This is a genomic window from Kiloniellales bacterium (assembly GCA_030066685.1).
GTDB lineage: Bacteria > Pseudomonadota > Alphaproteobacteria > Kiloniellales > JAKSBE01 > JAKSBE01.
On sequence record JASJBF010000020.1, the window covers coordinates 57,672 to 115,342 of the forward strand.

A 57,671-nucleotide genomic window follows, 5' to 3' on the forward strand; every position below is an offset into this window, starting at 1 on the left:
GCCAGGCATGATCCGATCATTCACCCGAATGGCCATGCTTGCCGCGTTGTCGACCGGCCCCGGCCTCCGGTCGCCCATCCCAGGCACGGAACGGCAGCCAGTGGGTTCGCAGCCCGCCGGCTGCGCTCCCGCTCCGGCCGGGGCCGGAGCCAGGTCGACACCGTGAGGTCGCTCGGGTTCCGATCAGCTTCCAGAGGTGGCCTTCAGCGCCTCGATGATCTCGGCCCGCTCGTCAGCGTCCGGGATGCCGACGATCGTCTTTTTCGTGCCCGGCAGGAAGGTCGGCGGATGGGTCAAGTACTTGTCCAGGTCGGGCTCGCTCCAGGTTCCGCCCGCCGAGCGCAAGGCCTCGGAATAGTTGAACCAGGGCGATCGCGCCTTCGGAGCGCCGACCACGCCGTCCAAATCCGGCGCGGCGCGCGAGGCGTCTGCCGGGTCGACGCTGTGACAGACCACGCAATCGCGCAGGGCCGTGTCGGCTCCCGCCGCGCGCACCGGGATGACCGTCTCTCCGAACGCCGGTGTCGTCGGCGGGGCGGGCAGCAGCCCCGCGACCGAGCGGCCTTCCGTTCCGACTCCCCAGATCACGGCGATCACCAGGACACCGGCGACTCCGGCCGCACATACGTAGGATCCGAAGCGAGGCATCGTCAGCCGTACTCCAACGGTTCGGGCCCTTGGAAGGGCTTCGGGGCATTCCGGAAGACGATACGGAGCGGATCGCCGGATCGCGTTGACGATCGTCAAATTCGAGATCGCGAAACCCGAGGATTGATCGATGTTGCGCAGCAACGGTAACGGCTCATGTCCCAGCGATCCGACGGCGCCTTGCAGCCGATGCGAACGCTTCACCGATACGGAGTGGAACGAATTGGACGCGGAGGATCTGTGCCTTCTGTCGCGGGCCAAAGTGCGGCGCCGCTATGCATCGGGCCAGTCCCTGTTCTGCCAGGGCGATGCGAATTCGGGCCTCTATTGCCTGAGCGCCGGGACGGTGGCGCTGCGGCAGCTCGACGAGGCCGGCAACTCGGTGCTGCTTGGCCTCGCCTATCCCGGTGACGTGCTGGGATACCGCTCGCTCGTGTCGGGCGTGGAGCACAAGACGAGCGCCGAGGCGCTCGGACCCTGCCGGGCGTGCAAGATCGGCCGCAAGACGGCGCTGGATCTGATCCAGCGGCGTCCGCAGCTTGGAATGGCCTTCCTGCGCCGGTCCAGCCGAGAGATCGAACGGATGCATAAGTCGATTCTCCGGTCGGCCGCGCTCAGCAATCGCGGCCGGCTGTTGCAGATCATGGTTTCGATGATGGAGCATCACGGACGCCCAACCGGTGACGGCACCTACGCCATCGATCTTCCGGTCTCGCGCCGGGACCTCGCCTCGATGATCGGCGCCCGGCACGAGACCCTGTCCCGCGTCATGAGCCGGCTCGAAGAGGAACAGCTGGCAGAATTCTCCGGCCGCCGGGTTGTCATTCCCAACCTCGATGCCTTCGTCGGGGCGGCCAACGGCGGCTAGGGCATCGTCCGGCCCGGCAAAAATTGACGATCGTCATCGCGCGACCGAGGCAGCGGATCGACCATGGGTCCCAGCCCTCGAGGAGTGGGATGACCATGCGCGAGAAACATCGAGACGAACTCGATCTGGAGGCGGCGCTCGGGCCGGCGCCGGACGAGCCGATGCATCTGTTGGGCGGGCTGACCCGCCGGCAGATGCTGCAGTTCTGCGCCGGGGTGGCTGCGACGATGGGGCTGCCGGCGATCGCTGGACGGCAGATGGCCGACGCCGCGACCGCGCCGGGCCGGCCGCCGGTCATCTGGCTGCACGGTCAGGAATGCACGGGCTGCACGGAATCGCTGCTGCGTTCCTACCATCCGACCCTCGAGCAGCTGATCCTCGAAGTCATCTCGCTCGATTATCACGACACGCTCTGCGTCGGCGCCGGCCGCCAGGCGCTGGACTACAAGCACAAGATCATGGAGGAGCACAAGGGCGCCTACGTCCTGGTGACCGAAGGCGGGACGCCGATGAAGGACGGCGGGGTGTACTGCAAGGTCGGCGGCGAGACCCAGGTCGACCTGGTCCGCAAGGCTGCGGACGGGGCGGCGGCGATCATCGCCATCGGATCCTGCGCCTCCTGGGGCGGCATCCAGTCGGCCGATCCGAACCCGACCGGCGCCGTCGGCACGCACGAAGTCATCCCAGACAAGACGGTGATCAACGTCCCGGGCTGTCCGCCCAACCCTTACAACTTCCTGTCGACCGTCCTCTACCTCTTGACCTTCGGCAAGCCGCCGGAACTCGATGGCCTGAACCGGCCGAAGTTCGCTTACGGCCGCCTGGTGCACGAGAACTGCGAGCGTCGCCCGCATTTCGATGCCGGCCGCTTCGCCCTCGAATTCGGCGACGAGGGCCATCGCCAGGGTTTCTGTCTCTACAAGGTCGGCTGCAAGGGCCCGGAAACCTATGCCAACTGTCCGGCGATCGGGTTCGGGGACGTCGGCCACGGCGCCTGGCCGGTTGGGACCGGCCATCCGTGCTTCGGTTGCACCGAAAAGGGGATCGGTTTCCACAAGCCGATCCATGCGCTTGCCACCGTCAAGAGCCAGACGCCGCCGACCTCCTATCCCGACATAGATCTGACCAAGGGAACCGGCGTCTCGCCCGGCGCGGCAGCGTTGGTCGCCGGCATTGCCGGCATCGTCGTCGGGGCCGGGGCGATGCTGCTGAAGCAGATGGGCGACAAGCCCGGAAGCCGCGACGCGACGGAGGGCTAGGCCATGTCCGTAAGCCGGCGCGACTTCCTGTGCAACGTGGGTGGCGGTGCCGTGGCGGCGACCGCCGCCCCTGCCGCCGCCGAGGCCGCGCCGCTGCTGGCCCGGCCGAACCTGCCGCTGCCGCCGAAGGCGGTCGGGATGCTCTACGATTCGACCATCTGCATCGGCTGCAAGGCCTGCGTCGACGCCTGCAAGTCCGCGAACGGCATGCCCGACGAAATCCCGCTGGAGCATAGCGGCTGGAATTTCGGCCAGTGGGATACGCCGCAGGACCTTTCGGGCAAGACGCTCAACGTCATCAAGGCCTATCGCCAGGGCGACATGAGCAAGAAGGACGTGGAGGAAGACGGCTTCGCCTTCATGAAGCGGCACTGCCTGCACTGTGTCGACCCCTCGTGCATCTCGGTGTGCCCGGTCTCGGCGATGCTGAAGGATCCCGAGACCGGCATCGTCACGCACGATCCGGACGCCTGCATCGGATGCCGCTATTGCGTCTATGGCTGCCCCTTCGGCGTGCCGCAATACGACTTCGATTCCCCCTTCGGCGAGATCCAGAAGTGCGAGATGTGCGAACATCTGCAGGCCAAGGGCGAGATCCCGGCCTGCTGCGACGTCTGTCCGACCGGCGCCTCGCTCTTCGGCCTGGTCGAAGAGCTGCAGGCCGAAGCGGACCGCCGTCTCGCCGCGGCGCCCGGCAGCCCCTACCAATTCCCGCGCGGCCGTTTGGGGGACGGCCGGCCGACCCACGAGGGCAAGATCGCGACCTATCAGCCGGCGGTCTACGGCGTCGATGACGGCGGCGGCACCCAGGTCCGCTATCTCTCGGGCGTGGCCTTCGCCAAGCTCGGCCTGCCCGATCTGCCGAAGTACTCCTTCGCCTCGGTCGGCGAGGGCATCCAGCACACCATCTACAAGTGGTTTATCGCGCCGCTGGTCGGCTTCGGAGTCCTGGCGGTGTTCGCCCGCCGCCACCTGCGGCGCAAAGCGGACCGGGGCGATCTTGGGCAGGGAGGCGAGGCATGAGTCACGCCCCCCTTCGCAGGACTCTTTTCACCCCGGTGACGCTGGTGCTGGCGGTGCTGGTTGCGATCGCCGCCTACTACGTCGCGATCCGGTTCATCTTCGGGCTCGGCGCCGTCACCAACCTGAACCCGGGCTATCCCTGGGGCATCTGGGTGGTGGTCGACATCGTCATCGGCACGGCCCTGGGCTGCGGCGGCTTCGCCATGGCCTTGCTGGTCTACATCTTCAACCGCGGCGACTATCACCCCTTGGTCCGGCCGGCGCTCCTGGGCGGGCTATTCGGCTACACCTTGGCCGGCATGGCCGTCATCATCGATCTCGGCCGGTACTGGCAGGCCTACAATCTGATGCTGCCCTGGTACGCCCAGCCCAACTCGGTGATGTTCGAGGTGGCGCTCTGCGTGATGGCCTACGTCATCGTGCTCTGGGTCGAGTTCTCGCCGGCCTTCTTCGAACGCTTCGGCCTGACCGGCCTGCGCCGGCTGGTCCAGCGCTACATGTTTCTGTTCATCGCCCTGGGCGTGCTGCTGCCCAGCATGCACCAGAGCTCGCTCGGCACGCTGCTGCTGGTCATGGAATCCCAGCTGTCACCCCTGTGGTACAGCCTTTGGCTGCCGCTGCTGTTCGTCATCTCGGCGCTGGCCATGGGCTATGCGATCGTCGCCTTCGAGGCGACCGTGGTGTCCGAGACCTTCGACACGCCCTCCGAGCACCATCTGCTGTCCAGGCTGTCGATCGTCGTCGGCTGCGTTCTGGTGGCCTTCATGGCGATCCGTTGGATCGACCTGCTCGACCGCGGCGTGCTCGCGCTCGCCCTTGCCGGCGATTTGGACGCCTGGATGTTCTGGATCGAGAACGGGCTCTTCGCCTGTGCCATCCTGGCCTTCCTGCTGCCGGCCGGTCGGGCGTCGAAACGCGTGACCTTCTTGGGCGCCGCCGCCCTGTTGCTGGGCGGCTCGCTGTACCGGCTCAACGCCTATCTGATCGCTTACGATCCCCCGGGCAACTGGACCTACTTCCCCTCGGTGCCGGAGCTGATGGTGACGATCGGCGTCTTCGCCCTGGAAGTCCTGCTCTACCTGATCTTCGTCAAGACCCTACCGGTACTTGCGGCCCACGCCTCGGCGCCGGCCGCCAAGGCCCAACCTGCCGAATAGGAGCCGTCCCGTGGCACGTATCACCATCGATCCGATCACCCGCATCGAAGGTCACCTGCGGATCGACTGCGAGGTCGATCAAGGGCAGGTCGGCAAGGCCTGGTCGTCCGGCACCATGTGGCGCGGCATCGAGCTGATCCTCAAGGATCGCGACCCGCGCGACGCCTGGATCTATGCCCAGCGGATCTGCGGCGTCTGCACAACCGTGCATGCCGTGACCTCGGTCCGGGCGGTCGAGAACGCGCTCGATCTGCCGGTCCCGCTGAACGCTCAATACATCCGCAACCTGATCGTCGCCGCCCACGGCATCCACGATCACATCGTGCATTTCTACCACTTGGCCGCTCTCGACTGGGTCGACATCGTCTCGGCGCTGAGCGGCGATCCCAAGTCGACGGCCAAGCTCGGGGCACAGCTCTCGGACTACAAGGGCAACAGCGAGCCGGAGATCCGGGCGGTGCGCGACCGGCTCGCGAAGTTCGTCGACAGCGGCCAGCTCGGCGTCTTTGCCTCGGGCTATTGGGGTCACCCGGCGATGAAGCTGCCGCCGGACGTCAACCTGCTGGCGGCGACCCACTACATGCAGGCGCTGGAAGTGCAGCGCGCCTGCAACCAGATCGTCACCATTCTGGGATCGAAGTCGCCGCACATCCAGAACCTGGCCGTCGGCGGCGTGGCGAACCCGATCAATCCGGAGAGCCAGTCGACCCTGACCCTGGAGCGCTTGTACGCCATCAAGGCGCTGATCGACCAGGTCGGCGACTTCGTCAACAACGCCATGATGACCGACACCGCGGCGGTCGGCGCGCTCTACGCCGATTGGACCGGGTATGGCGCCGGTGTCACCAACTACCTGTCGGTTCCCGATCTGCCGCTGGACGAGATGGGCGAGCAGTTCGAACTGCCCGGCGGCTTCATCCCGAATGCCGACGTCGACGCCTTCAAGCCGATCACCAGCTACAAGGACGACTACTTCCGGGACGGGGTGAAGGAGGCGGTCAAGCACTCCTGGTACGACTATTCGAACGGCGGCGCCGCGTTGCATCCCTTCGACGGCGAGACCAGCCCGAACTACACCGACTTCCAGGACGACGGAAAGTACTCCTGGATCAAGGCGCCGACCTTCCACGACGAGCGCGCCCAGGTCGGGCCGCTGGCGCATGTGCTTTCCATGTACGTCGCCGGGCACGAGCCGACCCGGCGACACCTCGGCAGGCTGCTGGACGTCGCCGGCAAGCTCGCCGGCAGCGAGATCCCACTCTCGGCGCTGCACTCGACGATCGGAAGAATTGCCGCGCGCACGGTCCGCTGCGCGGTGCTGCTCGAATCCCTGAACAACCAGTGGCAGCTGTTGATGGAGAACATCGGCAAGGGGGATTTCACCACCTTCAACCGGCCGGAGTTTCCCAAGGGTGAGGTGCGCGGCTTCGGCTATCACGAGGCGCCGCGCGGCGTGCTGTCCCATTGGACGGTGATCGAGAACGGCAAGATCAAGAACTACCAGGCGGTGGTCCCCTCGACCTGGAACGCCGGGCCGCGCGACGACCAGGACCGGCCGGGGCCCTACGAGGCCTCGCTGCTCGGCAACCCGGTCGCCGACCCCGAGCTGCCGCTCGAGGTGCTGCGCACGGTGCACTCCTTCGATCCCTGCATCGCCTGCGCGATCCACATGGCCGATGCGGACAAGAGGCCGATCGTCCAGGTCAAGGCCTTCTGAGGGGGCGGGAGATGAGCATCCTGGTCCTGGGTCTCGGCAACTTGCTGCTGTCCGACGAAGGCGTCGGAGTGCGGGTCGCCGAGGCGCTTATCACGGGCGGGCGGCTGCCGCCCGACGTCGAGGTGGTCGACGGCGGCACCTCGGGCATGGAGCTGCTGGAGATCATGATGGGGCGGAGCTTGATCGTCGTCGCCGACGCCATCAGCTCGGAACGGCACCGGCCCGGAGAGATCATCCGGCTCGACGGCGCCGAGCTCGACCGCTTCTTTCGCCAGCGCATGTCGCCGCACCAGATCGGTCTGACCGACGTGCTGGCGGCGCTCGAGCTCATGGACGCGGCACCCGATCGCCTGGTGCTGTTCGGCGTCGTGCCGCAGAGCCTTGAACTGGGTCTCGAGCTGACGCCGCCGGTCGCCGCGGCGCGCGACCGCTTGGTCGCGGCGATCGAGGCGGAGGTGGCGACCGGGCGTGCCGTCGCGCCCGCGGCGGCATGAGGGGCGGCGCATGTGCATTGCCATCCCCCGCGAGGTCTTGAGCGTCGACGGCCTGACCGCCGAGGTCGCGACGGAGCAGGGTTCGAGCACCATCCTGCTGACCTTGCTGTCCGAACCGGTGGCGGTGGGCGATTACGTCACGCTGCAGGCCGGACGCTATGCGATCGGCCGTATGAATGCTGCGGAGGCCCGCATCCGCCTCAACCTCTTCGCCGAACTGACGGAACTCATCCAGCCCGAGAAGGGACCCGCCCCATGAACCCATTCGAGGATGATGTCGGCATCGCAAAGCTCGAAAAACGGCTCGGGCTTCTGCTGCGGCAGTTCAAGACCCTCGCTCCGGGTATGACCGATCTGCCGCTCTACAACCACAATGTCGGCATCGAAGCGGTCGATTTCATGCCCTTCGGCGGCATGGGTTTCGGTGCCCTGGTGACGCCGTGGTTCATCAACGCCGTCTTCTTGCCGCTGGAGCCCGTCTCATACAATCCCGATCAGGTCGGCAAGACCGCGACCGTCGAGTTGCCGGCCGGCCAGCGCGGTTTCACGCTCGGCGGTGACGAGCCGGTCGGACTCTATTGGTCCCACTGCATCATGTCGCCGCTGACTCAAATCGTGTCGCATGATGCTGCGCTCGTCTTGGCCCGAGCAAGACTGGCCGAGCTTCTGACCCGGCCCGAGGCGGATGAAGGAACGGAAGCGCGGCCGATCGTCCGATCTCGCCGCGATCTGCTGATCAGCAACTTGGAAGAGCCTGCGCTTGGCTGAAAAGCCGCTGCGATCGCGGACCGGGCCCCCGCTTCGAGACCGCTGCCATACCAAGCAGTGTGTTTGACCCACAAGCCTGGACCGGGCTCTTGCCGAAGCGAAGCTCGACCGGTGGCAGGGAGCGCCTTCTCAGCGGCTTTGGACGGGTGGATTTGACCCCACCCGGGCATAGGTTACGACCACAAGAGCTCCCGCTACCGTGGTTGGACAGCGTTCGCGAGTTGATCGAGTCCCGCCTTTAGCTTCGACCGTGTGCAGGCGATGTTGACCCTGGCAAATCCGGCGCCTTCCTCGCCAAACGCCTGACCACGCGTGACCGCCCACTTGGCCTCCTTGCGCAGGAACGCCGCTAGGTCATCGGGCTGAAGACCCATTCTCCTGAAATCCAGCCACAGCAAGAAGGTTCCCTCCGGTTCGATCAGGTCGACACCGGCGATGCTGTCCAGGTGATCTCTGACCAGAACTACGTTGCCCTCCAGGTAGGCCAGAACGTCCTCCAGCCAGCGCTTTCCTTTCGTGAACGCGGCTTCCATGGCCACGTTGGCAAATGCGTTGTTCTTGTTGACCGTCAGACGGCTGTTCTCGACCTGAAAGGCCTTGCGCTTCAGATCATCGGTAACGACGGTGAAGGCCGAGCAGCAGGAGGCGATGTTGAAGGTTTTTGCCGGCGACAGACAGGTGATGCAATTGTCCGAGTACGCCGTCCCGAGCGACGCGAAAGGCGTGTATCTGCCACCGGAGAAAACAAGATCGCCGTGCATTTCGTCAGTGACGACCAGGACGTCGTGACGGGCGCAAATGTCTCCGAGCGCGCGCAGCTCCTGCTCCGTCCAGACGCGGCCGACAGGATTATGGGGATTGCACAGGTAGATCATCTTGGTGCGCGGGTCAGAGGCCTTTAGCTCCAGGTCCTCGAAATCCATCACGTAGCGACCGTTCCTGAGCACCAAGGGATTGGACACGAGCGCGCGTTTGTTCTCGCGGAGGATGTCGAAGAAATCAAAGAAGACGGGTGGTTGAACGATCACTCCATCCCCTTCGTCCGTGAACAGCGACGCCGCAATGGCCAGGGCATTCAGAATATTCGGTGCGCGAAGCACATGATTGGTGTCTACGTGCCAGCCATGACGCTCTTTCAGCCAGGCCGTCAGGGCCGGTAGCAAACCATCCGGCAAGGTTTCGTAGCCAAAGACGCCGTGGTCGAGCCTTCTTTGCAGCGCCTCGAGGACACAGGGCGGCGCTCTGAAATCCATGTCCGCCACGCCGGCGGCAAACAAGTCAGCTCCATCTGGGCCCAGGACGATTGGATGAACCTTCAGCGCGGGGACCTCGCGCCGGTCGATGTCCTCGTCGAACGCGTTCGGTTCCCGGCCGCGGTCCTTCAAGCTGTGCCCCCAGGGCCGATGAAATCGACCTCAGCGCTTCTCATTCCAAATCCGTCGCGATCTGAAAGACGCAGTCGCCACGCGCCACCCGGCCCGGCGCACGCTTGCACAGGACCATTCCGTCGAGCTGAGAACGCACGATCGTCGCTTCGCGCCAGGGTTCCTCGGGATGGTGGATGGCGCCCGTGGCATCACCGCTCTCGACCTCGTCGCCAAGCTCCTTGAACGGCTCGAACACGCCAAAGTCGTAGGCATAGACCGAACCTTGAACCCGAAGCTCGCGGGTGCCATTGGCGGCATCCGCTTGGTAGTTCGGCAGCATGCCAAGGAAATGCAGAACGCGCTTGACGCCCCGTTCCGTCAGCGCCAGGACCCAGGGGGTGACGGCGCCACCGCCGCCAAGTTCAGCCATCAGTGAGATAACGCCCTTGCGCGAGGCCGCAGCCATGGAGGTTCGGTTGGTTGTCTGGCGGCCCCCACTCTTGAAGACCCAGGCATAGGGCGCGTCGAAAGCCTGCTGAAGCTCGACCAGCGTCTGCGCTTCCGCCGCCGTGACGCCGCGCCCCCGGAGCAGCGTCGGCGCATAGACCAATGAGGACCCGCCGGAATGAAGGTCGAGGCAGTAGTCGCACATCGGCATCAGCACCTCTTCGATGTAGTGGGCGATGGCCTGGGTGGGCGTGCCCAGCGGGTCACCTGGAAAGCTACGGTTGAGGTTGCCGTCGTCGATCGGCGAGGTGCGCAGGCCAGCCTCTGCCGCCGGGTAGTTGGCCATGGTCAGGATGAGGAGGCGGCCACGGATATCGGTGGGCTCCAGTTCGCTGCAGAGCTTCGTCAGCGCAATCTGGCCCTCGTACTCGTCACCATGATTGCCGGACATCAGAAGAACCGTCGGGCCATCGCCATTCCTGATCGTGACCATAGGAACTGGGATCCAGCCATAAGCGCTGCGATGGACCGAGTGAGGCAGTCGCAGGAAACCGGTGTGCTTCCCGTCGCTGTCAAAATCGACCTCCGATGTGATCAAGGATCCTGACATTCCCCGAACACCACATGACCCCGCAGCTCTTTCAACGCCGGTCTCATAGCAGAGAACAGCCGCGAGCCCAACGTCGTCTCTCGGCTTTTGGCCGTCCTGACGTCTGCCGAGATCCAACCTCCGCTCCATCCCCGCAGCCGGGCGTTGCTGGCGAATTGGCCGCTTTCCTGCGGCTCTTTCACCTTCGCATCAAAGGTCGGACGGGAGGAGCAAGGCAGGTCCGGGGCAGCTCCTGATTCATCGGCGACTCAGCCAGGCGATCCAAGACACGGACGACGCGGCTGCGCGGCAGTGACGTGTCGACCTGTGGCTCGATCAAACTGCGCTCAATTGGACTCAATTGAGCGCAGATAATTTGATCTCTTCCATATAGATAGAGCAGCTTATCTGCGTTCGAATGAACGCAGGCTGCTCTAGGCCTCGGGGCGAAAGATGAGAGCGAGACCGTTGATACAGTAGCGGAGACCGGTGGGGGCTGGTCCATCCTCGAAGACGTGACCGAGATGGCCGAGACAGCGGGCGCAGTGGATTTCGGTGCGTGGCAGGATCAAACGGAAATCCAAACTCGTGGCAACGTGAGTTTCGTTGATCGGAGCCCAGAAGCTCGGCCAGCCCGTCCCACTGTCGTACTTTGTCTTGCTCGAAAAGAGCGGCAGCTCGCAGCCGGCACAATGAAATGTCCCACTGCGCTTTTCGTCGTTGAGTGAGCTGCTGTACGCGGGTTCGGTCCCCTCCTCGCGAAGGATATGGAACTGATCGGCTGTGAGGCGACCCTCCCAATCGCGCTTCGAGAGCGCCCGCCACTTGTCGACGTCCGCCAGGGACGAGACGGCGGCCCTGGCAACCTGGCTAAAGGCGAGCGGCAAGGTCAGCAAGCCGAACGCGCCGCCGCCGGTGGTGCCGAGCAGCTGGCGAAAGAAGGTGCGGCGAGACAGTCTCATTTGCCCTACTTCTTGGTCAATCTCAGGTTGGCGAGCAAGAAGACACAACAAGAGTATGGCGAATGTCAGCGCTAGGCGAAAGGTGGAAGGCTGCTGGGCCCCCGATTCTGAAACTCGCAGGAGCGAATTGCGGAATCGAAGGGACACTTTATTCTTGAATCTAGGATGATTCAGCTTCCAAAGTCCGGCATGTGAAATCTGCCAGACCTTGAATCCATCACACTAGGCGACTGCCACTGTCCGTCAGTGCTTCAAGGCTATTTCGCCAGCAAGACTCCGGGTCCCGGGACCCTCTTGCCACCGCGGCTTCTTTATCTCGGCTCGAACACGGGCTCTAAGCCTGCCGACAGGACCGCGGCGAAGAGGTGGCGCTGAGGGGACCGGCGATCGACGCGGCCATTCTCACCGTTTGGACTCCCACTGCTAGCTCGCTTGGGACCTTTCGCGCGCGACTCCATCGGGAACGAGACCTGGGCTGCCGACAGCCGCGAAATAGGGCCGCTGGAGCCTGCTGCAATGGTGCCGTGATTGACCAGAATCAATGAAGGCCTCGCGTTGTCGGTACATGCTTCACGACAAGAAACCGAAAAGCGTGGCAGAATCATCGCGCTGCGGAGGAGGCAGATTTGGTGGCTCCTTGCAAAGCTCTAGGTGCTGGTCCTATTCGAGATGCCCGATAGCCGGAGAGCCCTGTTGCTGCTGTCCGGTGTTGGAAAGGGCCAGCTCTGACGTGCCTTGGGAGGCCAGCTAAGTCGTCTTGTCTGTTGATTGAGAGGGGCCAAAGGAGGAGGAAAAATGCTTCGAAGACTAAGGCCCGTGCTCATCGCTGGCTCGGTTCTTCTTGTTGCTTTCGCGAGTTCGGTGAACGCAGACCTGGCTGACGACAAGCCTGCGGACGTTGTCATGTATCGGCAGCTGCTTATGAAATCGCTGGACGTTCACATGGCTGGGATCGCTGTCCTGGTCGAGAACAAGGTCGACTATTGGGGGCACGCGAGAGCGCATGCAGAAGCCATCGAAGGCATCAGCCGTGATATGCCGATGGTCTTTCCTCATTGGACGGGCCCCGAGGCGACCGAGACCCTTGCGCTGTCAACGGTCTGGAAGGACTGGCAGGTGTTTCGGTCCTCCTCGTCGGAACTGACCCAGCAAGCGGCTCTTCTCGTCGAGGCGACGGGCTCGATCGACAGGCGAGCCATCCAGCTTCAGTATCAGAAGGTTCGAGAAGCCTGCGATGGCTGTCACGAAGCATTCATGAAGCCGGATTGACCGTCGCGTCGCAGGATTCGGTCTCTACTGATCGCTGACTGGCCATACTCTGTCGATCGAGACAGGCCGCGTGGCTGTCTCGCAAAGCTCGGCCATTGAAAGAGCTCCGCTTTCCGAACTCGCACACTGCGGCGAAGGGCATCCGCTCGGGTTCGACGATGCCGAAGCGTCACGAGCGATTCTTGCGGCGAAGTCCGCAGGGTTCATGACATCTTGTCATGCCGCTCACTTCTTTGTGAATTCAGTGGCTCATCCGGTCTGGCGGCCAAAGTCATCTGCCAAATTGGCAGAGTTTGCAAGTGACCGGGACCCCGGCGAATTCCATGCAATCGAAATTTGTGCCCTTATCTCAGAGATTTGAGATGAGGTTCCGAAATCTGGCCCGAATCTTGCTTCGCTTCCTAGTAGTACGGCCGCGAAATCGGGCCGAATGGCGGAGGCGAACGCTGCAGGGAGGAACTTCGATCTCATGGAAGGGCTGGCGGGCCAGAGTCTTGGCTGACGGTTCTGTTCTTTTGTGAGCGGAGGTCTTTGGGTCTTCCCCAAGTGAACCGCAAGACGATCCTCCGCCCTGTTCGGCAGGCGGCCGCAAGAAAGGCCGACGCTCAACAGGAGAGGACGGATATGAAAGCACCAATCAAGCGTTTGAAGGAGGTCGCAGGCGCTGCGGCTCTGCTGGGGCTCGTGTTTGTGATCCCGCAGACGGCCGCAGCCCAACAAGCGATGGGTGGCCAATATCGCCAGCAGGCTCAGCCGCAGCAGCCGCAAGCCGGTTATGGGCAGTGGGGCATGCGCGGCATGTACGGCATGCCCGGCTGGGGCCAGCAGGGCATGTATGGCATGCCCGGGATGCGCGGCATGTACGGCATGCCCGGCTGGGGCCAGCAGGGCATGTATGGCATGCCCGGCATGTACGGCATGCGAGGCATGTACGGTATGTATGGCATGCCGGGAATGACCGGCATGTACGGCATGCCCGGGATGTACGGCATGCCGGGAATGCAAGGCATGTATGGCATGCCCGGTATGCAAGGCATGTACGGGATGCCGGGAATGACCGGCATGTATGGCATGCCTGGAATGACCGGTATGTATGGGATGCCGGGAATGACGGGCATGGCCGGCCTTCCTGCCGCTCCTGGCACGGCTGGGTTCTTCACCGTTGGGCCGGGCGGAGTGATTACGCTTTATCCGACTGGATCGGTCGCCTTCTACCCTGGAATGGCTGGAATGCCCGGGATGCAAGGCATGCCCGGTATGGCCGGCATGCAAGGCATGCCCGGGATGACCGGAATGCAGGGCATGCCAGGCATGGCCGGAATGCAAGGCATGCCCGGAATGACCGGGATGCAAGGCATGGCAGGTGCCGAAGAGGAGGCCGCCCAGAAGACTGAAACGCAGCCTGAGAAGAAGAACTAGGCGTTCAGGTTCCAGATTGGTGGGCGTCTGAGCGCGCCCACCAAGTGGACTGCAGAGTCCGGACCGGAGCAAGGCGGCATCAAAGACGCGGTTCCGGGCAACGCGAGTTCTTCGGAGCGCAGCGTGCGAGGAATGCTCACAAGAAACATGCATACACCGAGCTAGGGAGGCTCGGAGATCGGTCTGGCAGTCTTCCCAATCGGTTGCGAGGGCGGCAGCAGATCATTCCAGCATCGGGTCCGTAGCCAGGTAGATCCGGTTCGATGCGACAACAACGAGTCAGCGGGAGAGGTAGCTGATGCGGAACAGGCTAGGAAGACTCTGGAGGTGTATCGGCCTCGCGACGGTGTTTGGCGCGCTGGTTGTTGCGTCTCAGCCGTCAGCGGCCCAGCAAGGCATGCGCGGCATGTACGGCATGCCCGCTATGTCCGGCTGGGGCCAGCAAGGCATGTACGGCATGCCCGCCATGCAGGGCATGTATGGCATGCCCGGCATGTACGGCATGTATGGCATGCCCGGCTGGGGTCAGCAGGGCATGTACGGGATGCCCGGCATGTATGGCATGTACGGCATGCCCGCTATGTCCGGCTGGGGCCAGCAGGGCATGTATGGGATGCCCGGCATGTATGGCATGTACGGCATGCCCGGGATGGCCGGCATGCGAGGTATGTATGGCATGTACGGCATGCCCGGTATGTCCGGCTGGGGTCAGCAGGGCATGTACGGGATGCCCGGCATGTATGGCATGTACGGCATGCCCGCTATGTCCGGCTGGGGCCAGCAAGGCATGTATGGCATGCCCGGCATGTACGGCATGTACGGCATGCCCGGGATGACCGGCATGCGAGGTATGTATGGCATGTACGGCATGCCCGGTATGTCCGGCTGGGGTCAGCAGGGCATGTACGGCATGCCCGGCATGTATGGGATGCCCGGGATGCAAGGCATGTATGGCATGCCCGGGATGACCGGCATGCAAGGCATGTATGGCATGTACGGCATGCCTGGGATGTCCGGCTGGGGCCAGCAGGGCATGCGCGGCATGTATGGCATGTACGGCATGCCCGGAATGACCGGCATGTACGGGATGCCCGGAATGTTCGGCATGTACGGGATGCCCGGGATGTTCGGCATGTACGGGATGCCCGGCATGTACGGCATGCCCGGAATGACCGGCATGTATGGCATGCCCGGGATGTACGGCATGTACGGCATGCCCGGCATGCAAGGCATGTACGGGATGCCTGGGATGACCGGCATGTACGGGATGCCCGGGATGTACGGCATGTATGGGATGCCCGGCATGCAAGGCATGTACGGGATGCCCGGGATGTACGGCATGTATGGCATGCCAGCGATGGCCGCTTGGGGTCAGCCCGGGATGACCGGCATGTACGGCATGCCCGGAATGACCGGTATGCCGGGCATGGGCGGCATGTCGGGTCGGAGTTGGGAGCCTCCCAGCCAGCAGCAATAGCGGAGACCCCCAAAGCGCGATCGGGGGCGGCGCGGACTGGTCGGCGCCCCCGATCGAGATTTCCGTCCGAGATCAGATGGATCGGTCGAGACGAGAGGCCAGCAACGGTCGCCAGGGAAAGCGAACAGAGCCGTGCAGAACAGATCGGATCACAGGAATCGAGGGACTGCCACGTCGGAACCCGCAGTTGCGAGCGAAGAGGCTGGCTGGAGGAGGAACGAAAGGCTGAGCCTACTTGTCCTTGTCGGTGTGCTTTGCGCAGGCGTCGTGGGCGGTGCCGTCTTCTGGAAGAGCCGAACCTTCGCTGACGGACGAAGCGGCATGACCGTGGTGCATTCCGAAGGCGACACATCCGAGGTGCTCAGCGCATCCGCGTCGGGATCATCACGTGCTGTGGAACACGCCCCGATCGCGGCAGTACCGGTCCCGGTTGGACAGGTCGACGGCCAGAACCCGAATCTGGACGGACCGCGAGCGACGGCAAATGGCCGGGCCCACGTCGACATGGTACGGAGCAGACAAGCGGTCATGGACCAGCCGTCACTCGAGCGCCTGCAGATCGCCCAGGCCGTGGAGCAACAACCCGCAACAGATGCAGGTATCGAAGCGCGCTCCGAGACGACTCCGGCACAAGCCGACGAAACGGCTGTGGCAGACGAAGAGTCAAACGAGAGCGCGGCGCCGGCTTGGATTGCCGGCCTCGAACCGGACCAAAGACCAGCAGAGGCTCCTGTCATTCGGCAAATGTCGAAGGACGGCGGCTGGTACACCAGGGCTTTGACCGGGACGACGCGTCCCTACCCGGAAAGCTTCGAGTTTCTGGAAGATCAAGAGGCCTGGTACACGCCCTTTTCACGGCCAGGTATGACCGGACCCTACGATCTTCGAGGCTGGCATAGTCTCCAGGCCCCGGCGGAGGGCAGCTGACATGGCGAAGTCGCCACGCTTCCGATGTCCTGAACCCAGGAGATGCACCGTGTCGAAATCCACACAGCGGAGCGCCCTAAGGGTGTTGACCTTGGTTGCCGGCCTAGTGACCGCAACGGCGGCGGCTGCTCAGGAGCCGGCGCCTCTCGGCATGACCGGGACAGAACAGGGCTACACCAAGGGCACAATCCTCGGCGTTCAAGGCTACTACGAGGTCACGCCGAGCGGCGCCATCGTGCTCTATCCGGCAACGCCGGTGACGGCTCCGGGCGTCATGCACACGATCCTGGGCATGTTCGGTGGGACAAGCCTGGTCGGACGGCGTGGCTACTTTCAGATCACGCCAAATGGCGAAATGTATCTCTACTTTCCTCCGGGTGCACAGTGGCCCGGCGCCGCTGGGACATATGTGATGCCAGGTATGCCGGGTCAGACGGGAACGGCGATGACCAGGTAGCGAGGCTGGCCCTGGACTCAGTGGCGTGGATCGGGGTCTTTGGGCAAGCCGAGCGGTGCGCCATCGAACGTTTGGATCAAGTGAACGCAAACATGGGCAACAGGGATGCAAAAGAACGGTTTTGGAATGGTGAGTTGGACTCGCCGTCTCGTTGGGCTCGCTTTGCTGGTTCTTGTAGCTGGGGCGGCGGCTGGCGAACCTGCTGGGGTGCGATCCGGCTATGAGGCTGCGCGATGGCATCCGCTTCATTTCAAGCCGGCCATCGAGACGGCGACGGACGAGCAATGCCTGGCCTGCCATCAGGACATCCTCGACCGGAGGGTGCTGGCTCGCTCACTCGCCGGTGTCGAAACCGCCGAGGCCTTGGCGTGGTACCAGACGCTGGACACCTACGAGGGCGCCCAGGACACCCTTCACCGGCGTCACATCGTCACGCCCTTTGCCAGCAAGGTCATGAACCTCAGCTGCAACTTCTGCCATCAGGGCAGCGATCCCAGGGAGGAGGCACCAGGGTCGTCGGCGACGGCCGTGGCCGTTGGCAGCGACAGCGGCTTCACGTTGCGAAAGATGGTGAACCCCTCGGAGACCTGCTTGCTGTGCCATGGGAGATTCACTTACGAGCTCATGGACGGGGTCGAGGGGCCCTGGCATGAGGTCCGCCAGGACTTCGAGGACGAAGAAACGCAGAACGGCTGCCTGACATGCCATGAAGAGTTGTTTCGTACCGTCCGCCACGGCGTGAACTACCTTCGACCCCAGGCAATTGAAGACCTGGCCAAGTCGAGCTCGGACGTTTGCCTCGGCTGTCACGGCGGCCGCGCCTGGTTCCGCAATTCCTATCCCTATCCCCGACATCCCTGGCCGGATATGCCGGAGGAAGTGCCGGAATGGGCGAAGAACCGGCCAACGGAGTCGAAGGCCCGGTTCCTGGTGGGGGTGGAGACGCAGTGAAAAGTTCCGCTCGAATCCGCCGGACTGGATCCCACAAGCACAAAGGCAAGAGCGATGAGGCATAGCGCTGATCTCGAAAACCTGAAATCCGCCTTGAATTTGACTCGCCGCCGCTTCCTGGAGTTGAGCGCCGGGGGAACGGCTGCCGGTCTGGTCGGGCTCGGCGCGCACAAGGAGGCAAAGGGCTTCGCCTACGAACCGTATTACACGGACGATCAACTCACGACGGTCGTGACGAGCTGTGCGCACAACTGCGGGTCTCGCCACATGCTGGTCGCGCACAAGAAAGGCGATGTCATCGTTCGCCTCTCGACGGACGACGGATCCTATCAGGGCGACGCCTATGGAACGGACACCGAGGAGCTGCCGCAGGTCCGCGCCTGTCTGAGAGGACGTGCGTACCGCTCGCGCATCTACTCGCCGGAACGGCTGCTCTACCCGATGATCCGCGTCGGGGCACGGGGCGAGGGACGCTTCAAGCGCGCCTCCTGGGACTACACGCTCGACTTCCTGGCCGAGAAGATGGTCGAGCTCAAACAGCGCTATGGTCCGACGGCGATCCTCGACCAGAGCTATGCTGGGTCATCCTGGGGGGTCTTGCACAAGTCGGATCAGATCGAAGGCCTCCTGGGGCGGTTCCTGGGCATATTCGGCTGTCGCACCGTTTCCTGGTCGGTGCCGTCCTATCAGGGCACGACCTTCAGTTCGCTGACCACCTTCGGGACGATCGAGGACGGCAACGAGGACGATGCCTTCGCGCACTCCAAGTTGATCATCATGTGGGGCTGGAACCCGGCCTACACCTTCCACGGTGGAAACACTTTCTACTACATGCGCCTGGCCAAGCAGCGCGGCTGCAAGTTCGTTCTCGTCGACCCGCAGTATACGGACTCGGCCGCCGCCTACGACGCCTGGTGGATCCCCATAAAGCCGGCGACCGACGGCGCCATGATGGCGGCCATGGCCCACTACATCTTTGCGACGGGCATGCACGATCAGGACTTCATCGACAAGTTCTGCCTGGGCATGGACGAGAGAACGATGCCCCCCTGGGCCGGACACCTGGAGAACTTCAAGGACTACATTCTCGGCAAGTATGACGGGCAGCCCAAGACGCCCGAGTGGGCCGAGCCGATCTGCGGCGTGAAGGCCGAGGACATCAAGAAGCTCGCCCACATGTATGCCTCGACCAAGCCTGCAGCCCTGAAGGCATCTTGGGCCCCGGGCCGCAACGCCTATGGCGAGCAGTACAACCGGATGGCCGCGGCGCTCCAGTCCATGACCGGCAACGTCGGCGTTCTCGGCGGCTCTTCAGAGGGGGTCGGCAAGGCCTGGCATTCGGAAGCCGTGGCCGGACCCTACGACGAGTTCCGCAACGTCCACGCCGCGGCAATCAAGTCGGATGCCTGGGCACATTGCGTGCTGAACTATCCGGACGTGCGGCGTGAGGACATTGGGCTCTGGCCCAAGCCGGGAACGCCCTACGACGGCGTGATTCCGAACATAAAGGCGATCTGGTGGCATGGATCGGACTGGTTCAACCAGCTGCCGAACATCAACAAGCAGATCGAGGCGATCAACAGGCTGGAGCTGGTCGTCTGCCAGGATTCGACGATCACGCCCTCAGGCCTTTGGGCAGACGTTTTGCTGCCCGCGGCAACGCACTTCGAGCGCCACGACGTCGCACTGCCCTGGTACAAGGGACACTACTACATCCACCGCCCCAAGGTGATCGAGCCCCTGGGGGAAAGCAAAACCGATCTCCAGATCTTCACCGAACTCGCCTACCGGCTCGGCTTCGGACCGGTTTTCAACCCGAAGGCGCCACGCGACTACTTCCAGGACGACAACGCCGTCGACGAAGCTTATCTCCGGGAGTGGTGGGAAAACCGGGTGATGCATCACCAGGGCGTCAAGATGCCCTGGGAGGAGTTCAAGCAGCGGGGCATCTACAAGTTCAAGCTGCCGCGCCCCCATGTGGCCTTTCAGGACAATGTCGAGAAGGGAGTCCCGTTTCAGACTCCGTCCGGGAAGATCGAGATCTTCTCGACCAAGCTGGCGAGCATCCCAGACTGGACTCAGACGCAGTTCGGCTACCCGATTCCCTACATCCCCAAGTGGGTCGAACCTTGGGAGTCGCTCAACAGCCCCAAGACGAAGGACTATCCCTTCCACATGGTGACACCGCATCCGCGCTGGCGGACGCACTCGATCTTCAACAACATCCCCTGGCTCAGGGAGACCTACGAGCAGGAGGTGACGATCAATGCCTCCGACGCGCAGCGCCTCGGGATCAGGACGGGGGACAGCGTCTACGTCTGGAATGATCGCGGGGCGACCGTGGCGCCGGCCTACGTCACCGAGCGCTGCATGCCGGGCGTTGTCGTCCTCTACGAGGGCGCGTGGATGGATCGGGACGAACGGGGCGTCGATCGTTCCGGCAATCCGGATTTCCTGACGCTCGATGCGCCAAGTCCGGCCGGCGCCTTCGCCTACAACACCATTCTGGTCAACATCCAGAAGACCGACGCCGAGCATCGACCCGGTTGGGACAAGCTGGCGACCGCGCGGAGCCACGTGTTCCGGCGCGATTACTAGTTGCTCGCTCAAGGAGGGCTGAAATGGCCGCTGAGAAGGACAAGTCTCGGATCAAGGAAGCGATCAAACGCGTCAAGCGAGAGGTCTATGAGCCGGTCGTCCCTGACATGCAGCTGGGTTTCATCCATCACAACGTCGACTGCATCGGCTGCCGGGCGTGCGAGATCGCCTGCAAGGACAAGAACGGCCTGCCGCCGGGTCCGCGCTTCCGTCGCGTTCAATACATCGAAGGCGGCACCTTTCCGGAGGTCTTTGCCTACAAGGTCAACATGTCCTGCAACCACTGCAGCGAGCCCGCCTGCCTGCCGGTCTGCCCGACCGGCGCGATCTGGAAGCGCAAGACGGACGGGATCGTGGACATCGATTCAACGCTCTGCATCGGCTGCCGGCGTTGCGAGGCGGCCTGTCCCTACGGCGCCCCGCAGTACGATCCAGAGGACCAGATCGTCAAGAAATGCAATATGTGCGTCGATGAAATCGATGCCGGGCGCAAGCCCTACTGCGTCATGGCCTGCATGATGCGGGTCCTGGACATCGGCCCGATCGACGGGCTGGTCGATGGCAGCTATGAGACAAAGGCTCGGGGCCCCGACGAAGGCGTCGTTCGACAAGTCAAGAACATGGCCGATCCGGAGCTCACGAACCCGTCGATCGTCTTCATCCCGCATAGCAAGGGGTCGGTGGAGAGCTAGGAGGTCGGCATGGATCGGGCCCATCGAAACACGAATGCCGGTGGCTTTTTGGCTGAGTTCCGGGAGGCGGTGGCGGAAGACCTTCGGCTCTTGGCGTGTCTCCACGATGCCGAACCGGATGCGGACGGCCTGGAGCAATTGCGTGCCCAGGCGTTTCAGGACTGCCTGGGTCTCAAGCTGATGTCCCCGATCGGCCAGGAGGGGCTCGAGATCTTCGACGCCGCGCTTCAAGCGCTGCCGGAACCGATCAGCTGTGATCTGCTTGATGCCCTCGCGGCCGAGTACGCCAACATCTACCTGACCTACGCCTACAGGGCCTCGCCCTGCGAGTCCGTGTGGTTTGACGATGATGGCCTGGAGCGACAGGAGCCGATGTTCCAGGTACGCGAATGGTACCGCAAGCACCAGACTGCCACGTCCGACCCCAGAAAGCGGCCGGACGATCATCTCGTCTTTCAACTGCTCTTCGTCGCTCGGCTGATCGATCAGGCCGAGGGCGAAGGCGGACTTCGGGATGCTTGTCGTTTCCTGGACGACCACCTCCTGAGGTGGCTCGGCCAGTTCTGCGGCCGCGCCGCTTCCCGCTGCCAGTCGGGATACTTCGCGGGACTGCTGCTGGTCACCGGAGCCTATGTGGACGAATTGCGAGACCTCTTGGCAAGGGCCCTCGACGCGCCGCGACCGAAGACGGAGAACGTCAAGGAGCGTCGGAGTTCCAGACCCGCGGCCTTTGACCGAGACGCGCCCGCCTTCGTCCCTGGGACAGGGCCGGGTTGGTGATCAGACGCAGATGAAGCGGATGCACCTCTCGATGGACGGCCGGAACCGCGGCGAGAGGTCGTCAAGACCATGACGCGGTCTGTCGACACGGCAACCCGGCTGGAGCAAGGGCCGACGTTCCACGGCGACCGTTGTGTGCATGGCTTTGCCCCCGCCGCGACGTGTCGGGCCTGCATCGAAGCCTGCCCACGTGACGCCTGGATCCTCGATGAGTCCGCCCTGAGCCTAGATTTGGATTCTTGCGACGGCTGCGGACTTTGCCAGGCGGCCTGCCCTGAAGCGGCGATCGAGATCGACGCCAAGCCGAGCCTGCGGCAGGACCTCGAGGAAGTGGTGGCCTTTGCCAGCTGTGAAAAGGCGGGAATCCCCGCCCAGGACGGCGTTCTTCCCTGCCTGCACGCTCTGGGTCTGCGTGAGATCCTGCTTATCCACCGGGAGGGAATCACACATCTGGTGCTGGCCAAGGGCGACTGCTCGACTTGCGCACGGGGCCAAGCCCCGCGCCTCGAGTCGACCGTTGAGCGCCTGAACGTCGCGCTCGAGGAGCGTGGATTGCCTGCGATCCGCCTCGAACATTGCGCGGCCGATGACTGGAAGGACCGCAGGGCGTCGCTCGACGCCGTTTCGAAGTCTCCGGTTCTCGACCGGCGCGGCCTGTTTCGCCGGCTCACTCAGGCGGCGGCGCAGGCAGAGGGGCCACGTCAGGACCAGCGCGCCCCGACGGCGCCGGGGGCGCTGCTTCCGAGAAAGCAACGGACCGACAGCCTGCCTTATCTGCCGATCATCCTTGCGGAGCGTTGCGTCGGTTGCGATGCCTGTCTGCGCATCTGCCCACACGGTGCCCTGCGTCTTGACGAGAGCGAGGATGAGCCTTGCTATCGCCTGCTGGGGGAACGCTGTACGGGATGTGGCCTCTGCGTCGATGTCTGCGAGCAAGACGCGGTTCGGATCGATCTCTGGGCAAGCGAATCGTTGCCGACGGTGCCGCTCAAAGCTGCCCGTTGTCGTGCCTGTGGGGCGCCGTTCCACAGACCAAGTATACAGGCTCGCAGAGCGGAGCTCTGCCGCATCTGTGAAACGTCGAGCCATCACCGAAAGTTGTTCCAGGTTCTGGACTGATGGCGGAGGAGAGGACGAACGAAGCTTGGTTGCGGGTCATCCGGTCCGTCGTCCACGGACGCGGTTCGAAAGGCGGGTACATCGTCTGCTTTCCGGAGTATCGCCCCGACCTCGTCTTGGGCATGGCGCAGGCCCTTGGTCTGGTCCACTTCGACTTCCGGCACGAGGTCATGCGTTACCTCGGCTGGGAGGCGAGCACCTTGCAGCTCGAAGACCTGGACCGTGCCATCGCCGAACGGGCGTTGGGCGACGGCCTTGTCGTCCAGAATGCCGAGGCGCTCCTCAGCGCCAAGGGCGAAGATCTTCGCCGACGATGGCTTAAGGACTTCGTGGCTGCGCCCTGGCCGAATGTCGTGATCTTGTCTTTGGCGTTGTATGCCACCGCCGCCCCGCGGAAGCAGCCGCGGGTTGTAACGCTTGGTGCGCAGGACCTGCCCGAACCGACGCTGCTCTCTCGGCTGGTGGTCTGATCGCCAGGTTCTTCGGCGGCGAATCTCGCCATCGCCTCCTCGCAGCCTCCGACACGGCGCTGAATCGTGCTTGGGTTTGATCTGAATCAGCACGCGCGCCTTGAATTTCCCACAATATCTGCAGCTGTCTGGCGGAGGCGGTCTCCGAGATGTGGTCCTGGTTCACGTCGAGCCTGAACCGAAAGTTCGCGGCTATCTTGGCGGTAGCGCTGCTCTCCGCCTCTGCGCTGTCCCTTGTCATATTCATCGGGTTGTATCGAGCGGAGCTGGAGGAGGAGCGCAGCCAGGCGTCCCTCCAAGTCAACCGACTTCTTCAATCCGCGCTAGAGAACGCGATGCTCAAGCGGGACCTCGAGGGCCTGCGCAGCATTGTCGATGGTTTGGGGCGCCAGGAAGGCATCAGCCAAGCGATGATCGTGAACCCCGGGGGAGAGGTGCGGTTTGCCTCCGATTCCGGGCGACTCGGGCGTTTGGTGGATGTCTCGACCGGCGAAGAGTGTGTCGGCTGTGACCTTGATGAAGGGACCTGGGCGGATAGCACGATCTTCGCCGTCAACGAGCAGGGCCACGAGGTCTTGCGAAGTGTCAATCCGGTGCACAACAAGCCCGCTTGCGCGGGCTGCCACGGGGACGAGGAATCCAATCCGATCAATGGAATCCTCTTCGTCGACTACGATGCAGGCGCCATCCGTGACCGCGCCCGCTCCACCGCAGTCGTCTTGGCAGGATCTGGCAGCCTCGTGGTTTGCCTGGTTCTCGCCGGAACCTGGCTGTTCCTTCGCCAGCAGGTTCTGACGCCAGTCCAAAGCATCGCTGGCGTCAGTCGCTCGCTCGCCGATGGTCGCCTGGAAGACCGGGTTCGGCCGAAGGGAAGGGACGAGCTCGCGCAGCTCGGGCGAGCTTTCGATGACATGGCGGATAGTTTGGAAGCGAACATACGGGTGATCGAGTCGAAGGAAGCCTTCCTCCAAAGCGTCTTGGACGCAATTCCGGATGGCGTCCGCGTCATCGACGAGGACTACCGGATCGTGAAGGTGAACAGGGCCTACTGCGATCAACTCGACGTCTCGCCGGACGAGTCGGTGGGTCTGCCGTGCTTCCGATCGAGCCATCGGAGGCGCGAACCCTGTGTCCCGACGCTGGTGACCTGCCCGCTTCACGAGATCCGCAAGTCCGACCAGCCGGTCAAGAGCATCCATCGGCACATTCGCAGGGATGGGTCAGCAATTGAGGTCGAGGTGCTCGCCGTGCCTGCAGAGACCCAGGCTGAGGGCGCGAAGCGCCGGCTGATCGTGGAATCGATACGCGACCTGGCACAACACCTGGATGTCTCTCACGAGCAAAGGCTGGCCGAGATGGCTCGGCTGGCCACCGGCGTGGCGCACGAGATCCATAATCCCTTGACGTCCATTCGACTGGCGCTGCATGGCGCATTTCGGAAGCGCAAAGCGCAGGAACTGTCGGACGAAGCCTTCGATTCCTATCTGACGAAGATAGATCGCCAAATCGACAAGTGCATCGAGATCACCGAGAGGCTCTTGAGGCTTTCGATCCCACCGGATGAAAGGCCTCAGCTTGTCAGTGTCAACCCGGCGATTTCCGACACGGTCTCGCTTATGACGCACGAGGCGGAGAGGCTCAGCATAGACCTCGAGTTGAGCCTGGACCCAGCCGATCCTCGTGTGATCGCCCGGGACAGCGAAGTCCGCATGCTCGTGCTCAACTTCATGCAGAATGCCTTCCATGCAATGCCGGAGGGGGGCGCGCTTACCGTCAGCAGCGCGATTCAAGACGAGACGGTGCGACTCTCGTTCACGGACACCGGCGTCGGCATTCCGCCGGAGGTGCTGCCGCGGGTGTTTCAACCCTTCTTCAGCCGGCGGGCAGACGGCAAGCCTGGCACCGGCCTTGGATTGACCATTTCGAAGGCGATCGTAGATCGCTACGGAGGCCAGATCGACATAAGGACGCGGGTCGATGAGGGAACGGCATTCCAGATAGAACTTCCTGGTGCGGTTGGACAGGGATGAGCGAAGACCTGAAGGACAAGACAGGCGTGCGCATACTGGTCGTCGAGGACGACAGTATCCTCAACGACATGGTCGTCGGGGAACTTGGTCGTATCGGCTATACCACCGAGGGTGCCGCATCCTGGGCTGCAGCGGAGGAATACCTAACGGTCCAAGAGCCGAACCTCATTCTCCTTGATCCGCGGTTGCCGGACCAGGATGCGAATGAGCTCTTGCCGCAGCTGGCATCGCAGCAACCCGTCATCGTCCTCACCGCGTTCGCTTCGGTGCCGGGCGCGGTCGCGGCGATGAAGGCAGGAGCCGCAGACTACCTGGCGAAACCGCTGAGCCTCGACGAGTTGGAGTTCGTGGTCGATCGTGTCTTGAGGACCGAGCGCCTACGCCGTGAGCATGAGTTCCTAAAGAGCCAGCAGCAAAGCCGGCGAAAGAAGTTCATTCTCGGCCAGAGTCGGGTCATTCGGGACCTGGATGGTCTGATCGATGCCGTCGCGCCGAGCGAGGCGACCGTGCTGATTCAGGGTGAGAGCGGCGTTGGAAAGGAACTGGTCGCCCTCGAACTCCATGAAAGAAGCCTTCGGCGCGAATCCAACTTCGTGGCTCTGGATTGCTGTACGCTTCAGGAGACCCTGTTCGAGTCTGAGCTTTTCGGTCATGAGCGAGGATCCTTCACCGGCGCCGATCGACAGAAGAAGGGGCTCATCGAGAACGCCGAGGGTGGGACTCTGTTCCTGGACGAGATCGGTAACATCTCGCCCGCCATCCAGGCGAAGCTCCTCAGGTTCCTGGAGACGGGAGAATTCCGTCGCTTGGGTGGCACGAAAGATCTCAGAGCCGACGTTCGAATCGTTGCAGCCACCAATGCGGACCTCGAAGCCTTGTCCAGAGATGGCTCTTTTCGTGCGGACCTTTTTTACCGTTTGAATGCCTTCGGCATTCATGTTCCACCGCTTCGGGAACACAGAGAAGATATTCCTTCTCTTGTAGACCACTTCATAAGGAACCACAGCTTTTCGAGACGGGTGGACAAGGTCGTCGCTCCGGCAGCGCTGCGTGTATTGGTGCACTACGATTGGCCGGGCAACGTTCGTGAACTCAGGAACGTCGTCGAGCGAGCCATCATCCTATCGGGGGAGGGCCGACAGATTCGCAAAGAGCATTTTGCGATCACACGCAACGGGCAGGACCTCCCTCACAAGACGACGCTCAAGTTCGACCACGAGCCGACCTTGAAGGAGATCGAGGGCAGTTACCTGCGATTGCTATTGGACCGCTATGCCGGACATCGGGCACGGGTGGCCCAGGCCCTCGGTGTCAGCGAGCGCAACACCTATCGCTTGATCCAGAAGTATCTGGATTACCGTGGGCAAGAGCACGACAGGCAAGCGGGTGACTAGTCGTGGATGGCTCGAGAACCGGATCGGCCAGAACCGTCGCCGGCGCTAAAGGTGGCGCAGCACGTACCGCAATCCAAGGTCATAGATTTGGTCGAGCGGCCAGTTGTATCGTGCATAACCCAGCATCATCGCGGCCATCCTTGCGTTCGGTGTGCCATGCGTTCCAGCGCTGAAGCTGGCCTGCGGCAAGCGGCCGAATGTCTGCAGCGCTACTCTCGTGACATGGCTGCTCGGTGCAAGATTGCGCCGGCCAAGGTACCACCCCGCCAGGACATCGGCATGGAGTTCCCTGTGCCTCAGATCGAGGCTGCCCGGCAATCCCGAAGATCCCTGGAGGATGTGCGCCCACTCGTGCGCCAGGACGAGCACGACCGCGACGTCCCTGACCTCCTCGACGGCGACGGTCTGACGGAGGAGTTGATGGCCCATGAAAATGGTATCTCGATAGGGTGGAAAAGCCCGGGGTCTGGCATAGGCGTTGGGCCATTGCCGATCATCGAAGAGGAAGATCTGAGGATCGACACCAAAGGTTTGTGCGAGCAGTTGGGCTTCACTCCTGAGCTTGGCGTCGAGGGCGGAATTGCCGGTGGTTCGCCCCGCCGTTACGTGCGGCGGAATCATTGCAGCCAGACAATGGGGCAGAAAGCACTGCGCAGCCTGTGCCCAACCAGGATGGCAGAGCCCGAACACGAGGGCGGCAGCTGCTAGTGTCCTTTGACTGCTTCTGCCGAATGTCATGATCTCTCCTAGGCCAGGATTGGGCTCAGTGGGTCATTCAACGATTGGTCCTCGGGCGTGATCGGGACCAATGGGTTTCGGTCTTCCAGGAGCGGGCGAGTGGGTGAGATCTCAGGTCTGGCAGGCGAAGGTGCTTATGGTGAGTGCGTGTCGCTCCGAAAGGCTCGTCCGCTGGACAGGCTTCCCTCTCAAAGTCTGGTTAAGATTTCGTATATGTCTGGAAAGACGCGCGTCTGACGGAGCTGGATTGCGGCAGTGAGCCGGACGATGGCACTAAAGCTTGGAATGGCGGTTGATACTGCAGGGTGCTGATAGCGATTCGCAAGAGCGATTTGCCGGCGATCATGTATCCTGAGGTCGTCACACCTTCCCTCGAGGCGGGCGCGCCTGGGTTGTTCGTCGACCCTGACGAGCAAGATGGAGGCCGATTCGGGCTGGCGCCGGCGCGGAGGCTGAGTTCCTGATGGATTACAGCGATGCACCACAGACCGGGGACCCAGTCGACATTTGGGGCACGGCTGGCGAAGCCTATGACGAGATAAGTCGAGCATCGGCAGATGCTGTCGAGCATTGCCTGGACCGGCTGCGTCCAAGGCAGGGCGAGGCTGTTCTCGACGTGGCAACGGGGACGGGATGGACGGCTCGTCGCCTCGCTGTCCGCGGCGCGCGCGTCACCGGCATAGACATCAGCTCTTCGATCATAGATGCGGCGCGCAGACTGTCCGCCGTTGAAGGTCTGCGGATTGAGTTTCGGGTCGCCGACGCCGAGAGCCTTCCCTTTGAGGATGGGGCCTTCGATGCGGTCGTCTCGAGCTTCGGTGTGATCTTCGCCAGCAACCCTCAGGTCACTGCGGCCGAGTTGGCCCGCGTCTGCCGCCGCGGTGGGCGACTGGGCCTGACGGCCTGGGGCTCAAACAGCGTACCCGCCCATGTCCACCAGCTCTTAGAGGAATACATGCCAAAGGCAGTTGCTGCCGCGCCTTCGCCCTTCCGATGGGGCAGCATCGAGTTCACGAGCGAATTGCTCGAAAGGGATTTTGACCTGGGGTTCGAATCGGGCACCTCCTACCTGAATCTGCCAGACGGAAAAGCGGTATGGGATCTCTATGTGGCCAGCTATGGGCCCTTAAGGTGGCTGACGAGGAGGCTGGGCGATGTAGAAATGTCGGAGCTCGAAAAGCGTTTTGTATGGTTTCACAATCAGTTCCGCGCGAGTCTTGGCGTGCGTGTGCCCCGAGAATATCTGGTGACCCTGGGCGTACGGCGATAGCCCAGAGCGCACCTCCTCACATCGGGCTCCCTCCCGCAGCCGCGCCGAGGCCACAGATTTCGACCACCAGGTCGAAGCTGCAGGTTGAACTGGATCAAAGTGCTGGGCCTGGAAAGCTGTTTAGACTGAGCAAGGCTTCGGAGCACCTGACGTGGCAGAGGTGACGGAGATCCTTCGCTTGGAACACCACCGCATCGGCGCGGTGTTGTCTTGCTTGCGCTATCACATCGAGGAAATCGACGCCGGCAGGGCACAGCCAGACTTCGAAATCTTGTTTACCATCCTGGACTACATCGAGGGCTTCCCTGAGACTTTCCATCATCCCAAGGAGGACCATCTTTTCGAGGCGGTCAGCGGGCGTTCCGCTGATGCTGCGGAACTCGTCGAACATCTCAGGTCTCAGCACGTCGAGAGCATTGATTTGCTTACGAAGCTGAGAGCTGCGCTCGATTCGTACCGGCGTGATCTGGCGGCTTTCCCGGGACTTCGGGACCGCGTGGGCGCCTATGTCGACTTTCAGTACGCCCACATGCGGTCCGAAGAGAGCGAGTTGCTGCCAATCGCTGCCGAGGTCTTGCAGGAGCAGGATTGGGAAGCGCTCCTGAAGACCTTTGTCCAAAGCGAAGATCCTCTGTTCGGAGTCGCACGCGAAGCCCAGTTCGAGGCCCTCTATCGACGGATCCTGGAGCTATTTCCGGGATCAACCTTGTTTGGACGACATCACTGATCCCACCCGGTGCAACTTGGTCTTGGCCCTGAGCGGAGCGTCTTCTCGGCTGTTTCCGCGGCGGAGGTCCAGGGCCAGGCTATGGCCTCGGCCTGTTTGCGTGGTCACCGCAAGATTTAGTCTGATGGGGGCGCGGGCTAGGCGCTTTGCACGGCGAGAACACGTCGCTACTTGGGTTCAGCTCGAAAGGTCTTGTGGCAGCCTCCGCAGGCCTGCCCAAGTCTGGCAAACTGCGCGGCTATCTTTCGTTGATTTGCGCCCTGCTGCCCCAAGGAGGCCGGCCGCCGCCGCGGTGAGACGGCGCACCGCTTCCTGAAATCCACTGATCTATAGAGTAAAAATGGTGCCCCGAGCAGGACTTGAACCCGCAACCCCCTGATTACAAATAGGGATTTTGCCGCTTTTCAAACCCTAACCTACACTAACTAGGTGACACTTAACCTATTCAAAATATTGACAGACTATTAAGTTTTGCGCTTCAAATCTTAACCGACCTTATCATCAAATAGCTGCAGATTTGTGTCTGAGAAGTGTCTAGACACATGGTGCATCCCTGCCTACGTTAGAGGCTGGGCGGAATTGACCGGGAGACCTCTCCATGGCCAAAGAGCGGGCGGAATCGAAAGAACGCATCGGGTTTACGGCCCGGTGGTTGAGATCGGAGGAGTCCTTCACCGTTGGCGAATATCGGGATAAGACGACCCCGCTACGGCTGGTCGTACTGCAGACGAAACGGGTCTGGCAGGTAAGGGCCCGGGTAAAGGGGCACCCGAATCCGATCAGGTGTCAGATGGGCGAAGCCTTCGACTCAAACCTTGCAGCGGCGAGGGAATGGGCCAAGGAGGTCAAGACCCTGTGTGACAAGGGGATCAACCCGAACGAACGAAGAGCCGAGACACTCGGCGCCATGCTCGACAAGTACATCGAAGAGAGCACCGGCACCTTGGCATCAGCGACGATTTCGGACTATCGGCACAGCGCGACCAAGTTCCCGGCCAGGCTTCGGGCGCGGCCCGTCAGCGATGTGACCACAGCCGAGATTCGCGCGCTCCACAACTCGCTGCGCGAGACACCCGCTCAGGCCAACCGGGTTCTCGCAGTTCTATCGGCTGCCTTCGTGGCTCTTTCCGGTCGGTCAGATAATCCGGTCAGCGATGTGAAGCGCTTTCGAGAGACCCCACGAAAGCGCTACTTATCGAAAGCCGAAGTGACCGAATTGGCGAAGGCCCTTGAGCAACACCCGAACCGCACCGCCGTTGCCTGCATCCAATTCCAATTCCTGACAGGATGCCGACCGCACGAAGCGCGTTCAGCCCATTGGGATCAATTCGACCTGAAAGATGGCATTTGGCGGAAGCTCGCAGCGTATACTAAACAAAGAGAGTTTCACGAGGTGCCCGTCTCGGCGCCGGTCAGAGACCTCCTCAATGGTCTTCCATCCCGTGGCAAGAGCAAGTGGCTCTTCCCAGCCAAGCACGATATGGATGAGCCCATCGGCAAGACGGGGGTCAGTAAAGTTTGGCGGGCCATTCGCGAAGATGCTGGGATCCCGGACGTGCGGCTACACGACCTCCGCCATAGCTTCGCCTCGTTTCTTGTTGCCTCTGGGGCTTCACTGCCAATGATAGGCAAGATGCTTGGACATACCCAGGCTGCGACGACGGCACGCTATGCCCATTTGGACGTCGATCCCCTCCGCCAATACGCCGAAACGGCTGGCGCGGCAATAACGAGTTCCGCAAAAGCAAACAAGAGTTAGACGACAGCCGAATCGGCCTAAATGGTTAAAAAAGCCGAAAGTAGTCAGGGTCAAAGTCTACATACTATAGGCAAACTTTTTTCAAGCTGGCCTCGAGATGTCAGCCGGAGGGTATTTTCACTATGGATTCATTACTCAGCAAGCGGCAGGTTGCTGCGCTTCTCGGCATCCATCCGCTCTCAGTCAATCGCATGGTCCGTCAGCAGCGCTTCCCGGCGCCATTGAAGCTTTCGTCAGGCGAGGGCGGCCATTGCCGTTGGCCGGAGTCAGTCGTGCGGCGCTGGCTCGATGAGCGGAAGGCTGAAGCTGGCTCTCAAGCCGCCAGATAGCTTCAGATGAAGATCGCGGACACGCGGCTCGACCGGGCGCTATGCCTGGCCGAAGCCGGCTTTTTGATATTCCCGCTCCGACCAGGGTCGAAGCTGCCCTGCGAAGGTGAAAGCTGGAAGCAGATCGCGACGACTGATCGCGAAAGAATCCGGCGTTGGTTCGAGGACCGCGAAGGGATGAACTATGGCGTTTGCCCTGGCGATGGCGGGGTCATCCTTGATCCGGACATCAAGCATCGCAAAGACGGCCTCAATGATTTGGTGCGGCTCCAGCTTGACCATGACGAGCTGCCCGACACGTTCAAAGTGAAGACACCGAGCGGTGGCGAGCACTGGTACTTCACTTCGCCACACCCAGTCAGCAATAGCCGCGGCAAGCTTCCCGACAGCATCGACGTGCGGGGTTTTGGTGGCTATGTCGTCGGGCCTGGAAGCGAGCTTATCGAGGGTCTGTGTGGGCATGGCGATACCCCTGGCGGCTATACCGTCATAAGTTGTTCAGCCATCCAGCCGGCGCCGGACTGGCTTCTGGGGCAGCTGCGAACAGGCCGGCAGAAAACGGGCAACGGGCATGACCCTGCGTTCGAGCTGGACAGCCCGGCCGCCATCAAGCGGGGGATGCAAATCCTACGCCATCGGGACCCTGCGATAGAAGGCAACGGCGGCGATCTGCATACCTACACAACCGTTTGCCTTCTCAAGGATGCGGGCGTGTCGGAAGCGAAGGCCGTCGAGCTGATGATCGAGCCGTACAGCCTGGAGGGCGAGACCGAATCGCAAAGCTGGAATGACCGATGCGAGCCGCCTTGGGATGTCGAAGGCCCGGACTCGCTAGCGCAGAAAGCCGAGAATGCCTTTCGCTACGGCTACAACAGGCCCGGCGCCAGGGGAGGCTCACCCGAAGAGGTCTTCGGTGAGGGCCCGAAGGACCCAGACGACAGCCCCCTGACCGCTGCTGAACTAGTCCGGGCAAGCTTCCCGCGCGCCGAACAGCTATGGCGCGGCTTCCTTCTCAAGGACCATCTCAACCTCCTGCATGGCGACGGCGGAGTCGGCAAGACGCTCCTGGGCCTCCAGATCGCTGTCGCAGTCGCCGCCGGCCTGCCGCTCTTCAACTGCCAGACTATCCAAATGCCGGCGCTACTGGTTCTCTGCGAAGACGATTTCGGAGAGACGCAACATCGGCTTCAGGAGATATGCGATCATCTCGGGGTCAACCTCGCAGACTTGCCGCTTCACGTTTGGTGTCGGCCCGGTGGGGATAGCGTGCTGGCGACGCTCGATGACTTCGGCGGTTGGACGGCCGGCAACTTCTATCGGTCCCTAAAGCGAGAGCTTCAGCGCATCGGCGCGTGTCTTTGTCTCCTCGATACCATCGTTGACATTGCGGTCCTGGACGAGAACCGCCGGCAGCCTGTAAATGCTTTGTGCAAAGGCGTGCTCGGTCGGCTGATGAGAGATACCGGCTGCACCTTGCTCGGGACACGGCACCCATCCAAGCGGTCCATGGAGGACGGAACGCACTACGCGGGCTCAACCGCCTGGAACAACAGCGTCAGGTCCCGCTTGACCTTGGAGGCGGCAAGCAAGGGCAGCAAGAGGACGCTTCGCGTCGACAAGTCGAACTACGGACTCGACGGCGAACTGAACCTCTGGATGACGAATGGCGTCTTTGAGATGGAGGGCGCCGCGTTGCAAATGGAGCGGACACGGGTTGAGCTAGATGCGGTCTTGGGAGCCGTCAAAGACCTCCGCGAAAAGGGCATCACGATCATCAAGCATCACGGCAACGGACATAGCCCGGCGGACTTGGTGCAGTATCTCAAAGACCAGTATGAACTCACGCTCGAAAAGCGAACGGTCCTTGAGCATCTGAACGCGCTTCAGCGCGCCGGCAAGCTGCAATGGGTGCCTTCGACCTCCGGACGAAACGCACGGCCGGCGACCTATGAAGTCGTCGAAGAGTTTGGCCTGGAAGAGATCGAGATAGGGGGAACGAAAGGCGGAACTGAGACGGGAACGGAGATGGAAGGGGCCGGGACTGTTTAGGCAGAGAATGTGAACGGAGCGGAAGGGAACTGTCCCCATACCCCTAGGGCGCTTCCCTTCCGGGAGGCCAGGTTCGCGCCAAGCGTCTTTGCGGTGAGTTGCCGCGTCTGTCAGAACCTGGCGATTGGCCATGTTGTCTCGCGCACTTTTTCTTACGCGCGCATGGCGGCTGGCCCTTTTCCGCACTTGGCTTGTAGTTCTCCTGGCCAGATCTCTTGGAAGCTGACTAACTGTCAGTGAGCTCGCCGATAAAATGGCGGAATTTTCAATAAGTTATTGATATTCTGTCCGTATCGCGACACTCAGTAGACACACCTGGAGCGAAGCTAAAGACCCCTGGCGTCTTCTCGATCGAGCTTGGCCGGGGCCGCCCCCAAAAAAAGGCGCGCGTCTGATTCTCTCAACATGCGCGTGTGAATGTGCACGAAGATTCCGAATCTGGGCCAAACGCGGCAACTCGGCTTTGCCGTCTTGGCCGCTTGCGGACCTGCCGGTCATTGCTGAACGTCGAGATCCACGAGCCGACTCCAAGATTTTTTCTTCACCTGACTGTTTAACGTCAGCGCCCATGTGACGGAGTGAGAGGTGTTCGTAACGGAGAATTTCTGGCTCATCGTAGTGACCGAAGGGAACGCAGATGAGGCAGAAATCGATGACGTCGAAGGAGCCCGCAGATAAGGTGGAGCGGGAGGCATTGTCAGACTAATGCCAATCTGGTTGAAATTGTGATTCGAAGCTGCCGGTGAAACGCGCAGAAATCCTGTAATTTCCTACAACCAGTGGGCGATTGAAAATTGGCTAGGATTCTGGTCTGACAGAGCCGTCTGCCTAACCCTGGCATCAGGATTCTTCGATCCTGCTACCTCATGGAGCCACGTGCGGTACTCGGAAACGAGTGAATCATCGACGTCCAGTCTCTCAAGCCCGCGAATGGAAAGGAATTTCAAGAAGCGGGAGAGACTGTATTGGAGCTTCCCAGGTGGCAATAGGTCCCACAACCCTTTCCAAGGTGCTGAGAGCCCGCCGCGGCCCCTGAGGCTGTAGGGACCTGGGATACAATGCTTGATAGCCCGTGCGACCTCCGACTTGATGTTGGCAAGGCGCTTGGGGCCCATGCCGAGTTGGACCGAATGAAGTCCGGCGGCTCTCTCAGAGAGCCAGGGAGGCTGGCTGGTGCATCGGCCGGGCTCACATTCAGGGCCCGGCACAGGGAGCGAATTGCAGAGCACATGTTGCTCATTTGCGAAGGGCTCAAGTGCTCGTCGCGGCTGATCGCTACAGCGATGTCGGCCAGCGTGAGCAGCTTGGTGATGCCAGTTTCACAGGGCGATCTTGGTAGGGACACCTCGTTCATCGGGAAGATCTCCTCTGCATTTTCATGGCCTCGGGAGGACACATGTGGACATGAGTGCCGGATCGGGAAAACTTAGCAGGGTTTAAGCCCACCATTAGACAGGGGCCGATTTCCCGATACTCTTCCAAGTCATTGAAATTGGCGGAGACAAGCGGACATTGATGGACAAGCTGGACATGAGTTCAAGCCACCCGGTTCGTTCGCTCAAACGTCTTGAGATCAGACTCACTGATGCGTAACTTCGCCCCGAAGCGATGGGCGACTAGGTCACCCTTTGTAATTAGCCGACGAATTGTCTTTGGGCTCCCTTGGAGGCGCTGAGCAACCTGTGGGATTGTATGGTAGGTCTGCTGAGATTTGACCGAATCCATGTCCTCACTCACTTTGATGATCCATTCCTAGTAGCAGGCTGAGCATCCGGCGACCGGTGCTTAGGGCAGACCGCATTGGAAACACGTTCTAGGCAATCCCTGGCCGCTAAACGGGCAAGAATGCGCACTAGACAGCACAACTTGCCGTCCGCGGAGGCGGCGGAATTATGCGGTGATAGGGGGTCGTCTAGTCGTGTGGATGAGTGGTTGGTCATCCAGGTGCCGTCCGTAGCCATTCTTGAGCATCATGACCTCGCCACAAGAAGCTTCGGCGGTCTGCTGTGATTTAAAACGGCCAATAATCACGCAGGCTTTCTGCCTGTTTGATCACGTCGCGTGCAGCCTGGTCGGTTTGCTGCTGATGGATGAGAAGCTCACGCGCGATGGTTCCGTATGACACCTCCACGCTGCGAGCATCAAGGACGCGCAAATAGAGCGGCCATTTCTGTTTGCGAGGACGCCGGGTAATTTTCTTTCCTCGATACCAAGATTTCTGGGTGTCTTCCGCCACCTCCCTAATTTTCTCGAGTTGTGTGGAAAGAAGCCGGCGAACATCTATCCGGAAATACAATTGGTAATTTGTGAGGTCATGGCCAAAGCGCTGTTCAATTTCACTGGGTGGGTTATAGATATGTCGTTCGAGCGTGTCTAAAAATTTCATCGCTTCATCGAAGTCATAACCAAACCAAAGTTCATCATCAGATGCTTTTTCTCCTAGTGACTCAAGATCTCGCACTGAATACCGTGGATCTACAGGATCGGCGAGCTTATACACATCTTCGAAATGGCGGCATTTACTGACCAATAAGTAGTCTTCGTCTGGGCGGGCAAAGTCATTCTTGTATTGAGTGTTGCGTCTTAGGAACTCCCACCGCCACTCATTCATCGACAATTCGTCTGGATGAGGGTAGGCCTCCTCGTCCCTCCAATTTGGAGTACCTAATTCCTGGGCAGTTGTGCTCACCTCGGCCTCTAGTCTGTTAGCGAATCATGACGATGACCCGCAGAGGGTGCCGGGCGCAAGTTTAGACTCATAGCAGCTGCTAGCACTTCGCCTTTGTGATCGACAGCCCGCCTGAGAAAGTGCGTCTCGCCGTTGATCTTCACGAAATCCTTGTCCAGGTGCCAGCGCCACTGCGGGACGGCACGTAAGATCTTCGCTCTTCTGCGTCTGATCTCCGCGGCGAACATGGGACCGAAGCGGCTCCACCAGAATCGCACGGTCTCGTGGCAGATATCGATCCCACGCTCAAACAACAGATCTTCGACCTGCCGGAGCGAGAGCGGATAGCGGATGTAGAGCATCACCGTGAGGCGGATCACCTCCGGTGAGCTGTTGAAGTAGCGGAACGGGTTCTTCATCCGCCGACGCTATGGGGCGCAGCTCCCAGCCTCAACCAAATCTGGTCTGACAGCGCCGTTCTGGTAGCAGCACGTGCCTCGGCTAATTTGAAAGATAACTCGTGAGACAAGGAGGAAGTTAGAAATAGGTTTCTTGACTTTTCAAACGACGTTTTGGAGGGCGTGAAGCCGCGTCCGCTCGGAATCCTGCTCAGGCCAAGGGCTACGCCGCCCAGCGCTTGTGGTATTTCGCAGGCCTTTCCTACTCGCTTCCTGCTAGAATGAGTACTTCAACAAGCCGCCGGACGCGTTAGTCCGCGTCCGGAAAAGGGCATGATTTCGACGGGATGGGGAAACGCGACATGAAGAAGAACGATCCAATGAGACGTTGCCGGGAAGTTAAGGCGCAGTTCACAGAGAAGCTACTTGGCCATCCCGATATCCACGGCATCGGCATCGGCTACAAGCGCAAGGGAAAGAAAAAGACGCGCACGCTCTGCATCGTCTTGCATGTCTGCAAGAAACTCCCACTCGACAAGCTGGAGAAGGACCGGATCATTCCGAAGAAGCTCTCCTGCTATTCGAGCGAGGAGGAGAAGACCATCTCGGTCCCGACGGACGTGCGCGAAGTGCCAGTGCCCAAGCCGGAAGTGGCCTGCGGCAGTTGCAGCACCGATTTCGAGAGCCGCGCACGGCCGGTGCCGGGCGGCTACAGCATCGGTCTGGTCGGCGTCGCGGGCGGCACCCTGGGCGGATGGGTCTGGGACCGGGACACCGATCAGCTCGTCCTCCTTTCGAACGAGCACGTGCTGGGCTCGACCGCCGGCGACGCCGTGATCCAGCCGAGCGATTTCGACGGCGGCTCCTTTCCGGGCGATCACTTCGCCGACGTCGTTCGCGGCGGCACGCTCGACGCCTCCATTGCGGATGCGAACAACGGCGACGATGTCGCCCTGGACATCGAGTGCAGCGGACCGGCGGTCTACGAGATTGCCGACGCCACCCTCGAGATGGTGGTCGAGAAGGTCGGCCAGACGACCGGGCTCACCTGCGGCCTGGTGGAGCTGGTCGACTACGACAGCGGGCACTACGGTTCGCGCAACGACCTGTGGATCGACGGCGATGGCGCGGATTTCTCCCAGGGCGGAGACTCGGGCTCGCTCTACGTGGAGCAGACCCATCCCAATGGCAGCGACTGGAAGCGGATCGTCGGCATCCATTGGGGCGGCAGCGGAGACGATGGCATCGGCCACCCGATCCGCGCGGTCTTCGACGACATGAACCTGACGACGGTCTGTGGCGGTCTCATCGAGGCGCTGATCGAGTCGATCTTCTCCTCCGAGGCCGAGGAAGCCGAAGCAGAGGCCGAAACCCAACGGTTATCGCCGCGCCGCTTTCCGGCGCCGTTCTCCCGCCGCCGCAAGGGAAAGCGGTTCCATGTCGGCATCGCGCGCGATTTCGAGAAGCGCATTCAGGACAGTAAGGTCGGCGCCATGGCGCTGAAGACGCTGCGCGCCCACCGGGCGGACGCCGTCAACTTCCTGATGGACGGCGACGGCTGGCGCTCCGCCGTGGCGGCGCTGTCGCCGATCCTGGCAGGCAAGGTCACCACTGACGAAGTGTTGGAGCACCGGATCACCGCGCGCGACATCGACAACTTCAAGCGTATGCTGAAGGTCGCCGCGCGAGTCCGGCCGAAGGGCAAGCCACTTATCAAGATGGCCGAAAAGCTGCTGACGAAGGCCGAAAGCCGAACACTGAACGCGGTGATTTTCGGCTAGGCCGAAGGCTGCGTCGAAAGGTCGAAGCGTACCAGATGGCAAATGGGCCTGAGCGGATAGCGTACGTACATCATCACCGCGAGGCGGATCACCTCCGGGGAGCTGTTGAAATAGCGGAACGGATTCTTCATCCGCCGACGCTATGGGGCACAGCTGCCAGCCTCAACCGAATTTGGTCTGACAGGGCCTTCGAAATCATCTGTGCGACAACGCAAGAATCGCTGTTTAAGTGTGGCTTTTCCCACAGTCTCTGAGACCGGAGGCAGGCTAGCATGAAATGATGGCGGAGCCCGCCGCCGAGGCTTCGTCAAAGCGCAAGCCATTGGTGTCGTCTAAGTCTGAGAAGACTTCGGAGAGCGGATCGGAATCTCTCATCCGTGACCGGGAGGTTGCCACACGGGTGGCAATTTCGACACGCTGTGTGCCGCGTGCACAGCCCTGCCAACGGCACTGATCGTCCGCGGCTTTCGGGCACGGAAGGCCGAGAATTAGGCCGGAACATCCGCGTTCCGGATGTTGCACGGAGGATATAGCATGGTAAGCAATTCCGGTAAGTCATTGAAAGCCGACCCAATCGTAAAACATCTCGTCCCTGACCCGTCAATTGTGCCCGACGTACGGGTATTGATCGGGTTCCTTGGGAAAAGCAGCCGCGACAAGCATTGGCGGCTTTATGTCAATCCGACCTTTGACGATTATCTCGAGTTCGGCGAGGCCGACGTGGTCCACTGCCATTCGCTCGAGGCAGATGCGAATCGGCTCGGCGGTAGCGTCGTCTGGATCAAGCGAGAGGCGAATGTGCATCGCACGCGCACGTCGTCCCGCGAAGCTCAGGCGGATTTCCTGCACGGAGCCATTGCGGCGCGCGCATCGCGTAGGACGCTTGCACCCGGCATTGCCGACGCGATCTTGGCGTGGCGGCCGGGCGGCGGCTTCCAGCCAGGATCAATCGCTGTTCACGTGTCCTGCGTCCGCGAGTTCTGCGACTTCGCGCCCGTCTCGTTTCTTGGCGGCGGCGATGTCTATTGTACCGGCTCGTTCCAGTGCGACAGCACTTGGCAAGCAGAGTGCCCGTGACCCGAGGGATCGAATAGCCCCGGCATGCTGTCCCAACTGGAGGCCGTGCGCTATCTTCTGCGGCGGGGCCTCATTGATACTGCCCATGTGGTGCGGGACACCGTCACGGTGGCGAACGTCTCTCGGCGGCACCTCAACTTCCGGGTATCGACCCAGAAGGGCCCAAGCTACCTGCTGAAGCAGGGTGTGGGAAAAGAACGCGCCGCGGCCGTGAGGCACGAAGCCGCGATGTATCGTCGGTTGAGTTCCATGTCTGGGTTTCCCGACAAGTATACCCCGCACCTTCACGTCTATGATGACGTGAACGACGTCCTGATCTTCGAGTGGGTGACGGGCGCCGAGAATTTGCGCGACTACCATCTTCGCCGAGGCTACTTCCCGGTGCTGCTCGCGCGGGCCATGGCCGATGCGATGAGCCGTATCCACCGCTCTGAAGTGGGTAAGAGACGGGAGGCGCCGGGGTCATCCCACATCCCTTGGGTCCTCTCCGTACACCGGCCGACCTTGCAATTCTTCCAAGACTGCAGCGGCGGCAGCCTGGCCCTGATCGAGACGATCCAAGAGTTCTCCGATTTCTGCGATGAGATCGACGCGCTTCGCGAGGAATGGCGGGAGGATGCGCTGATCCACGGCGACTTGAAGTGGGACAATTGCATTGTGTCGGGCAAGGCGCCGTCGGCCCGCATGACACGGTTGAGGATCGTCGATTGGGAGCTCGCCCGCACGGGTGATCCGTGCTGGGATATCGGCTCGGTCTTTCACGACTACCTCAGTTTCTGGCTGCTATCGATCCCCATCACCGGATCGCAGCCGCCGGAACGCTTTCTGGACCTCGCGCGATTCCCGCTCGAGAAGATGCATCCGGCTCTCCGCGCATTCTGGGAGACTTACGCCCGAAAGATGGGCCTAGGAGCAGTCGAGGTGAAGGTGTGGCTGATCCGGTCTGTCCGCTACGCCGCCGCACGCCTCATCCAAACGGCGTTTGAGCAGATGCAGGGGTCGACCCAGCTCAACGGGAACACGATCTGCCTCTTGCAGCTCAGCCAAAATATCCTCAAGCGGCCGCATGAGGCGGCGGTTCATCTCCTGGGCATTGCGCCCACGCCGCTGGTCGCATGAACCGCCACCGGGAGAGCATTCGCGCCGCCTTGGAAGCAACGGTTATCCATTCTGCGACGTCCTTTTCCTGGTTCGGCGAGCGGACCGACGAATTGCCGAGCTCTGTCCGGCAAGCGCTGACGCTTGAGACGGCGCGGAGTTACCTGCATTACTCATTGCAGTCGCGGCTCTACACAGACTTCTACTGCGCGGGCGGCGCCCAGACCTGGACCCGGCGGCAGGGCAACCAGGTTCCTACCGGCCGGACCCCGTTCGTCGAGGCCTTGTCCGAGGCGAATTCGGGGCAAGGCTATTCGTCGCCAGGCTGGACGGTCACGGGCAGCAGCAGGGGCATGGTCACGGTCCGCAAGGGCGGTGTCCGGCTCTACGCCGGACCCTCGGACTACGAGTGCTCCGATCCCGAGACGGTGCCACAATTCGGAAGCACTCTCTGCGTCAGATTTCCGAAGGAATTCATACACCTATCCCCAGGCTTCTACATGGCGGTTGGAAACCGGGAGCTTGCCCCGGGCGACGGCGAGGCGGTCGTTCGCTGGTACTGGAACCTCACCGCGTCGGGCGCGATCAGTTTTCTGCGGGAAATCACAAGGGACCTTAACCGGATGCTTGTGCCTTTCAAGCTCAAGGTCCTGAACGACCCCGCGTGCTTCGTGCGCTGTGATGCGGTTGTGCTTTACGTCAGGGAGCGCGACTACAATGAGGTGTCCGAAGCGCTGGCGCGCGTCCATTTAGAGGTGGCGTCGAGCTTGAAGCCGTCGACGCCGGCGCTGACCAAGGAGGTCGCTGTCGGTGTCGGGATCGCCGAAGACCCCGGAGGCATCACGAGCTTTGGCCTACACCGCTGCGGGTTGCTCGCCGAGGGCATGATCCAGGCGCACGAGGCGGGAAGGCATGTGCTTTCGGAGCGTCTGGAGGTGATTAACGAGTCCTTCGTCGCCGAAGGCCTCAGCATTGACCGACCGTACCTCAACCCCGGTTCGTCGGATCGCTACCGTCTAATCGCTCGCGCCGCCCCGGTAGCCACCCGCGGTTCGAAGTCGTCGGTCTCGACGGCGGACAGAGGACACTGCTTGGAGACCGCTTTGGCGATCGGCCTGCGGCTGACTGAGGAGGCGATGTGGCACCGCGATCGTTGCACCTGGTTGGGCCCGGAAGCGGGCCCCGAGGCCGCAAGCCAGGTCGTGACACGCACCACTTACAGAACCTTGGGGCCGGACCTCTACGCGGGCTCGAGCGGCCTTGCACTGTTTCTTGCACAGCTTCATGTGGCAACGGACCATCCGGCCGCCAGAAAGGCCGCCCTTGGCGCCATCGCCCAGGCCTATTCCACCCTCCAAGCAGTGCCGCCCGCGGTTCGGTTCGGGCTTTACGCCGGCTGGAGCGGCATCGCTCTGGCCGCGGTCCGCGTCGGCACCCTGTTGGATACACCGGAGTGGATCGAGAAGGCGCTCGCATTGCTCGGGCAGCTGGCGCGTGAGGATCCGCGGCAGGCAGAGCCCGACCTCCTTGCCGGCGTTGCGGGAGGCGTCGTGGCGCTTCTGGTGCTGTGGGAGGCGCTTGACGAGGCAGCTCTGTTAGAGATGGCGCTACGTCAGGGAGACGTCTTGCTGGCCGCCGCCGAACCAGCCGACGCCGGCCGCTCTTGGACATCTGTCAGTCACCCGGAAAATCCCGGACTGACGGGTTTTTCGCACGGCGCATCCGGCATTGGTTACGCACTCTTCGAGCTGTTCGCGGCAACCGGCGACGCCAGATACCTAGATGTCGCCCAAGCGGCGTTCGACTACGAACGCCTCTGGTACGATCCGGACGCGGCGAATTGGCCGGACCTGCGGGGTCGGCTGCACCAAAAGCCCGAGACCGGTTCGTCACCGCCCTTTCAGACGGCGTGGTGCCACGGTGCACCCGGTATCGCGCTGGCGCGGCTTCGTGCGTATGCGCGGTTTTGTGACGAGCGCCATAGAGACGAAGCCCTCACCGCGCTCGATACAACAGCATGTGCCGTCGAGGCTGGTCTCTCCTCGCAGAATCACAACTACTCTCTATGCCACGGCATGGCTGGGAACGCGGACATCCTGCTCTGCGGTCATCGGATCCTTGACGAGGACCGGCCGGACGATATCGGGCTCGTGCATCGGGTGGCTGGCCTCGGCATCCAACTCTACAGCCGGGCGGGAAACGTCTGGCCGTGCGGCATTCCCGAAGAGACGCCCGGCCTAATGCTTGGTCTTGCCGGAATTGGCTATTTCTATTTGCGCGTTGCGGACTCCAGCGTTCCTAGCACCTTAGAGCCTTTGCCGCCGTGTCGGGCCAGTTGGGATATTTCAAAGTCACTTCGCTCTCAGCGAGAGACGCGAGGTCCTTCCGGGTGAAAGCAGAGGTATTCTCAAATGCGATTTCGCAGAGATTGAAGAACGCATCCTTAAAGGGACCAAACGGGCGTCTGTTGGTCTTCCCTATCTTGTCCGTCACCCTGATCATGATACCGAAGATGTCGTCCTTTGCCTGAGCATGATGGTGAATCAAGACCAATAGCGAACAGAAAGTCGCAAAGATGCCCAACTATCTCAGCATTTGATGAGTCTCCTTGAGTAGCCAACAATCTCGACGGCAGGAGTAGAAGTAATGGTGAAAGTCGAGGCCAGAACCATGGAGGCCCTCTGGAGGGCCGTCGGCGACATCTGCAGCCTCTTCCAAGATCAAGAATGCTGGAACTTCTTCAACGCTGCCGGATATCCCCACGATTAATAGCACGACGCTCTAGTAAAAATTGGAACGGGTTTCGCATCGCCGGAGGCTACGGACGTGCTTATCGTCCCACAAGCCAATTTGCTTTGACACCGCCCTATAGAATGTTTGTGATGATACTCTTCGCAGTGTCGTGACGCGATTTCATGATGTTAGAGAGCAGCGGGAATTGGCGGTTTTGGGTCTGAAATGCGTATTGGAGTTTCACAATCTCTTGCCCGACCAGCGCAATCTCGTCGCGCCCGCTTCCCCTTGGTTCTGCCTCCTCGCCACGCGGCCCGAGGTCAGCGAGTCTCTGGTCTAATGCCCGGAGCTGAATGATAGCGCGGTCGTAAGCCGCCGTCTGCTGTTGCCACGCAGTCCGATCCGCAGGCTTCATGCGAAGGGCGGGCATCTGCTGCGCCACCTGGGTTAGCTCGGAGATGGCTTTAGTGATTCGCTTGCGCAATTCGCTGGAAGTTCGCAATTTTGGAGGCTCCGCTCCCGGTTGCCGAATTCGCGCCATATCTCGTCCCTTTTGATGATGGGTTATCAAACGGCAAGCAAGCGATGCAAAGCCGGATCGGCATGGTCAAAGCAATCAATCCAAGCCAGCCTTCCTCGCCTCTAGCTCCTTGGGGTTTGGCACTAGAAACTTCGTTTGCTTGGCGAAGTCCAACCAAAGCGTGGCTCGGAGCGGCGAGAATTTACAAGAGAAGACTAGCAGATCAGTTTAGTCTGACAATGGCCTCGGGATCGCCTGCGACGTTGGAGGGATTAAGATCCTAATATTTTCCTTTAAACCCCGCGCTCGCCCTCTAGTTCTTTCAACTACCTGCCGCTGCGGTTTGCGCAGTGACTTTTCACACATACAAGCCCATAAACCGATGTTGAACTATCCATATCGAATTTCATAACTCCGAACAACGGGGGAAAAACCAATTCCAGATATTCACAAGGAAGTCATATACAAGCGCGACAAAGAACTGCACGATAGAATTGAACGCTTTGGTCCCTATGAGATTCTTGTCACTACTGAAGAGGCTCCACAGGTAATTGATGGATTTACGACCGTCCAACCTGAAGAGGCCGTCAAGTGTGATTGCATTGGCAATGGCTGGAGGAGCGCAGGATGGGACATGGCAGAAGCACTTCCAACCGTCCCCAGACCCAGGGAAAGATCGAACGCTGGCATCAGACGTTGAAGAAGCGGATATCGCTGGAGAACTACTTCTTGCTCGGTGACCTGGAGCGCCAGATCGAGGCCTTCGTCGCCTATTACAACCACCAACGATACGACGAGAGCCTCGGCAACCTCACGCCCTCCGATGTCTACTTCGGCCGCAACAAGGCCATCATCGAGAAAAGGAGACGCATCAAGGAAGACACAATGAAGAAACGATGCCTGGACGAGATTGCGCTGCTCTCGCCGCATAACATCAACCAACGAGAGCCAGATCCTCAGTCAAAAAACCAATACCACCGTCCCAATTATCCAGACAACGGGCAGCCACAGACATCTTCCCGCTGGCCTAGAAGAAAGTCCAATAGGCTGGATTATGGTCAATTGGAGGGACCAAGCCATGCGAAAATCACGCACCGTTCGTGTATCCGGCTCGTATGACAGGACGAGACGGAGGGCCGAACCGCGCAAGCCTGTTCCGGTCGAGGGCGCACCGAAGATCGGCAAGGGCCAGCCCTGGGTCGTTGCGGCAGACGGCGGAATGCTTTGGACTGCTCGTGGGACCTATGTGGAAGCGTTCAGGCTGACCCGAGGCGCCGACGGTGCGACGGCAGAGCAGGCCGGTCAAAGCGAGCTGCCCGGAGCCGTCGTCGAACTCGCCGCCAGCCCGGTAGGCTCGGTCTTTGCTATCGCCGCCTGCGGACAGGATGGGTTCGAGATCTTCGAGCTTGGCGACCGTGGACTGCGGCACATCGGCGCGACAGCCTCGCCGAGGCACGTCGTCGTGACGCGAACAGCTATCGTGACAGTGGAACCGGGCGATGGTGAGTCTGGCGCAAGGACAGCGCAGCTCGTCACCCGCGACCTTCGGCGCGGCAAGCTTCTGCGGCGCATTCCGCTGGCGTCGCGGCGGGTGTCGTTGCGCGCGGGAACGGGAGACAGTGTCGTCGTTGTCGAGGGGGGCGGTCGGTTAAGATATATCGATGCGTCGCGCGCTGCAGATGACTGCCGTGACCCCTGCGATCCCGGCTGCAGGCCGCTGCCCAATCGTATTCCACCCCGACAGCCCGATACCGACGACATTAGCAACGGCCATCACAAGATCTCTTGCTGCTGCCCGCCCAAGCCGACAGCACCCAAGCGGCCGCGCCCAATCGACCCCTTGGATAGCACGCCATCGGGGGGAGCTTCCGGTAGGCCGTCACGGGACCCGGACGGGCAGTGCGTACCAGGCGACGACGGCGTGCCGGACCGCTGCTGGATCACCAAGTATGTCGGCGCGAAGATTATTCGCATCAACATCTGCGATCCGGACGAGCCGCCCTGCGGAACGACAATCGCTTTCCAGCCTGCTCGCCTTCAGCAGACGCGCAGCCAGATTGTCGCGCAATCGGCGGACGGCCGCCGGCTCGTCGCGCTCGATGCGCGGTCGCTCAGGCAGACGGCCTCGCTGACCCTCCCTTCGGGCAGTCAAGCCGTGGCTCTGGCCGCCCTGGACGAGATTGTGCTGCTCTCGCCGGACGGCGGACTGGCGCTCTTCCCAACCGCGCCGGCTGTGGCGGAGTTGGAATTGGCCACAGCCACCTCGTCGGTCTTCTCTGGCGAAAACCCGGCCACGCAGTATTCCCCCTACGGCAGACAGGTCGGCATGCGGACTGTCATGATCGTGCCGGTGCTCGAGCCCGGCCAGAACTACTCCGGGACCACCGCCGACATGGCCGAATACTATGAGATGGAGAACATCCTTTCGAAGGTCCAGGACTTCTATACGGAGACGAGCTACGACGACCCGCCGGACCATGACGGAATAAGGATCCGCTTCCTTTGGTTCGGGGCAGATACGCCGGAGGTCTACACTGGTCAGCCAGTCCGGCTCGGCAAGCCATTCAAGGACTACTGGGGACCGGCCTGGGATCCGGGGCATATCAGGGCGACGATCACGGTCCCTGGCGGCAGCACCACCACAATCCGCTTTTCCGGCGACGAGCGGCTGGTGATCAACTGCGTTCCCTCACCGGTCGATACCTACGACGAGCTCGAGTTCACCCTGCGCTTCCCGGCGGGCAGCTTTCGAAGCCGGATCCCAAACAATCTGCCCAGCATCACTTTCGAGGCGGCCATGCCGTCGCGCAGTATCACCTTGATCGGAAGCGACCGGGAGGGCAATTCGGTCAACGTCAACGTCGACACCAGGGTGCTCTCCGACTCGACCGTAGTCAGCCTGACGCGCACGGCGCTCGGCGCCGGCCCCGCCGAGCTCGATGCGCTGGCGGACGTGCTGAAAGAGATGCTTGACTCCGGCGCGCCCGGCATGTTCGAGCGACCCTCGGTCCTATGGCATGACGACGAGGACGAAACAGGCATGCTGCATGTGGCCGTGTCCTTCGCCGACGGCTCCGGGAGTCAGGTGCCAGAGCTGACGGCCTTCGACATAGACGACTTGCTGAGCGAGCTGGATCCGAGCTCCAGGCCCGGGACCTTTGTGCTGCCTGGGGACGAGTCCTTGCTGCAAACCTATCTGCGGCGCGTGATCACCGATGCCCATGTGCGCCATCCGGAGTTCGGGCCGCGCTTGGCTGAGTCCTATTTCGACTTGGATGACGGCTGGCAGGCCTGGGTGCGGGCGGACGGAAACGACGTCGAGACGCGAATCAACCTTTCGACCAAGCATGGCCAAGACCCGGCAGTGATCGAGCTGGTCAGCCACGATGGCCTCGACCAGCTGGGTTTCGACTCTCCCTTTGAAGGTGTCGGGGCGGACACGACCTTCAGCGGCGGCGGCGGGCCGAAGTTTGAGGACGATGTCCTGTTCGATGAAGTCTATACCGCCATGATCGACGCGACCATTGACTTGTGGGGCGACGAAGCGGCGGCTATCGACGCCATCAATGAGCGCTTCAATTGCGAGGGCCTCGAAGAGTTTCCTCTTGAGTGTGCCTTCGATCTCATACACAACGTCGTCGTGACGCCGGTCTATCCCGGCCCGGCTTTTGCGGGCACCACCCAGGAGCCCGACCTCGTCAAGGGGGAACGCGCCGCCGCCTGGATCGTTAGCATGGATGACCTCAAGGCCGAGCAACGCGTCAAACCGGTGAGACCCATCGGTGCTAACCGTCTCAAGGTGATCATGAAGCTGGCGCCGAACGGCCCGTCCGATCCCGATCGAGCAGCCAGCAGCGCCGGCACCTTGGCGCACGAGCTTGGGCATAGCTTGCTCGGCCTGCCGGACCTCTACAGCGGCGGGAAGCACCGTGCCAATGTCACCTACATGGGCAGCCACTGCATCATGGGCGCCACGCAGTCGTTCTCGCACTACTGCGCCTACAACAAGCGGATCAAGAGATGGCTCGACGACGACGCCATCCTGCCGCTAGACCGGCCGATCGAGGGCGACATCATAAATCAAGAGGTGATCCTGGTGCAGTTGGAGTATTGGGAGCCGACGTTCGGTGAGGCCTGGGATGCCATTGCCCAAACCGCCTTGCCCGGGGCGTCGCCGGATACGCCGGTGGTGGCCGCGGTCTTTCTCCGCCTCGGCGGCGACGGTCGGCAGTTCAACATCGTCGAGCTGCGAGGCCAGGGCCCGCAATTTTCGGCAGATCTCTTGCCGTCCCGCATCGTCATTAGCAACGCCATCGATCCCGAGGACGATACGCGCTACGCGGAAGGCGAGGTGGAGAACGCCGGCGTCACCGAAGAGGTGCTGGAGCGTTATCGCCGCAAGGTCCATCTGCTCTCAAGCGGCTTACGTCAGGCGACCATCGGCACGCCGGAAGCCACCTACGACTTCGCCTCCGATCAGGAGTTTCCCGAGGTGGGGCTGACGGCGACCTTGCTCGAATGGGGCACGGGCGCGACCTCCGCCGGCTCCTTCGACATGGCGCGGATCAATCTGCGCTGGGAACGGGGCGCGGCGATCAACCTGGGCTTCAAGGACGCGACACCGGACTGGCAGAGCCCCGACATTGCGATCCTCCGCCCGGGAGAGTTTCCTGAGAACGGCGAGCCCGACTTTCCCGAGAACCAGGACGATCTCGAGGGCTTCCGCTCACCACCAAAAGGGGCGGAGCCGCTGTCGCACAAGATCGGCGTCCGGGTCTGGAACTTCGGCGACGCCCCGGCGCTCCACGTTCAGGTCGGCTTGGTGCGGCGCCCTTCGGATGGTGGTGGCGGCGGAGACTGGGAAGAGGTTGCGGAGCTCGAGAAGCTAATCGATGAGCCGGTCGAGCCGGAGGGGGAGGGAGGCCCCTCCGTCGTCTTCTTCGATTGGAACGTTGAGCACGGTGCGCCAGAGCACCTTTGCTTCCGCGCCCAGATTGGCGATCGCGACGTGCCGCGTGACAACAACGGCAACGCGCTCGCCTCAGACGACACCGACCACTCGAACCGCTGGGCGCAGCAGAACGTCTTCAACATGGATGCGGCTTCGGACAGCCCGCCGGACCCCGTCGAGTTCACCTTCGAGGTGAACAATCGCGGCTCCTACGTTGAGCGCGTATCGGTGGTGCCCATCGGCCTCGACGCCGGGGCCGAGGTCACGATCACGCCGGCACGCATGGAGATCGCCCCGCGCTCACGCGGCTTCTTCCGCGTCCGCGCGGTATTGGAGGAGCGATTGCTTAACGCGCGCTGCGGCAAGGATATCGACTTCCGTCTTCAGGCCCTGCGCGAAGAAGACCATGCCCAGGAAAACTGGGGCTCCTCGCGCTATGTCCTTCAGCCGCGCCTGCGGACGAAGACGACGTTGAACGGCGGTATCTTGCCCGAGCAGCTGAAGCTGTCCGGCCAGGTCAGCCCCGATGTCGGGGCGATGGAGGTGCTGCTGCAGATCGAGCGGCCGGGCCAGCCGACCCTCTGGGAGCGCGTGCCGCTCGGCCCTAACTCGACCTTCGATTTCGTGATCGACGACAGCTTTCCGGCTAACGTGGAGGTTACAGCCGTCGCCTATTTCGACGGCAGCCTGACCCACAGCAAATCGGCATCCGAGCCCGTCGTCCTGGCGTGGCAGGTCCAGGGGTAGAGCAACGCAGCGGGTGCAGGCAGTCTGGAGCGAACCCGTCTCCACCGATTTCCCTGTTCAACAGGAAAAAAACAGGGAAGTTTCCTGAATCAGGCCCGAATTTCGCCCTCACGCACCCTCTAACAGACCGCTTTCGCTGCCATTTCTCGCCAAGTTCCCTAGCAACAAGAACAGGGAACTTTCTGACCGGAACAGGGAAGACCTGGGAGGAAACAGGGTAAGCGTCGCGGGAGCACAGTAAGCGTCGGGGGATCGCACAGTTGTTTTGGGCGGCTCGGTTTTGATCTTTTCTCTTTTGTATTTTCAGATGAGAGGGGATCGAGATGTCGGATTATCCAGGGCTTCGAGCGCGATACGGTGAGGCTTTCTGGCGCGCGCATCATGAGGCGTGGAAGCGGAGTGATCTGAATCAACGGGAATATTGCGAGGCGCAGGAGATTTCGCTGAAGGCGTTCGGTAACTGGCGGGCGAAGTTCAAAGCCGAGCCTGAGGTGCCGCTGCGCAAGCTGCTCTACCGCCGTAGCGGTTCAAGTCACACCCTAAGTCACACCCTAAGTCACACCCTAAGTCACAGGGGAAGTCACAGCCCAAGTCACGGGACTTATCCCTCTTCGGCGGCGGCGCAGGGTCCCATTGTTCCGCCGGCGCGGCCGGGCCACCGGCGACGGTTCAGCGAGACCAACCGGCGGCAAATCCTCGCCGAGGCGGCCGAGCCGGGAGCGAGTGTGTCCGAGGTTGCGCGGCGCTATGGGATCGCCCGACGCGTCATCTGCCGGTGGCGGCAGGAGCTGGACAAGCCGGGTTTTGTGGAGGTCGCGATCACCGATAGGCCCGCCTCCGGCGAGGAGGGCGGGTGATGACTCTGCTGCCTCCCGGCGTGAAGGTGCATCTGGCGTTCGGCTATACCGATATGCGCAAAGGCATGGATAGCCTTAGCGTGCTGGTTCAGGAAGTGCTGCAGCAAGATCCCTTCTCCGGCCACCTCTTCGTATTTCGGGGCCGCAAGGCCAATCTGATCAAGGTCGTTTTCTGGGATGGGACCGGCTTTTGCCTTTTCACCAAGCGCCTTGAGCAGGGTGTCTTTCTCTGGCCGCCCAACATCGAGCCTGGCCGAACCTTGGCGCTCACCTCTGAGCAGCTGTCGGCTCTGCTCGAGGGGATCGACTGGCGTTCACCCGAGCGCCGATGGCGGCCCAGCGCCGCCGGATAATCTGGACGGGAGTTTGTAAGCTAAATCAATAAAATAGCTTTGTCGGCGCGCGCTGAGAGGCTAGACTCACTCATGCGCCTCGATCTCGAGAACCTGCCCTCCGACATTGATCTTCTGCACCGCTTGGTGCGCGACATGGCAAGCGCCGTGGAGACCCGCGACGATGAGATCGAGCGTCTCCAGCGCATCCTCAAGGCGCTTCGGCGCGGCCAGTTCGGGCGCCGCTCCGAGCGCCCCGATCCCGATCAGCTGGCCCTCGCGCTGGAAGACCTCGATGCAGACCTTGCTCGCATGGAATCCCGGCAATCACCGCCCGCGACGAAGGATGAGGGAAGCGGACCCGGTGGACGCCCCACGCTTGGCGATCATCTGCCGCGCGAGGATGTGACTTGCGATCTGGGGCATGAGCAGTGTCCCGACTGCGGCGGCGCGCTCCATGAGGTCGGCGAGAGTGTGAGCGAGATGCTCGACTGGGTCCCGGCCCAGCTGCGCGTCTTGCGCATTTGCCGCCCCAAGTACGGCTGCCGCGCCTGTAGCACGATCCACCAGGCCCCGGCGCCCGATCGGTTGATAACAAAGGGCCTGGCCACGGCAGGGCTGATCGCCCAGGTGCTGATCAGCAAGTACTGCGACCACACCCCGCTCTACCGGCAGGCTCAGATCTTCGCACGACATGGCGCCCGGATCGAACGCTCGACCCTGGCAGGCTGGGTGGCCGGTGCCAGCTGGTGGCTGGAGCCGCTGTACGCGCGGCTTGCCACCCATGTCTTCGCGTCGACCAAGCTCTTCGCCGACGACACGCCGCTGCCGGTGCTCGACCCGGGTCGAAGCCGGACCAAGACCGGGCGGCTCTGGGTCTATGCGCGCGACGACCGCCCCTGGGCCGGGCCGGATCCGCCGGCCGCCGTCTTCTTCTACAGCCCCGATCGCAAGGCATTGCGGCCAGCCTCCCATCTCGAAAACTTCAAGGGCGTGCTGCAGGTCGATGGCTATCCCGGCTTCGAGGCCCTCCCGGCCAACGGAGACATCCTGCTCGCCGCATGCTGGGCGCATGCCAGGCGTAAGTTTTATGAATTCCACCAGGCGACCGGATCGCCGATCGCCGCCGAGGCCTTGCGCCGCATCGCTGAACTCTACGCCGTTGATCTTCACGAACACTTCGTCCAGGTGCCAGCGCCACCGCGGGACGGCACGCAAGCTCTCTGCCCGTTTGTGCCTGATCTCCGCAGCAAACATGGGTCCGAAGCGGTTCCACCAGAACCGCACGGTGCGCAGCACCGCGCTACGCGCCGTGGCAGATATCGATCCCACGCTCGAACAGCAGATCTTCGACTTGCCGCAGGGAGAGAGGATAGCGGATGTAGAGCATCACCGTGAGGCGGATCACCTCCGGCAAGCTCTCGAAATAAGAGAAGGGATTGCGCATCGCCAGAGGCTACGGGTCGCGTCTCATCGCCTCAAGCTGCTTTGCTCTGACAAAGCCTCCACGACTAATGCCGCTATGCTGGACGTGAGGGCTACGCCACATGCCAGAGGGTTACCGGTCGTGTTTCCATGATCTGGATCATTGATAGGTTGTAGCGGTGTGCTTGCATTATGAACTGTTTTTTGGCGAATACTGTGCAACTCAATTGGCCGTGGCTCTGTTGAATGAGATCGCCTTGTGCCTGCGGAATAGGGTGGACCATCTCGGGTCTGCGGCAACGCAAAACCCTGAGTGAAACTACATCGCCTCCAGAAGTGTCGGCCGGCATGCAATCGTGTAGGAGGGTCAGATTCCCCCACTGCGTATCATGACATTCAACGTGGAGAATATGCTCGAGTGGTTATGGATTCGGGATTTCCAAAAGAAAAGCTTTAGAATCTTGCTTGACTTACAAAGTGAGGCCGACCGTGCTAATCTTAAGCATTCCCCGATAAGCAGAGAAAGGAATTGTGTGGCGAGACTTAAACCGCACTGAGCCTAAAACTAGGAAACATCATGCCATTAATATTCGTGCATGGCGTCAGTAATCGCAATACCCCAGCCTATCGGGAGAATGTAAGGGCCCGTGACGCCTTTCTTCGATCTCTCGTAATCCCAAGACTTGGCCTTGATCCGGCAACAGTTCAAATTCTGAATCCGTACTGGGGTGATCATGGCGCCCAGTTCCGTTGGGGTAATGCTTCATTGCCCGAGGCCTCCGATGATATGGAATCATTTGGATCCGGCCTCAACGCGCTCGACCTGCACATCGCCGCAAACGTATTAGGCGGCTCAGAAGAGCAGACAGACCTAGTTGCCATCGCCCATCGCTCACTTGCGGACGCTATTGATGTTATATGGTCCGCTGCCCTGCCGGGTGTTGACACCGATGAGAGAGCGTTTGAGCTGGCAGAGACCTTTCGACTGGCGTCTGACTATGCGATTGCAAATCCAAAGCCGAGTTGGCTAAATCAAGCTAACAACGATAACTTGGTTGATCTGCTGATCTACTATGTTAAGCAATATAACGATTCTTCTACTCCAACTAAAGAGACAGAGTGGGAAAGTTTCGGTGATAGCGGTCAGCTGTTGGAGCGCCTGAAGGAAGGCGTTAGTCGAATAATTTCACTTGCCCCCGATTCTGGAGGAGCGGCCGTTGTGGCGCTCGCCCGCACAAAGGCACATCTGGCGGCGTCGCAATTCATTGGCGATGTGCTCGAGTATCTGGCGAAGCGAGGTGTGGACACTGATCCTGGCCCGATTGTTGAGGACGTGCTGGCCGGTTTTCGGGCCGCTCGCAAGTTGGTAAGGCCGGAAGATCCCAAGTTTGTGATCCTCGGTCATAGCCTTGGCGGCGTGATCTCTTACGACATCCTAACCTATTTTGATGCCAGTCTAGAGGTCGATCTATTTGTGACGATCGGTTCACAAGTAGCTTTGTTTGAGGAGATGTCGCTCTACAAGATCAGCCGAAATGAGTTGCCCGAAAATCCGCCAGCGGAAAAACTCGGCACTCCAGTAAACATCAAGCGGTGGCTAAACGTGTTAGATATAAGCGATTTATTCGGTTTTCGTGCAGGGGCGGTGTTTGAAGGGGTTCAGGACTACAAGTATGATACGGGCTACGGTCTGATGAAGGCCCACAGCGGCTATTTCAGTCGCCCAAGCTTCTTCCGTCGCCTCGGTGAGCGGCTTGCGGAAAGTGATTCATGACGACTGTCTTTTCTCGCGAAAGGGACGAGGCTACCAAAGAACCTGGGACGCATGTACTCATAATCGGTGCTGGCGCATACCCACACTTGCTAGGCGGCACGGGCAAACTAGCTCGCAATCCCATGGGCCTGCAGCAACTATCATCGCCGCCGGTGTCTGCTAAAGATCTAGCTGCCTGGTTTGCAGCGCGCCAGGCGGATACGCCTGGAGACGTTGGCTTCTGGAATCCCTACGTGCCACTAGCTACAGTAGAGCTGTTAGTGTCTCCCTCCTCCGACCTGACGGAGGAAGCCACAAGAACGAATATCGAGAGCGCCTATGAAATTTGGATCAACCGCGTCAAAGAGAACGTACAGAATATTGGAATATTTTATTTCTGCGGTCATGGAGTTGCCGGGCGGAATGATTATGTGCTACCCGCAGATTTTGGCAAAAGCTTGAATCCATGGCGCGATGCCATTGACATAACGAACACGGCCCGAGCGGTACGTCGGCGTGCAAACGCGTCCTTTTACTTCTTTATAGATGCTTGCCGGGACTGTAAGCCAGAAGCGCTAAGGCCTGGTGCAGGGCAGTCTTCGTTGGACGAGTTCGAACCAGAAAAGGATGTGCTGTCCTTCTCGCGTTTGATGGTTTGGGCCGTCGGCGATGGGCGCCAGGCGCACGCTCCCAAAGGAGGGGTGTCACGGTTTACTTCGGCGATTATCAAAGCACTTTCGGGTTTCTGCGCAGAGGCCGTGCCAGAGGAGAATACCTGGGTCGTAACGGGCGCAACGTTATGCACCTCTATTGAGAGAATATTGGAAGAAGAGAATAGATCTCTTGAGCCAAGGTATCGACAGCATATTGAATTCCAACGAATTGGCTCGAAAGTCTTTCACTTTGAAACTCGACGGCCTCAGAATGTGGCTACTACGAGGTCTGTCTTGCCTGTCAACTTGCGCGTTCGAGAAGAGCTAGAAAGGATGCCTGGTGGGGCAGCTCTTCCGCCAATGCTAAGAGAGTTCTTGGCTGAGGTAGTAGAAACTGGTCAGCGATCATTGGAGGAAATCGAACAGTTAGCTGATTCCTGCGTGCGACAGTCGAAGCTACTTGCCCAACAACTTGCCGTTGAGCGCGACCGCGAGGTGGCAGGACAAGCGCAAGCGCTGCTTGACGCAGGGAAATTGGAGGAAGCGGGAACAGTGTTTGAGGAGCTCATTCGAGAAGCGGAGTCGAGACTAGGAACATACTATCAGAGCCGAGCCGAGGTAGCGTGGTTGGCGCTATCCTATGATTCGGATTTACTTGCGGAAGAAGCTGAGAAATGGTTCCGCAGAGCGTCCGAACACGGAAGTTTAGATGGGCACTATTATCTTGGTAGACTACTCTGGGAAAAGGGTGAATATAACGAAGCGTTACAAACGATACGCGAGGCAGCCTGGAGCGGCCATAATTTGGCCGAAGAGATTCTATTTGAATGGGAAAAAGGTCTATAATTTACCGCAGCTGGTTCACATCAAAGGAGATGGACCTCATATCCTAGGCTAGCAGTGTGGTCCTCGACTTCTCAAGGGCCGAAAACCCACGGGCAACGCATACAGCGAATTTGACAGGCGGTTGAAGCAGCAGTCGTACAACTATTGGCAGGACGGGTGGGCTGAACATGGTGCGACGTAAACTTACTATCGAGCACAATGATCCCGCTGATAGAGCTCCCGTTCCGTGCCCGTGGGCGCCAGCGGCTTCCTGGTTTAGAGGGCGATCACTCATCTGTCCTTTCGATCAACGGGGAAGTAGTCTGCGTTCGGCTTGGACCGGGCGCGGAGCTAGCTGCCGGGTCTGATGAGCTGGTTCCGGCGGCAAGCGGATTGCGCCTACCGGTGGCTGCGGGTGTTGTGGGTCTGCCGAGTCAGCGTGGCCAGCCTGTTGATTGGCTTACTCATCCTTCTGCTAGCGCCGCAATCGCAGGATCTGTTCCGAGAGGTGACACCGGACGCCGGCAGCGTCTGGGAGATCTTCGGTCCGTTCCGCGGCCCGCTTTATTGGTTCGCCTTCCAATTGCTGGCTTTCATCTGCTGGGCAATGCCGGTGCACTACGCGGCGCGGATGCTGCTCCAGCACGACGTCGGCCTATTCGACCGGGCCGAGGCGCAGACTTTGTATCCGCCTATCTTCCGCTGGGTACCACGGATATTGGGCATCGGCTGCTTCGTGGCGTTGCTGCTCGGCGAGGCATTCGCATGGGCAGGTATTCCCTCCTGTGAATCCTCAAATGCTATCTGCCAAGAGCAGGTCGACATCGAGGAAATGCATCTCGTGTTTCTGATCCTCAGCACCACCGTCGCCCTAGCCGTCTTCTGGATCTTCGTGGTCAAGCGGCGCGCCTTCGTCGCCGGCGTCAAAGATTGGCGGCAGGGTCCCGCAGGATTCTGGGCCGCGATGAGGATGGCCTACGCCACTTCGCTCCCCCCTCCGGTGCTGCCGTTCTACTTACCCGGAGCGGTGCGCAACCGCGGCCGGACCGCGCCGCAACCACCTGACGGCCTCGCGGGCGCCAAGAAGGCACGCCTCATCGGTGCGACCATATTGTTGATCGTCTCGGTGCTGCCATCGGTCTTTCTGCTGATCGAGCCAGCCTGGACCGCGCAGTGGTTTGCCCGCGCCTTCTTGTTCGTCGTCGTCCTCGGTGCATGGGTGCCACTGCTGTCATTACTGGCCTTCACAAGCCACTATCTGCGTTTCCCGGTGATCCTCTCCGTCTACGTAGTGCTCGGGATATTCGGCTACTTCAACGACGATCACTATGACATGCGCGTAGTAGAGCACCGGACCGCGAGCGATCCACGACCGAACTTCGAGGAAGCGCTGGAAATGTGGCGCAAGCATGGTGGCGACGACGCCCCAATCATCGTCGCCACCGCCGGCGGCGCCAGCCGCGCCGCCTACCATACTGGCCTGGTGCTGGGCTACCTGCACGAGAACTACCCGGCGTTCCGCGATCGGCTGTTCGCCATCAGCGGCGTCTCCGGCGGCTCCCTCGGGGCGGCGGTCTATGCTTCGCTTGCCGACCGCCCTGACCCGCCGTGTCAGCACCTCGAAGGCGCTCCGATGAGCCTGGGGGAATGCCTCAACGCCGTACTGCTTGGTGATTTCCTGTCGCCGCTGACGATCGCCTTCGCGTTCCACGACATCACTCAACTGCCGCTGGCCGATCGGGCTCAGGTGCTCGAGCGCTCCTGGGAGCGGCGCTACGCGACGTTTGCCCGCCCGGCGGTCGGCGATGACGGCTTGGCGCGCGACTTCACTGCCTTCTTGCCTGGGAAGAATCGTTGGCGGCCGCTGCTGCTACTGAACGGCACATCGGTGGAGTCCGGCAAGCGGCTGATTGCTTCACACCTACGGTTCGCTGAAAGTGATGAGCCCTTGTTCGTCGATACTTACGACGCTCTCAGTGTTCTCAACTCCGGCCAATCGGCGAAGGATGCCCCGCCTTGGCACTCGTTCCGGCTCTCGACGGCGGTTACGGTGAGCGCCCGCTTTCCCCTGATCACGCCGGCTGGCAATCTGCGCGACC

Annotated in this window: 44 protein-coding genes and 1 pseudogene (1 of these 45 only partly in view); 37 read left to right on the forward strand and 8 right to left on the reverse strand. The window is 61.4% G+C overall.

Going from position 1 to position 57,671, the window contains the following annotated elements; translation table 11 throughout:
• Nucleotides 1–183: 183 nt before the first annotated feature.
• Entirely contained in the window at nt 184–792 is a 609-nt protein-coding gene (locus tag QNJ30_13060; GenBank protein MDJ0944395.1) for a hypothetical protein, read from the reverse strand.
• Here QNJ30_13060 and QNJ30_13065 point away from each other — a divergent pair.
• The 8 genes from QNJ30_13065 to hybE all read left to right on the forward strand — a co-directional run bounded on the left by QNJ30_13065 (nt 779) and on the right by hybE (nt 7,934).
• Nucleotides 779–1,516 carry a Crp/Fnr family transcriptional regulator gene (locus QNJ30_13065; protein ID MDJ0944396.1) on the forward strand — a complete coding sequence of 246 codons (738 nt, stop codon included), beginning with the start codon at nt 779–781 and terminating at the stop codon, nt 1,514–1,516. The genes QNJ30_13060 and QNJ30_13065 overlap by 14 nt on opposite strands.
• 95 nt (nt 1,517–1,611) lie before the next feature.
• On the forward strand, nt 1,612–2,775 hold the full coding sequence (locus QNJ30_13070; protein MDJ0944397.1) for a hydrogenase small subunit: 1,164 nt from the start codon (nt 1,612–1,614) through the stop codon (nt 2,773–2,775).
• Nucleotides 2,776–2,778: 3 nt separating this feature from the next.
• Complete coding sequence (hybA, locus tag QNJ30_13075) at nt 2,779–3,798, forward strand: hydrogenase 2 operon protein HybA (GenBank protein MDJ0944398.1); 1,020 nt, start codon at nt 2,779–2,781, stop codon at nt 3,796–3,798.
• Complete coding sequence (hybB, locus tag QNJ30_13080; GenBank protein MDJ0944399.1) at nt 3,795–4,955, forward strand: Ni/Fe-hydrogenase cytochrome b subunit; 1,161 nt, start codon at nt 3,795–3,797, stop codon at nt 4,953–4,955. Before hybA ends, hybB begins: the two co-directional genes overlap by 4 nt.
• Before the next feature lie 10 nt (nt 4,956–4,965).
• Complete coding sequence (locus tag QNJ30_13085) at nt 4,966–6,672, forward strand: nickel-dependent hydrogenase large subunit (protein MDJ0944400.1); 1,707 nt, start codon at nt 4,966–4,968, stop codon at nt 6,670–6,672.
• Nucleotides 6,673–6,683: 11 nt separating this feature from the next.
• Complete coding sequence (locus QNJ30_13090) at nt 6,684–7,166, forward strand: HyaD/HybD family hydrogenase maturation endopeptidase (protein MDJ0944401.1); 483 nt, start codon at nt 6,684–6,686, stop codon at nt 7,164–7,166.
• Nucleotides 7,167–7,176: 10 nt separating this feature from the next.
• A complete protein-coding gene (locus QNJ30_13095; protein ID MDJ0944402.1) occupies nt 7,177–7,425 on the forward strand; it encodes a HypC/HybG/HupF family hydrogenase formation chaperone in 249 nt (82 codons plus the stop codon).
• A complete protein-coding gene (hybE, locus tag QNJ30_13100; protein ID MDJ0944403.1) occupies nt 7,422–7,934 on the forward strand; it encodes a [NiFe]-hydrogenase assembly chaperone HybE in 513 nt (170 codons plus the stop codon). Before QNJ30_13095 ends, hybE begins: the two co-directional genes overlap by 4 nt.
• 194 nt (nt 7,935–8,128) lie before the next feature.
• Here hybE and QNJ30_13105 read toward each other — a convergent pair whose 3' ends face one another.
• From QNJ30_13105 to msrB, 3 genes are all read right to left on the reverse strand, one after another.
• The gene (locus tag QNJ30_13105; GenBank protein MDJ0944404.1) at nt 8,129–9,319 is read right to left on the reverse strand and encodes a MalY/PatB family protein; all 1,191 of its coding nucleotides are present in this window, start codon (nt 9,317–9,319) and stop codon (nt 8,129–8,131) included.
• Nucleotides 9,320–9,359: 40 nt separating this feature from the next.
• Nucleotides 9,360–10,241 carry a succinylglutamate desuccinylase/aspartoacylase family protein gene (locus QNJ30_13110; protein MDJ0944405.1) on the reverse strand — a complete coding sequence of 294 codons (882 nt, stop codon included), beginning with the start codon at nt 10,239–10,241 and terminating at the stop codon, nt 9,360–9,362.
• 530 nt (nt 10,242–10,771) lie between these two features.
• A complete protein-coding gene (gene msrB, locus QNJ30_13115; GenBank protein MDJ0944406.1) occupies nt 10,772–11,179 on the reverse strand; it encodes a peptide-methionine (R)-S-oxide reductase MsrB in 408 nt (135 codons plus the stop codon).
• A 936-nt stretch (nt 11,180–12,115) separates the two neighbouring features.
• Between msrB and QNJ30_13120 the strand changes: the two genes are divergently transcribed.
• The 13 genes from QNJ30_13120 to QNJ30_13180 all read left to right on the forward strand — a co-directional run bounded on the left by QNJ30_13120 (nt 12,116) and on the right by QNJ30_13180 (nt 26,882).
• Nucleotides 12,116–12,568: a cytochrome c gene (locus QNJ30_13120; protein ID MDJ0944407.1), complete on the forward strand. Its 453-nt coding sequence runs from the start codon at nt 12,116–12,118 to the stop codon at nt 12,566–12,568.
• A 624-nt stretch (nt 12,569–13,192) separates the two neighbouring features.
• Nucleotides 13,193–13,987, forward strand: a complete 795-nt coding sequence (locus QNJ30_13125) for a hypothetical protein (GenBank protein MDJ0944408.1) — start codon at nt 13,193–13,195, stop codon at nt 13,985–13,987.
• Nucleotides 13,988–14,285: 298 nt separating this feature from the next.
• Nucleotides 14,286–15,464, forward strand: coding sequence for a hypothetical protein (locus QNJ30_13130; protein ID MDJ0944409.1), 1,179 nt, complete (start codon nt 14,286–14,288; stop codon nt 15,462–15,464).
• 321 nt (nt 15,465–15,785) lie between these two features.
• Complete coding sequence (locus tag QNJ30_13135) at nt 15,786–16,391, forward strand: hypothetical protein (protein MDJ0944410.1); 606 nt, start codon at nt 15,786–15,788, stop codon at nt 16,389–16,391.
• A 49-nt stretch (nt 16,392–16,440) separates the two neighbouring features.
• Entirely contained in the window at nt 16,441–16,848 is a 408-nt protein-coding gene (locus QNJ30_13140; protein ID MDJ0944411.1) for a hypothetical protein, read from the forward strand.
• A 207-nt stretch (nt 16,849–17,055) separates the two neighbouring features.
• The gene (locus QNJ30_13145) at nt 17,056–17,799 is read left to right on the forward strand and encodes a hypothetical protein (GenBank protein MDJ0944412.1); all 744 of its coding nucleotides are present in this window, start codon (nt 17,056–17,058) and stop codon (nt 17,797–17,799) included.
• 93 nt (nt 17,800–17,892) lie between these two features.
• Entirely contained in the window at nt 17,893–20,397 is a 2,505-nt protein-coding gene (locus QNJ30_13150; GenBank protein MDJ0944413.1) for a molybdopterin-dependent oxidoreductase, read from the forward strand.
• A gap of 23 nt (nt 20,398–20,420) precedes the next feature.
• Nucleotides 20,421–21,089: a 4Fe-4S dicluster domain-containing protein gene (locus tag QNJ30_13155; GenBank protein ID MDJ0944414.1), complete on the forward strand. Its 669-nt coding sequence runs from the start codon at nt 20,421–20,423 to the stop codon at nt 21,087–21,089.
• 9 nt (nt 21,090–21,098) lie between these two features.
• On the forward strand, nt 21,099–21,869 hold the full coding sequence (locus QNJ30_13160) for a molecular chaperone TorD family protein (GenBank protein ID MDJ0944415.1): 771 nt from the start codon (nt 21,099–21,101) through the stop codon (nt 21,867–21,869).
• 69 nt (nt 21,870–21,938) lie between these two features.
• Nucleotides 21,939–22,988, forward strand: a complete 1,050-nt coding sequence (locus QNJ30_13165; GenBank protein ID MDJ0944416.1) for a 4Fe-4S binding protein — start codon at nt 21,939–21,941, stop codon at nt 22,986–22,988.
• Nucleotides 22,988–23,458, forward strand: a complete 471-nt coding sequence (locus tag QNJ30_13170) for a hypothetical protein (GenBank protein MDJ0944417.1) — start codon at nt 22,988–22,990, stop codon at nt 23,456–23,458. Before QNJ30_13165 ends, QNJ30_13170 begins: the two co-directional genes overlap by 1 nt.
• 149 nt (nt 23,459–23,607) lie before the next feature.
• Entirely contained in the window at nt 23,608–25,488 is a 1,881-nt protein-coding gene (locus QNJ30_13175) for an ATP-binding protein (GenBank protein ID MDJ0944418.1), read from the forward strand.
• Nucleotides 25,485–26,882: a sigma-54 dependent transcriptional regulator gene (locus QNJ30_13180; GenBank protein MDJ0944419.1), complete on the forward strand. Its 1,398-nt coding sequence runs from the start codon at nt 25,485–25,487 to the stop codon at nt 26,880–26,882. The genes QNJ30_13175 and QNJ30_13180 overlap by 4 nt, the downstream gene beginning before the upstream one ends.
• 45 nt (nt 26,883–26,927) lie before the next feature.
• Here the strand turns inward: QNJ30_13180 and QNJ30_13185 are convergent, their stop codons facing one another.
• Nucleotides 26,928–27,620 (reverse strand): hypothetical protein, encoded by a 693-nt coding sequence (locus QNJ30_13185; GenBank protein MDJ0944420.1) that lies wholly within the window; start codon nt 27,618–27,620, stop codon nt 26,928–26,930.
• Between the two features lie 463 nt (nt 27,621–28,083).
• Between QNJ30_13185 and QNJ30_13190 the strand changes: the two genes are divergently transcribed.
• The 4 genes from QNJ30_13190 to QNJ30_13205 all read left to right on the forward strand — a co-directional run bounded on the left by QNJ30_13190 (nt 28,084) and on the right by QNJ30_13205 (nt 33,754).
• Complete coding sequence (locus QNJ30_13190; protein MDJ0944421.1) at nt 28,084–28,890, forward strand: class I SAM-dependent methyltransferase; 807 nt, start codon at nt 28,084–28,086, stop codon at nt 28,888–28,890.
• Between the two features lie 151 nt (nt 28,891–29,041).
• Nucleotides 29,042–29,617 (forward strand): hemerythrin domain-containing protein, encoded by a 576-nt coding sequence (locus QNJ30_13195; GenBank protein MDJ0944422.1) that lies wholly within the window; start codon nt 29,042–29,044, stop codon nt 29,615–29,617.
• Between the two features lie 598 nt (nt 29,618–30,215).
• Entirely contained in the window at nt 30,216–31,376 is a 1,161-nt protein-coding gene (locus QNJ30_13200; GenBank protein ID MDJ0944423.1) for a tyrosine-type recombinase/integrase, read from the forward strand.
• 335 nt (nt 31,377–31,711) lie between these two features.
• Entirely contained in the window at nt 31,712–33,754 is a 2,043-nt protein-coding gene (locus tag QNJ30_13205) for a bifunctional DNA primase/polymerase (protein ID MDJ0944424.1), read from the forward strand.
• Nucleotides 33,755–35,765: 2,011 nt separating this feature from the next.
• Here the strand turns inward: QNJ30_13205 and QNJ30_13210 are convergent.
• Both QNJ30_13210 and QNJ30_13215 read right to left on the reverse strand, forming a co-directional pair.
• Nucleotides 35,766–36,443 (reverse strand): DUF6499 domain-containing protein, encoded by a 678-nt coding sequence (locus QNJ30_13210; protein ID MDJ0944425.1) that lies wholly within the window; start codon nt 36,441–36,443, stop codon nt 35,766–35,768.
• Between the two features lie 8 nt (nt 36,444–36,451).
• The gene (locus tag QNJ30_13215; GenBank protein MDJ0944426.1) at nt 36,452–36,841 is read right to left on the reverse strand and encodes a DDE-type integrase/transposase/recombinase; all 390 of its coding nucleotides are present in this window, start codon (nt 36,839–36,841) and stop codon (nt 36,452–36,454) included.
• A gap of 341 nt (nt 36,842–37,182) precedes the next feature.
• Between QNJ30_13215 and QNJ30_13220 the strand changes: the two genes are divergently transcribed.
• From QNJ30_13220 to QNJ30_13235, 4 genes are all read left to right on the forward strand, one after another.
• Nucleotides 37,183–38,601 carry a hypothetical protein gene (locus QNJ30_13220; protein ID MDJ0944427.1) on the forward strand — a complete coding sequence of 473 codons (1,419 nt, stop codon included), beginning with the start codon at nt 37,183–37,185 and terminating at the stop codon, nt 38,599–38,601.
• Between the two features lie 534 nt (nt 38,602–39,135).
• Nucleotides 39,136–39,678 carry a hypothetical protein gene (locus QNJ30_13225; protein ID MDJ0944428.1) on the forward strand — a complete coding sequence of 181 codons (543 nt, stop codon included), beginning with the start codon at nt 39,136–39,138 and terminating at the stop codon, nt 39,676–39,678.
• Between the two features lie 24 nt (nt 39,679–39,702).
• Nucleotides 39,703–40,797, forward strand: a complete 1,095-nt coding sequence (locus QNJ30_13230; GenBank protein ID MDJ0944429.1) for a phosphotransferase — start codon at nt 39,703–39,705, stop codon at nt 40,795–40,797.
• Nucleotides 40,794–43,169, forward strand: coding sequence for a lanthionine synthetase LanC family protein (locus tag QNJ30_13235; protein ID MDJ0944430.1), 2,376 nt, complete (start codon nt 40,794–40,796; stop codon nt 43,167–43,169). The genes QNJ30_13230 and QNJ30_13235 overlap by 4 nt, the downstream gene beginning before the upstream one ends.
• 473 nt (nt 43,170–43,642) lie before the next feature.
• Here the strand turns inward: QNJ30_13235 and QNJ30_13240 are convergent, their stop codons facing one another.
• Nucleotides 43,643–44,011, reverse strand: a complete 369-nt coding sequence (locus QNJ30_13240; GenBank protein ID MDJ0944431.1) for a hypothetical protein — start codon at nt 44,009–44,011, stop codon at nt 43,643–43,645.
• Between the two features lie 675 nt (nt 44,012–44,686).
• Here QNJ30_13240 and QNJ30_13245 point away from each other — a divergent pair.
• The 8 genes and pseudogenes from QNJ30_13245 to QNJ30_13280 form a co-directional block, all read left to right on the forward strand.
• Nucleotides 44,687–44,932: pseudogene (locus QNJ30_13245) on the forward strand (integrase core domain-containing protein).
• Nucleotides 44,933–45,107: 175 nt separating this feature from the next.
• Nucleotides 45,108–49,727 carry a hypothetical protein gene (locus QNJ30_13250; GenBank protein ID MDJ0944432.1) on the forward strand — a complete coding sequence of 1,540 codons (4,620 nt, stop codon included), beginning with the start codon at nt 45,108–45,110 and terminating at the stop codon, nt 49,725–49,727.
• Nucleotides 49,728–50,050: 323 nt separating this feature from the next.
• Nucleotides 50,051–50,584, forward strand: a complete 534-nt coding sequence (locus QNJ30_13255) for a transposase (protein ID MDJ0944433.1) — start codon at nt 50,051–50,053, stop codon at nt 50,582–50,584.
• Entirely contained in the window at nt 50,584–50,937 is a 354-nt protein-coding gene (gene tnpB, locus QNJ30_13260; GenBank protein ID MDJ0944434.1) for an IS66 family insertion sequence element accessory protein TnpB, read from the forward strand. Before QNJ30_13255 ends, tnpB begins: the two co-directional genes overlap by 1 nt.
• A 72-nt stretch (nt 50,938–51,009) precedes the next feature.
• Nucleotides 51,010–52,314: an IS66 family transposase gene (locus QNJ30_13265; protein MDJ0944435.1), complete on the forward strand. Its 1,305-nt coding sequence runs from the start codon at nt 51,010–51,012 to the stop codon at nt 52,312–52,314.
• A gap of 604 nt (nt 52,315–52,918) precedes the next feature.
• Entirely contained in the window at nt 52,919–54,115 is a 1,197-nt protein-coding gene (locus QNJ30_13270; GenBank protein ID MDJ0944436.1) for a hypothetical protein, read from the forward strand.
• Complete coding sequence (locus QNJ30_13275; protein MDJ0944437.1) at nt 54,112–55,593, forward strand: tetratricopeptide repeat protein; 1,482 nt, start codon at nt 54,112–54,114, stop codon at nt 55,591–55,593. Before QNJ30_13270 ends, QNJ30_13275 begins: the two co-directional genes overlap by 4 nt.
• 346 nt (nt 55,594–55,939) lie before the next feature.
• On the forward strand, nt 55,940–57,671 hold the 5' portion of the coding sequence (locus tag QNJ30_13280) for a hypothetical protein (protein MDJ0944438.1). It continues 509 nt past the right edge of the window; 1,732 of the gene's 2,241 nt are visible here — the first part of the coding sequence; it begins with the start codon at nt 55,940–55,942; the stop codon falls past the right edge of the window.

Excerpts from the sequence above, each read along its gene's own strand:
- QNJ30_13180 (MDJ0944419.1), top strand. The coding sequence starts at position 25,485 with ATGAGCGAAGACCTGAAGGACAAGACAGGCGTGCGCATACTGGTCGTC.
- QNJ30_13130 (MDJ0944409.1), top strand. The coding sequence starts at position 14,286 with ATGCGGAACAGGCTAGGAAGACTCTGGAGGTGTATCGGCCTCGCGACG.
- QNJ30_13200 (MDJ0944423.1), top strand. The coding sequence starts at position 30,216 with ATGGCCAAAGAGCGGGCGGAATCGAAAGAACGCATCGGGTTTACGGCC.
- QNJ30_13125 (MDJ0944408.1), top strand. The coding sequence starts at position 13,193 with ATGAAAGCACCAATCAAGCGTTTGAAGGAGGTCGCAGGCGCTGCGGCT.
- QNJ30_13225 (MDJ0944428.1), top strand. The coding sequence starts at position 39,136 with ATGGTAAGCAATTCCGGTAAGTCATTGAAAGCCGACCCAATCGTAAAA.
- QNJ30_13235 (MDJ0944430.1), top strand. The coding sequence starts at position 40,794 with ATGAACCGCCACCGGGAGAGCATTCGCGCCGCCTTGGAAGCAACGGTT.
- QNJ30_13215 (MDJ0944426.1), bottom strand. The coding sequence starts at position 36,841 with ATGAAGAACCCGTTCCGCTACTTCAACAGCTCACCGGAGGTGATCCGC.
- hybA (MDJ0944398.1), top strand. The coding sequence starts at position 2,779 with ATGTCCGTAAGCCGGCGCGACTTCCTGTGCAACGTGGGTGGCGGTGCC.
- QNJ30_13205 (MDJ0944424.1), top strand. The coding sequence starts at position 31,712 with ATGAAGATCGCGGACACGCGGCTCGACCGGGCGCTATGCCTGGCCGAA.
- QNJ30_13090 (MDJ0944401.1), top strand. The coding sequence starts at position 6,684 with ATGAGCATCCTGGTCCTGGGTCTCGGCAACTTGCTGCTGTCCGACGAA.
- QNJ30_13185 (MDJ0944420.1), bottom strand. The coding sequence starts at position 27,620 with ATGACATTCGGCAGAAGCAGTCAAAGGACACTAGCAGCTGCCGCCCTC.
- QNJ30_13190 (MDJ0944421.1), top strand. The coding sequence starts at position 28,084 with ATGGATTACAGCGATGCACCACAGACCGGGGACCCAGTCGACATTTGG.
- QNJ30_13095 (MDJ0944402.1), top strand. The coding sequence starts at position 7,177 with ATGTGCATTGCCATCCCCCGCGAGGTCTTGAGCGTCGACGGCCTGACC.
- QNJ30_13110 (MDJ0944405.1), bottom strand. The coding sequence starts at position 10,241 with ATGGTCACGATCAGGAATGGCGATGGCCCGACGGTTCTTCTGATGTCC.
- hybE (MDJ0944403.1), top strand. The coding sequence starts at position 7,422 with ATGAACCCATTCGAGGATGATGTCGGCATCGCAAAGCTCGAAAAACGG.
- QNJ30_13220 (MDJ0944427.1), top strand. The coding sequence starts at position 37,183 with ATGAAGAAGAACGATCCAATGAGACGTTGCCGGGAAGTTAAGGCGCAG.
- tnpB (MDJ0944434.1), top strand. The coding sequence starts at position 50,584 with ATGACTCTGCTGCCTCCCGGCGTGAAGGTGCATCTGGCGTTCGGCTAT.
- QNJ30_13135 (MDJ0944410.1), top strand. The coding sequence starts at position 15,786 with ATGACCGTGGTGCATTCCGAAGGCGACACATCCGAGGTGCTCAGCGCA.
- QNJ30_13275 (MDJ0944437.1), top strand. The coding sequence starts at position 54,112 with ATGACGACTGTCTTTTCTCGCGAAAGGGACGAGGCTACCAAAGAACCT.
- QNJ30_13250 (MDJ0944432.1), top strand. The coding sequence starts at position 45,108 with ATGCGAAAATCACGCACCGTTCGTGTATCCGGCTCGTATGACAGGACG.
- QNJ30_13155 (MDJ0944414.1), top strand. The coding sequence starts at position 20,421 with ATGGCCGCTGAGAAGGACAAGTCTCGGATCAAGGAAGCGATCAAACGC.
- QNJ30_13170 (MDJ0944417.1), top strand. The coding sequence starts at position 22,988 with ATGGCGGAGGAGAGGACGAACGAAGCTTGGTTGCGGGTCATCCGGTCC.
- QNJ30_13255 (MDJ0944433.1), top strand. The coding sequence starts at position 50,051 with ATGTCGGATTATCCAGGGCTTCGAGCGCGATACGGTGAGGCTTTCTGG.
- QNJ30_13270 (MDJ0944436.1), top strand. The coding sequence starts at position 52,919 with ATGCCATTAATATTCGTGCATGGCGTCAGTAATCGCAATACCCCAGCC.
- QNJ30_13160 (MDJ0944415.1), top strand. The coding sequence starts at position 21,099 with ATGGATCGGGCCCATCGAAACACGAATGCCGGTGGCTTTTTGGCTGAG.
- QNJ30_13070 (MDJ0944397.1), top strand. The coding sequence starts at position 1,612 with ATGCGCGAGAAACATCGAGACGAACTCGATCTGGAGGCGGCGCTCGGG.
- QNJ30_13230 (MDJ0944429.1), top strand. The coding sequence starts at position 39,703 with ATGCTGTCCCAACTGGAGGCCGTGCGCTATCTTCTGCGGCGGGGCCTC.
- QNJ30_13165 (MDJ0944416.1), top strand. The coding sequence starts at position 21,939 with ATGACGCGGTCTGTCGACACGGCAACCCGGCTGGAGCAAGGGCCGACG.
- QNJ30_13265 (MDJ0944435.1), top strand. The coding sequence starts at position 51,010 with ATGCGCCTCGATCTCGAGAACCTGCCCTCCGACATTGATCTTCTGCAC.
- QNJ30_13065 (MDJ0944396.1), top strand. The coding sequence starts at position 779 with ATGTTGCGCAGCAACGGTAACGGCTCATGTCCCAGCGATCCGACGGCG.
- hybB (MDJ0944399.1), top strand. The coding sequence starts at position 3,795 with ATGAGTCACGCCCCCCTTCGCAGGACTCTTTTCACCCCGGTGACGCTG.
- QNJ30_13175 (MDJ0944418.1), top strand. The coding sequence starts at position 23,608 with ATGTGGTCCTGGTTCACGTCGAGCCTGAACCGAAAGTTCGCGGCTATC.